Genomic DNA, 57,671 nt, shown 5'->3' with positions numbered 1-57,671 from the left:
CGCTATGGCATCGAATCATCGATTGTGCTGTATCACTTCGGTGGCCTTGCGATTCCGCGGGGGGCCTACACGTCGGGATACTCTGGATTCAATTCAAATATCGGTGCAGGGATGGATGAAAAGCGACAATTGATCGTGTCGTTTGCCGGGCCTGCGCTGCAGATATTGTCTGCGTTGGTGGTGATCTTAGCCGTCAAAATGGCTGGTTATCACGTGTTCGCGTTCTTCATCATGCCGTCGTTCCTAGCAGATCTGCCGTGGGTTACCGAAGGCAAGTTCATGGACAACCGTGGCTTGTTAACGCTGGTCACATTCTACGTGTTCCCAAGCATTCTATGGGCCTTGTTGAACCTAGTTCCGGTTTGGCCTTTGGACGGAGGCAAGATCGCGCGCAGTTTGATCTTGTTGAACCGTGGCACGGTGATGCAGTCGCTATGGGTCAGTGTCATTACCAGCGGTGCGATCGCAGTCTATGCGCTGCAATGTCGACAACCGATGATGGCGATCTTCTTTGGGATGTTCGCCTTTAGCAGTTACCAAATGATGACTCCGATGAATAACCGTTGGTAATGAAGCCTTGATTGATGACGAAGTTGCTCGTTTGCGAAAAAAAAATTCAAAAACTTTTGTCTCGATAACCGAGTGCTACAAACATGAATCGTTGTGTTACGAACAACGATTCAAACAAGCAACAAAGGCTCGTTCGAACATGTGTTGGTAACAGACAAGCAAGCGTCTAGCGAAGCGTCGTTTGAGTTCTGTCTGGTATGCATGTGATGCGCACAACACATTGATACATCAACAGTTACGCAAACACTTGTGCGACGCTGTTGCAGACGGCGTCATTGAACATCAACGCGATCGACAACAACACTTGGACGTCGATCGATCACATCGCGATTGGACAACAAACACGTTGCGATGTGAAAGCGAAGACGTGCATGTTTGCCGCCGCATAGCAGAACTGGTCTTTCTTGCAAGCATAAAATGTGCAAAAAGATGTTGCGGAATTTGTAGCAGCGCGTACAAATACCGCAGGTTTACGTCAATTGAAATCGACTGGACGGTTGGATGACCGCTTCGATTTCAGATTGACACTTACTAGCGTATGGTGGGCCGTGGCCGGTGACTTGAATGGAAACGTTTCCAAGCAAGTCACAATGACTCACCATCGTGTTCCAATTCCGCGGAGGAATACTGTGGCCAAGAAGAAAGCAACCAAGAAGAAGGCTGCCAAGAAGAAAGCGACCAAGAAGAAGGCAGCTAAGAAGAAGTCGACTAAGAAGGTAGCAAAGAAGAAGGCGACGAAGAAAAAGTCGACCAAGAAGAAAGCTACTAAGAAAAAGGCGACCAAAAAGAAAGCGACCAAGAAAAAAGCAACCAAAAAGAAGGCTGCTAAGAAGCGTCGCTAGGTCTTCTTCCTTCGGCGCTTTGAACGTCGAGCTCAATTCATCTTGGCCACTCGGAAGTCAGCTTCCGAGTGGTTTTTTTATGCGCCGTTGGTCCGTTTGTCGGCCGCAGAATCGACCGCTGGGCGTTAGAAAGCGGTTTGCGGCAGCGTGGTCACGTAACCGACGCTAACGCGTGGCGGCTGATGGATTGGATGCAATATCAGCCGCGCGGCGTCAGCCCGCGGTTTGCAGCAGCGCATCCACTCAACCGACGCTAGCGCGTGGCGGCTGATGGGATCAAAGAACGAAAAACGATGCATACCCGCTATCAGCCGCGACGCGCCAGCGTGCGGTTCACTGCCCGGATCCGCCCCCGCCAGTAACCGCACGCTGGCGCGTGGCGGCTGATCGAAACGCAAACATCCCCCCGACTCAACAGCCCGTGACCGCCAGCGAAATTAAATTCGACGCAGGAAACGCAAAACGATTCATATCACCATCAGCCGCGCGGCGACAGCCCGCGGTTTGCAGCACAATCACTCAACCGACGCTAGCGCGTGGCGGCTCAGAAAATCGGACCACAACGTCAACCACAGGGCCATAGCCCGTGATTGGCAGCTACGTATCCACTTAACCGACGCTAGCGCGTGGCGGCTGATGGAGACGGGTGCAGTATCAGCCGCTGGGCGTTAGCCCACGGTTAACAGTAGCGTATCCACTCAACCGACGCTAACGCGTGGCGGTTGATGGAGATCAAGAACGAAAAACGATGCATACCCGCTATCAGCCGCGACGCGCCAGCGTGCGGTTCCCAGCCTGAATCCAAACCCGCCAGTAACCGCACGCTGGCGCGTGGCGGCTGATCGAAACGCAAACGTTCCCCCGACTCAACAGCCCGTGACCGCCAGCGAAATCAAATTCGACGCAGGAAACGCAAAACGATTCATATCACCATCAGCCGCGCGGCGCCAGCCCGCGGTTTGCAGCTCAATCACGTAACCGACGCTAACGCGTTGCGGCTCAGAAAATCGGACCACAACGTCTACCACAGGGCCAAAAATCGTGATTGGCAGCAGCGTATCCACTCAACCGACGCTAACGCGTTCCGGCTGATGGGGACCTGCATTGCGGTTACACCGTCCGATCTCGAACCGTTACAACGTTGGCAATGTTGGCTTTGGTGGTGCGGCGACGTTGCGTGACGCGATCGTACGCACCAATGACTGTGCGATCCTCTCAAACGGCAACCGGGCGACTTCATTGTCGGCGATCAAGGCTGGCAACCGTCCTTCATCGCATGCCTTACGAAGCTCGATATCGATCGGCAAACCGCCCAAGAACGGCACGTCCAGCGACTCTGCTTTTTCACGTGCCCCACCGGACCCGAAGATGTCATACGTCTTCCCGCAATCCGGGCATAGGAACCCACTCATGTTCTCGACAACACCTAGGATCGGGATGTTGACCTTGCGGTACATCGCGATCGCTTTGACGGCGTCGAGCAACGCGACTTCCTGCGGGGTGCAAACGACCACGCTGCCCGACAACGGCACCGCTTGGGAAAGTGTGAGCGCGACGTCACCGGTACCCGGCGGCATGTCGATGATCAGATAATCAAGCTCGCCCCATTCGGTCATACCCAAGAACTGATTGATTGAACCGTGCAGCATGGGGCCTCGCCAGATCACAGCTTGATCAGGTTCCACCAGAAAACCCATCGACATCACCGGCATCGCGGCCGCGTCACTGTCATCTCGCAATGTGATCGGTTGGATTCGCTTGTCTTCGCTAATCGCTGGACGTCCAGACAGGCCCAACAGGTGTGGCACACTGGGACCATAGACGTCGGCATCCATCAACCCGACGGTTGCTCCCAAATGCCGCAGGGCCAATGCCAACGATGCGGCGACCGAGCTTTTACCGACGCCGCCTTTGCCGCTACCGACTGCGATCACACTTTTAGCTCGCAGAGCGGTCTGTCCCACCCGCGCTGCGGGACGGGCGTGTTTGGTGACGGAAACGTTGACGGAGCAACCCGGATTGGCGGCGATGACCTTTGATTCGATGGCGTCTTGGACATCTGCTCGGATGGGCATCGAATGGGTTGATAGTCCGATTTGGACTTCGATCGTGTCACCATTGACTGTGATTTCACCGATCTGCCCCACCGACCCCATCGGTCGCCCGGTTTCGGGATCGGGATGTGAATCGAGCAGTTTACGGATCGAAGCTTCGTCAGCTGACATGGGGGTATCCGGTTGGATCAGAATCGATGCACGACAACCGCCTCAAATGTTGGCAGCGTCGTGACAAACGGTGTGTTGATTTCAAATACGTTGGCGTGGAAGACGTCCCTGCAGCGGGATAGCCACCGTCACGCATCACGCGACACCGTACAGGTTAGAGCCATTGTTTGGGCTCGAAAAGTGGAGACGCCAACCAGATCAAGGGTGTCCTAAAAGAGAGACGGCGGCAGCCCAAACGGTGGTTAGGACGATGCGGTTTTGGGACCACCGCAAACCAAAAAAAAGCGGCCTGACAATCGAGTTGCCAGGCCGCTTTCGCGTTGCACGTCTTAGAGCTAGCCATCAGACCGAAGCCCGATGTCGCTACGGTCGCATATCTCAGCGAACGAAGCGGGCGCTAGCTTGAATGACGCGTCGCTTTTGTGTCACGCTTGCACTTGGATCAACGATCGGTGCTGGAGGCATTGGAGCAGCGTCTGCAGGTGCAGCTGCTGGAGCCGCAACTGGAGCAGCGTAAGCAGGAGCTCCGCATCCGCAGCCGCTGTCGCAGCTCAGAGCGTCGCAGCCGCTGTCGCAGCAAGAGCTTTTCTTCAGGTTGCCGAACAGCTTGTGAAGCAGGCCGCCGCACTTCTTGGTGCTGCAGCAAGAGTCACATCCGCTGTCGCAGCCCATGTCGCATCCGCAAGGAGCTGGAGCGGCACAGGTTGGTTCTGCACATCCGCAAGCTGGAACTTCGCAGCCGCAAGCTGGTTCGCAGCAAGAGCTTTTCTTGCAGTTGAACAGTCCAGCCAACAGACCGCCACGCTTCTTGCTGCATCCGCAAGGAGCTTCGCAGCCGCAAGCTGGTTCAGCAGCACATCCGCATGGAGCTTCGCAGCCACATGCTGGCTCAGCAGCACATCCACAAGCAGGAGCTTCGCAGCCACATGCGGGTTCAGCAGCACAGCCGCATGCTGGGGCTTCGCAGCCACATGCTGGCTCTGCAGCGCATCCGCAAGGGGCTTCGCAGCCACATGCGGGTTCAGCAGCACAACCACAGGCTGGGGCTTCGCAGCCGCAAGCTGGCTCTGCAGCGCATCCGCAAGGAGCTTCACAGCCACATGCAGGTTCAGCGTCGCAGCAAGCGGTGTCGCAGCACGAAGAAGTGCCACAACGTCCCATAAGTTTCTCTAGCAAGTCCATCCCTTGAGTTTGGCAACAAGCCGTCGTGCCAATCACAAGAGTCAAAGTCAATAGTGTCCGGATCATCGGAACCACGTCTCCCTTCATTTACGCGGGTCGATTTGCGAAAAGCAGACGCTCGGCCTTCCCCGACTTGCCGATCAGATGCGGTCGCTGGACGAAGTTGCCGGCGATCGCACCCGAATCGCACCCTTCGAGCACGGACGGACCGCGGTGGGAAGCACAGCCCGCCGACTTCGTTCAGCTCGTTGGCATCGGTTGCGGTGGAACAACGTTTGCCAAATTTCTATGGCAAATCGATGGTTGAACGCGATGTCTGCCCTTCATCTCTCTGATGCGTCCTGTGCATCAGAGAATTTCTGGGTCGATCGTTAGCTAGCAACATTGCAGGTCACAATGATTCGCCAACCTGGATCACTACACCTATCGGATTCGGCTGCCACGGAAATCAGTGTTAGGTGCCATTTTCGATTGCTTGGAAAGCTTTGCCGCCTAGGTAGACTATCGCGAGACCGAAAGGACTTCGCACTGCAACGATTGCTCGCGTAGAAGAATTGTCGCCAACGGTATAAACTGTGAACTGAAGGCGGATTCGCTTCCCCGGAGCTGCCCGAACACCCCCAAACGACAATCCACAATCGCGATCCTGATCGCTGCGGGTTGACCGTCGCAATGATCCTCACCTGGCGTCGCATCGCCTTCACGGTAGGATTTTGAGTCTTGGTCTAAGTAGGCCGGTCTTTGCAGGAGCGGTCAGAGTGTGATTGCTGAGGGTGGTTGGAAACTGGTGGGACTCAATCGGTTCGTGTCACCAGACAACTGTGCAGGCGAAACGTCCGCGAATTGATTCCTCACCGCGATCAACTGGCATGCTCGACCCCGAAGTGTTGAATTTGACGGAACTACCTGGGGTGAATTGCCCCTGTGGGGTCGCTCGCCGAGCATTCGCCGACAGGGAAGATTTTCCAGCGACGGTTCACTTCACTCAGATTAAGTGCGACGCAAAGACGCACTATCACCGCGAACATACGGAGGTTTACGTGGTGCTCAGTTGTAACGAGGACGCGGCGATTGAATTGAATGGACAATTGCACCCCGTTCGCCCCAAAACTTCGGTATTGATTCCGCCGGGAACCCGCCATCGCGCCATCGGCGAGATGGACGTGCTGATCGTTTGCTATCCCAAATTTGATCCGCACGACGAACACTTTGACTGAAACAACCCTTGCCGGATCCACTTAGCGAATGACACTCGGCTCGACTCCCAGCTAAAATGCGTAAGCGGATCAGGTCACGTGTTCGCATTGATCCGTCCTGCCTTAACCCTCTCCCCAGTCTTTCTGTCTGACAAAATCAATGAAATTGACACTGCGAGATCGCTGGCTTTGGTCGTTAGCGAGCCTAATGCTGATGCCGGCCCTGCTATATGGCCAGTCCGCCGATTGGCCTTATTGGCGCGGCCCCAACATGGACGGCTCCGCGGAAGTCACCGGCTTGCCCGAAGATTGGGATCCCGATGGCGGCGAAGGCAGCAACGTTGTTTGGAAACGCGACGATCTGGGCGGTCCCTGCACCCCGATCGCGATGAACGGGCGGCTCTACAGTATTCAACGATACCTTCCGAGCACTTCACGCGAGGGTGAGCGAGTTGTGTGCCTGGACGCCGAATCCGGCGAAACGATCTGGGAAAACAACTACAACGTCTGGCTAAGCGATGTCCCGGCAGAGCGAATCGGTTGGTCAAGCGTCGTCGGCGATCAAGAGACCGGCAATATTTATGTGCTCGGTGCTTGTGACATCTTTCTCTGCATCGACGGAAACACCGGCGAAACCCTTTGGAAAGTTCCGCTGCATGAGCAATTCGGAATGCTGAGCACCTATGGTGGTCGGACAAACTTTCCAATCGTTCACGAAGACCTGGTAATCATCAGCGGGATCATCATCAACTGGGGGGACTACGCCAAGCCAAACCACCGTCTTTTGGCGATGGACAAGAAGACTGGCGAATTCGTTTGGTTCAGTGGTACTCGAGACCTGCCATACGATACGACCTACTCCGCACCCAGCTTGGTCACCGTCAATGGACAACGTCAGTTGATCCTCGGTTGCGGCGACGGTTCGGTTTGGGGATTCCAGCCTCGCACGGGCAAACCACTTTGGAATTACCAACTGTCACTCCGCGGTCTGTTCGCGACGCCATTGGTCGTTGGCGACATGGTGTTCTGCAGCCACAGCGAAGAAAACGCTGACGACGCGAGCGTGATGGGAGCCGTTGCCGGACTGAAGATCTCTGGCAAAGGTGACAACACCGAAGTTACCGAGATGTGGAAGCACCTCGAAGTTGTTTCCGGTTACAGCGAACCGGTCTACGTCGACGGACGTGTTTACTGGGTCGATGACCGCTGCAAAATGTGGGTCTTCGACGCCAAGACCGGTGAACCGATTGTCGAACGCAAAGCATTTGCCGGCAGCCGCCAGCGTTCTGCGTTGCTGTACGCGGACGGAAAGATCTATGTCACTACCGAAAATGGCCGCTGGGCAATCGTCGAACCCACCGAAGATGGCTTCGATGTGCTTAGCAAAGGACGTATCCGCGATACCGGTTTCGGCGCTTCACCGATCGTCGCCAACGGGAAGCTTTACATTCAAAGCACCACCGCGATGTACTGCGTTGGCAGTGGCGAAGGCAAACAAACGCAAGCCACCTTGGGCGGCAAGCTGGAACCAGAGACTCCGGTCAGCGAAGACACCGAAATCGCTCAGGTCCAAATCGTTCCTTGCGAAGCCCTTGTCCAACCGGGCCAAACCATCGAATACACGGTCAACGTGTTCAATGCCAACGGACAAAAGCTAGAAACTCCCGATGGCGTCACGATCACGGTCGATGGCAAAGCAGCCAAGATCGACGGCAACAAGCTGATCGCAAACCAAGACGCCGCCCACACCGGTGTTGATGTTGTCGCCGAAGTCAACGGCGTCAAAGGCGATGCCCGCGTACGAATCGTTCCACCATTGCCGTGGAAGTTCACCTTCGACGGGATGACCGATCCACCATTGTCATGGGTTGGTGCCCGCTATCGACACGTCATTCGTGACATCGATGGATCACCGGCATTGACCAAAGTCACCACGATTCCAAAGGGTGCACGAAGCCGCGCCTGGATGGGGCCAAGTGACCTTTCGGAATACACAATTTCCGCAGACGTTCGCGGCAAACGGATGAGCGCCCAATTGCCGGACATCGGCTTGACCGCTCACGGCTATGTGCTGGACTTGATGGGTCAAAGCCAACAATTGCAAATCCGCACTTGGTCGGCTCAGCTGCGAATGGCCGAAACTGTCGACTTCCCCTGGGAAGAGGACAAATGGTATCGAATGAAGTTCCGAGTGGACTTGGAAAGCGAAGGTGCGGCGACCGTTGCCGTCCTGCGTGGAAAGGTCTGGCCTCGTGACGAAGAAGAGCCCAAAGATTGGACGGTCACAGCTCGTGATGAATCGCCCAACTTGGCTTCAAGCCCCGGATTGTACGGCAACGCAAAAGTCGCCGAACTGTACTTGGACAACATCGAAGTCGTCGCCAACGATGACAGCGAATAACCCTGCCTGAATGAAAATGAGATCGCGGCGCCAATCGCGGCGCCGCTTTTGCAGCGTTCTGTTTCCAACTGAGCCCTTCGACAATCGAACGGCACCGAAACCAACGCTCCCCACCCTCCCTCAATAAACTCGGTCCCTCGACCCCATAATCGCAATGCGAAAAAACGAACTTTCAGCGTTCTCGATGATTGTCGCGGCCTTCGTGCTCGGCAGCATCACCGCCGCCGCGACCAGTGGATGTAAACCACCCACCGCTGTCCCGCGTGCCGCGTCGGACAATGCCACCTTCGACGACACTCTTAGCAACACCACCGGCGACAACGTGACTGCCGATGATGGTGTCGCTTCCGAAACACCGATCACCCAGGTTGAACCACCAACCCTGATCGCACCGGCTGCCGAAGTACCAGTGGAAGCGAAGGTCGCCGAAGCTGAAATGAAAGAAGAACCCGCTGCCGAAGAAGCTCCGGCGGAAACCGCCAGCGAAGAACCCGCGTCCGTACCGGCCGCGAAGATCGCAGCGAAGCCAGCGAAGCCAGCTGAGCCGGCCGCCGCCGAAGCGGCACCTGCCACGACCGAAGCGACCACTCTGGTCAATGAAACCACGTCTCCCGAAGATGTGCTTTCGGCCGGTGGTGACTGGCCACAGTGGGGTGGTTCTCGATTGAAGAACAACGTCCCCGGCGTCACCGGATTGCCACAAGAATGGAACATCGGCAAGTTCGATCGTCGTAGCGGCGAATGGGACAAGTCGAAAGCCGAAAACATTGCCTGGTATGCCAACCTCGGTAGCCAAACCTACGGAAATCCCGTCGTCGCCGACGGCCGTGTGTATGTCGGAACCAACAACGGTGCCGGTCACCTGAAACGCTACCCACCTCAAGTTGACTTGGGTTGCTTGCTGGCGTTCTCAGAAACCGACGGATCGTTCCTGTGGCAACATAGCAGCGAAAAACTGATCACCGGTCGTGTCCACGATTGGCCTCTGCAAGGCATCTGCTGTGCACCGCTGGTCGAAGGCAAACGCCTGTGGTTCGTCACCAACCGCGGTGAAGTCCGTTGCTTGGACACCGAAGGCTACTATGACGACGAAGATGATGGCCCTGTCACCGCCGAAACCGCTCGCGTCACCGACATCGCCCTGGCATCTGATGCCGGTAAGGCGGCGATGGCTGGCTTCAGCGAAGGTAAGCTTTCCGAAAGCGTTCTAGAAGCTCTCGAAAACGCGGGTGAAGCCGTCGAAGGCGATACCAAAGTCGAAGTGGTCACCGAAGGATCTGCATGGACCGCGACGGGTAACTTCAACGGTGTCGATCGCACCCTTTCGATCAAGAAAGCTGGCCCCAACGTCAGCATTTTCAAAAAGCTTGGTGTTCACGACAAACGTGATGCTGACACCATCTGGATCTTCAACATGATGGATCAGCTTTACACCAGCCAGCACAACATGTGTTCGTGCAGTGTCACCAGCTACGGTGATTACCTGTTCGTCAACACCAGCAACGGTTTGGACGAATCGCACATCAACTTGCCATCGCCTGATGCCCCCACGTTCATCTGTCTGAACAAGAACACCGGTGAACTGCTGTGGCAAGATTCATCGCCCGGAACGAACATTCTGCACGGACAATGGTCCAGCCCCGCGGTTGCTGTGTTGGGCGGTGTACCACAGGTCCTGTTCGCCGGTGGCGACGGATGGTTGTACAGTTTTGAAGCGGGTCCCGGTAAAGACGGCAAAGGCGTTTTGTTGTGGAAGTTCGATGCCAACCCGAAAGAATCGAAATGGGTTCTCGGTGGTGAAGGCACGCGTAACAACATCATCGCGACGCCAGTGATTTACAACGACCTCGTCTATGTCGCTGTCGGCCAAGACCCCGAGCACGGTGAAGGCGAAGGCCACTTCTGGTGCATCGACCCGACCAAACGTGGAAACGTTTCGCCTCAATTGGCGATGAAGGTCGAAGGTGACAACCGCGTCGAAATCCCACACAAACGGATTCAAGCGGTCGAACCAGAAAAGAGCGAGATTGCTGTCGACAACCCGAACTCGGCTGTGGTCTGGCACTACTCGATTGCGGACACCAACGAAGACGGTGAAATCGACTTCGAGGAAGAAATGCACCGCACGATCGGCACCGCCGCGATCAAAGACGACTTGATCTACGTTGCTGACTTTTCCGGTTTGCTGCACTGTCTTGACGCTCGCGGCGAAAACGGACAAGCCAAGGTTTACTTCACCTACGATATGTTGGCCCAAAGCTGGGGAAGCCCCTTGATCGCTGACGGTCATGTCTACGTCGGTGACGAAGACGGCGACGTCGCTGTGTTCCAATTCGGATCGCAATACAACGAACCGATGGATGAGATCAACATGGGCAGCAGTGTCTACAGCACACCGATTGCCGCCAACGGACGGATCTACATCAGCACGAAGGATAAATTGTTCGCCATTGAAGCTTCGGAAGAAAAATGACGAAGACGGTTGTCGACTGCGGTAATTGTGGTCCAGACTTTCACGCCATTCGTCAGTTTATGACGTCAAACTTCGATGCGGTTGTCATCCAAACCCATGGTGCCGATGATACCCTCGAAGTCATGCGTAAACGTCAAGTTGACTTGGTGACGGTGAACCGCAAATTGGATCGGGACTATACCGATGGCATTGATGTGGTGAAAATAATCAAAGCCGACAATGAAGTTGGCCAAACACCCGTCATGTTGGTCACCAACTACGACGAACATCAACAGGCAGCCGTGGCTGCCGGTGGTGTTCTGGGTTTCGGAAAACTCTCACTGCGAGACCCCGAAACTGTTGAACTGCTCCAGCCCTATTTGGGATCATGAATAGCCCGTTTCGAAAAATGCTGTCCGCCAAAATCCACCGCGCCACCATCACGGGCGCGGATTTGGATTACGAAGGCAGCATCACGATCCCACCCGATCTGCTGGAAGCCTCCGGGATTGTGCCTTACGAGTCCGTGTACGTGTGGAATGTCACACGCGGCAGTCGCTTGGAAACCTACGCGATCACCGGCGAATCTGGGTCTCGTGACATCTGTGCCAATGGTGCCGCCGCCCACCTAATTCAACCGGGCGACAAAGTCATCATTGCCAGCTATGGCTACGTTCCTGAAGACCAAGTGAAAGCCCATCGGCCCCGTTTGGTTTTCGTTGACGATCAAAATCAGATCGCCCACCTGGGACCAGAGATTCCGGGACCCAATCGGCGTCTGTCAGAACCCTGTCGTTCCTGAACCACGACAAGCGGTTTGTAGGACAGATCTTTGAATCATCCATCAGCTATCTTGATTGTTGCGGTCACGGTCGGACTCCTTGCCGGGGGATTGTTGGGGGCTCAACCAAGTGTCAACGGAATGTTGGGCAAAAGTGTCGCGCATCCGTTGCAGGCGTCGTTCATATCGTTTGCCTGCGGTACGGCAATTCTGTTCCTGCTGACACTGCTGATCGGCGGTGGTTTCCCACCTCGGTTTTTGACTTCACCTGCACAGCTCCCTTGGTGGATTTGGACCGGTGGTGCGATCGGCGTTGTGATGGTCTCGACATCGTTGCTGCTCGTTCCACGCGTTGGCTCGCTGCCCTGGTTTGCCGCCGTGATGACTGGCCAAACGATCGCCGCATTGTTTCTTGATCACTTCGGATTGTTAGGGAATCCCAAGTCGCCGGTTTCGATTTTACGTCTATTGGGAACTTTCTTTTTAGTTTTAGGCGTTTTGGTAATCGTCGGTGCGAAGCAGATGGAACAGAATCGAGTGCCGACGAATGTTCCAACTGAGACTGACCAGTGACGGTGTCGAATTTCGATGTCTGACAACGAACCCGATTCACAAACGTCTGATACCCAACCGGCATCGCTCGATGACGTTTGGAAAACGTTCGGAAACCAACTGCGACGTCGTGCACGTACACGACTTCGACAATACGGTTTGACTGGCCAAACCGAGTCGATGGATATCTGTAACGAAGTCATGGTCGACTTGGCACGCCGCAGCGATGCAGACCAACTGACCGCCGAAGATATCTTGAGCTACATCTTGCGAGCGATCGACAACGAAGTTGTCGATACGTTTCGCACCTTGGCCAGGCACTGCCGAGACTTTCGTCGCAACGAAGCCACACCCGTTGAAGACATCAAACTACGCACCGATCAAACTTCACCAAGCCAAGTCGCGCTGCGAAGAGAGGTCGCCGATCGCGTCCGTGCGATTCTAGGAGAACACGATGCCATCGCGGTCGACATGATGTTGGAAAACCGGGATTGGAGCGAGATTGGTGAACGTCTCGGCATCAAAGCCGATACCGCTCGGATGCGTGTGCGAAGGGCGCTGCAACGTGTCCGTGACGAGATCGGTATCCGGGAGATGGACGGATGACCGATGGGATGACGGCCCCCGACCACGATTCTTCTAGCGATCCTTTCGAAGATAGCCGCGTTTCGATCGATGAACTGGGAACGTGGCTGAAACGGATTCGCGCCGAAAACCCATCCGCCCCACTGATCCAACTGTTGGAAGATTGCGAAGTTGGCCGAGACATGCTTGTCGACTTGGCCGCTTTAGACCTAATGCTCAGCTGGCGCCGTGGATATCGAACTGCCACGGAAGAATACCTACGTCAATTCCCGCTTCTTGCCGAATCAGAATCCAGCGTCCTCGATCTAATCGACGCGGAAATGTGTATACGCCGGGAATTGAAAGAGCAGGTCGATATCGTCGAACTGACAAATCGATTCCCGAAGTTCGCCGACCCGATTCGGCAGCTTGCCTATTTGGATGGTTCGGCCAACCATGCGGGCTTTTCCAATAGCGAACCTCTTCGCAAGCCAAACGTTCAGCCGATTGCGGATTCGCAAATCAGCACTGCGGCACCAAAGCCTATCTCCGAGCCACAAAGTGGTGGCTCAAGCGGGTTCGAATTAGAGCGAGACTTAACAATCGCTGGAGCCGGCGTTGTCAAACCGAACTCGCCGTTTCCAGAAGACGGACACCAACGCGAAGATTCAATCGACGTCCCGATTCCGATCCGACCGCCGGACTGGATGGCAAGCGCCAAGTGCATCGCTTCCACGATTAGCCCGCTAGGCAGAAGCTGGCTTGTCAAAGGACGCGATACGAATCGAGGCGATTTTGTCGCGATGAAAGTCATTCCGTTTCCGATCACTGCTGATGCTTTGCAGAAGACTCGAATTTTGGATCTGTGTGAACAGGCCAGCAACGTTTCACATCCATGTTGGGACGCACCGCGGATCGCCGCGATGAACCGAACGCACTTGGCGGTGGTTCGGCCCTGGGTCTTTGGGACGCTACTGTCCGAATACGACCATGATCCCACGCGATCAATCAACGACCGGCTGACAATCTATGTACGCGTTGCCTATGCATTGGCGGCGGCGCATCGTACCGGAGCCACTCATGGATCGATCACGCCCAGCAATGTTGTTATCGGACATGATGGTGAAACCCGATTGATCGATGCGGCGTCTAGTTTGAATGGCTGGCGACGCTACTTTGCGACTTGGGACAACGACTTGTCAAAAACACTTCCTCGTCGAATCGAAATCGATGTCCGCTCGTTGCTTCAATTGATTGCCAATTCCTTCATCGCCAACCATCGTGTCAATTGGATCGATTCGCTTTGCGACAAGATTGACCTTTCGGATTCAGAAGCAAGTGCCGCTCTGGGTGAACGATTGCAATCGATGCTCGACCATCCGCCCGAATCGAAACGCCGTTGGTGGCCTCGGCCCAAGCACTGATCAACCTATTACAGTGAATCCATCGCGGCCTTGCGAATCAAATCTAGTTCGACAGCACGAACGATTTCGCTGGGGGCTAGAGAGTTCAGTGGGACTTCATGAATAGAGCCCGATTGGTGTTTAAGACGTACCGTTGTCTGATCGCGAATTTCAATGAACTTCGCTGACAGTTCGTCACCGCTTTGGTGATCTGTCCATGAATAGAGCTCGTCTGTATTGCTCAGGTCGTCTGCCACTTCCGATTGCTGTTTGATTTCCGGGATGTCTGGCAAACCGTTGGGAACGATTTCGCCTGCGTTTCGACTTCCGATCGCACCCCACAGTCCGTAGGGACTTTCCGAATCAGGTTGGGCGTACCCTTCACCGCTAGCGACGCCAGCCACATCAAGATCACCGGTATCAATTCTGTCGGTGATGAATCGAACCGCCCCATCGGCGAGCGCGATATGAACTCCATCAGGGTGAAGGCTACTCGCCGAGACGACGGGGTCGATCGCTCCAAAAGGCGACGTACAAGATGGCGAATTGGGTGGTAGCACGGTTTGAAACCCGGTCAACAATGGCCACCCATCGCTCCACCTCGCGCCGCGACCAAACTTCCAAAACTGTCGATCTTCCTTTTGTGCAGCTTCAATGCAAAGCGAAGGTTGCTTGCTTAGACCTTGAACGTTGCGGACGATCTCGCTCTGGCCGTCAAGACGACGCAGGCTGGCGATCGTCTCCGAGTAAATCACCGTGTTGGATAGCCCATCGGTGCAATCACTTAGTCGAATCGAACGCCCGGTGACAAACATGCCTCGATTTGACGCGTTGCGTTGCCGCACGAGGTCTCGCATCAACGGATCCGATAAATCAAGGATTTCACCCTGCATCGTTGTCGAATCACCAAAGCATGCGACATAGCTCGTCACGGTCAGTTTTCGTTCTGGCTCGCGCAACGACGTAACGACCTGAGATTCCCTATTTAGAACACTCGCCGAGGTCGGACAAAGATAAACTTCCGGCGCCATTGCCCAAGGCGGATAGCGTTCCGGGTTGAATGTCGGAGTCGGCCCCATCGGTGGAAAGGACATTCCGTTTTCGGTGTTCAAAGGCGATGCGATGATCTCCCATGTTTTGGTGTGACCGATGAACGGCAACAGTCCGACCAACGGTCCCAAACGTCCTTGGTTGCTTTTGGAGGGATCCTGTCCCGACCAGGTGCCACCGGTTCCCGGCGGAAGCCGCTTGAAGGCATTGGAATAGTTATGAAGCCCCGATGTGATCTCTCGTAAGTGATCTGCACAAACAGACGAACGTGTCGATTCACGCTGGCTGATCAATTGACGCGGTAACATTGCGACAAGAATCAAACCGAAAATCAGCATTGCCAACGCGTTTGCCGGTCGATTCGATTCCCGTTTCATAATTTGGTCAATCGCTTGCCCGCGAAACTTGCGCCTATTGATGTGCCGACGTCGCGTTAGATAACGGACGACTTAACAGCTGATTTTAGAGCCCCGTCACAAACCACGTTCCTTCAAGGAAAGTCATCAACAGAGCCGGAGCATTATCTTGAGTGTTGGCTTTGAATTCGACGGAAAACCCTTTTTCAGTCGCCTGCATCTCGATATCACCACTTTCGATTGATCGGATCGCTTCATCAAGAACCTGAATCAAAACACCACGGCGTCGGGACACACGGTCAGAGATTTCTTTGGTCTGCTCGGCTGATACAGGCTGAGGATGGTAGAAGCGTTTTAAAAAGTCGCTGAACTGTTTTTTCTCAAGCAACGCGATGGCTTCCACCAACCGGGGGCGCAGCGAATCGATCGCGGCCTCACGATTCCCTTTGCGATTCTGCACAATTTGATACGCATCTTTCGACGCAAAATCGGTCAGCACAAACTCCGCTGTCTTTCCATCTGGCAATCGCATCGAAACATTCCCCGCGTCGTCGCAAGATACCAACCACCCGACGACCGTCTTACCCTCAGCGGCGAGCTTCCAGGTTTTAGGTGGCAACTTGACAGACGCTGGGTCTGTTGGGCTAGCAGCATCGTCCACCGAGACTGGCGGCTCTGAATCGGGTCGCTTCACGGTGCTAGAGGGAACAGTGTCTTCGGGGCCCGTGTTTGCGGGGTTTGGCGCGACAGGTGGCTCCAACATTACTGGTTGTTTTTCGCGATCGCCTGATGGATCCTTTTCTGCCTCGGGCGGCGTCATGGGAATTGGCTTAGACGTTTCTTGGTGCGGTTCAGGTTCTGTGGGTGTCTTCGCGGGCTGATCGGTAGGAAGCTCTTTGAATGATTGCATTGCCTCTCTGGAAACCGACTCCCTGGAACCTCGTGTCCCCATCGCCCCCCAGACGCCATAAGGGCTGCCCCTTCCGGGACGCAATAGCTTCGCACCGGCCATGGGTCCCTTTGCGATCCCGACGCTAGGGCTAGTGGAATCACCGACATCGACGGATGCACTGACGAATCCAATTCTCCCATCCGCGAACGCAACGTGGACTCCGCTACCGTGAAAGCTGGACGCAGACATCACACAGGTGTGTTCGCCCAAGTCGGACGTTGCCGAAGGTGAGTTCGGTGGCAAGATCGTTTGAAAGCCCGTTGATCTTAGAAGCCCGGAACACCAAAGTGAATCACGTCCTTTCGGCCAAAGCTGGCTTTGCGGGTATCGCTTTAATGCCAACGAAGGATTCAACGGCAACTGCTTGATATCCTTCGCAACGGCTGGGCCTTCAATCTTGGCTTCCGCAAACATCAACGTGTTCGAAGTCCCATCGATGACATCGCGAATCCGGACGACCCTTTCACGGGCAAAGACACCTCGGTGGGCTGCCAAGGTTGCCGTGATCTGTTGAAAATCGGATGTCGAATAGCCACACAGATCACCAGCCAAGTAAACCGCGTCGCCGTAGTTGAGCACATAGCTGATCGCCATCGGCATGTCATCGTGATATGGATCATCAGGACACACCAATTCACTCGGTCGCATTGACCAGGGCTCGTAAACCGCCGGGTCATAACTCGGCACGGGCCCCATCACGGGAAACGAAACCCCGTCCTTTTCGAAGGGAGCGGTCAACTTGTCGTAGACGTCGACGTGTTCATAAAACGGCAACATCGCGACGAAGGCACCCAAACGAAGATCGTTTCCTTTCGTCGGATCTTTACCACCCGGTGTCGTCCCACCGGCACCAGTAGGATACTGGCGATGGGCAGAGTGGTAGTTCAGCGAGGCGAGCGCCAACTTGCTGAGGTTCTGTTGACAGTCCACGGCCCGAGCAGTCGAGCGTCGACGCAACGTGCCCATCGAAAGGATCGAAATCAGCGCCATCCCGACTGCCAGCAACACGATGCAGTCGATCTGACGAAAATAGCCTTTCATGGACGCTCCCCCCTTTCGAATGGAAACTTTGATCAATCCGTCGTGATCAAGTTTAGCAAAGCAGGGGGATCGATGAAAACGAGATACCGAAATCCTTATCAGCCCACTGCCAATGTTCTATCCATCGACAGCGATCGCCGCTCCGCTTCAGTCAACGATCGTTGGGCTCAGATAAAGGTCTCGATCAATAGTCTGCAGTTTCGAATTCCGGATTGTGATCGAAATATCGCTTCTTCTTGATCACTTCGGCGACCTTGTCGGGAACCATGGACTCCCAGCTCATGTCGCCTTCTTTGATCTTTTTCAACACTTCGCGTGAACGGATTCTCAAACATTCGGGAGTGTAGTTTTCGACGTCTTGAATACATCCTCGGTCGTGCAGATATCCGAACAGCTGCTTCAGTGGAGCCTGGACTTGCAGGTTATTGCAAGTCATCAATGTTCCCGATGTGGAATCCAGCATCGGATAGCAATAGATTTTCAGGTCATTTTTGAAAAGACGCCCAAATGACTCCAGAATGCCGCCGTCCAGACTGGTGTAGTACTGCTCGTCAAATAGCTCCATGACGCTTCCGGCACCCATGGTGATCGCAATACTTTCTTTGGTCAGCGTCGACAGGTAGGCAGCGAGTTTGAAGTATCGAAAGTAGTCCGAGATCAACACCGGCAGCCCACACGCCGCCATGACATCGGCACGTGCCAAGAAGTCATTGAGGTCAATCTCTCCCTCTGCCTTCAAGTTATTCATCGTCAGCTCCATGACCTGTGCGACCTCCTTGCCGGCCACGCTCGGGAGCTTTGAAAACTTATCGTGGGCACATCGCAACATGTCCAAGTTCACGTTGCAAACTGGGCGAAAGCTACCGCGTTCGACCAAGATGGCTTTGCGATAGAAGAATTCCGAAGGTTGCAAAACCGTGCCGTCGGCAGCGAACATTGCCGCACCGCTCAGTCCCAGCTCGACCAAACGTAGGCTCATCAGTCGATTGTCAACGCTGCGAAAAGCGATGCCGGAAAATTCGATCATGTCGATCTCAATTCGACTCGTTGACAGTCCGTCCAAAAGCGATGCGATCAACAAGTCCGGCTCGTGGTGCAACGCGAACGCCCCGTGGATCAAGTTCACACCGACAATCCCGAGGGCTTCTTGCTGCAGCGCGGCCTCATCGTCCAACATTCGGACGTGCAAAATAATTTGGCTGTCTTCGTCCTGAGGGTGAGCCTGGAACTTGATCCCGATCCACCCGTGGCAAGCGTTGGTGCCATGAAAGTTTCGTGCCGAAACGGTATCGGCGAATGAGAAAAATGTAGTTGTGTCGCCGCGTTGTTCCTTCAGGCGGTCGATGTTGAGCTTCTGCTCATAGTCCAGCATTGCTTCAAGCCGTTCGCGACAAACGTACCGTGAAGCACGCCCGTAGATCGCATCGCTTACTTTCATGTCGTAGGCCGACATACTTTTGGCGATCGTCCCAGCGGCACCGCCAACGCGAAAGAACCAACGAACAACTTCTTGACCAGCACCAATTTCGGCGAACGTCCCATAGCGGCGTGGATCAAGGTTGACCTCAAGCGCTTTCTGATGGGTATCGAGCGTTTCGGTGGGTTGCGAACGTACCGAGTTACGAAACATGGTGAAGGCGCCTCTTCCTGTGCTGGTTCACTTGCGTGGATGCGACTTCTAACGTGAAGTCGTCCGAAACCTGCGACACTTTTTCGCGCAATCAAATTCGTGAATGATAAGCTGGCTACAAAAGCCTTTGATTAAGGAGAAACCGTCATCTGAGGTGGTATAAACCCCGTGTGCTCGACGCATCGAAACCGACACGATCGGATTCATCGTCTTTACCAGACCTGGGATGATCCAACGCGTCAGCACCTTGGTGTCAGGGTGTCGCGCTGGGCATCCCTTAACCCTCGTCAACCTGATAACGGTCAATTGAAAAGCTCATCGATTGATCTGTTCATCGATCACTTCTTTGGACTGCCTCGTCCCCAAAGCACCCCAGATGCCGTAGGGGCTGGGAGATCCCGGTGCACGGCCATCTTCCCCATGCAAAACCACCGTGCCTGAATCCAGATCGCCACAGTCGATCGAATCGGTGATGAAAATGACCGCGCCGTCGCCCATCAATACATGGGTGCCGCCGTAGTGACGACTCGATGAAGCCAACATCCCGATACCGGCGTCACCGCCGGACAGACTGATCTCACGATTGGGCGGAAGGATTGTGTTCATGCCCGTGTACAACGCTGCACCATCGGCCCATCGTAACCCTCGACGACGATCGAGCGCTCCGAATCGCTGCTCCAGCTGGTCTTGATAGTCGTTCCAAACCGATGGGTTATCGGGATCTCGTCGATCCTTGCACCAATTGGGTTGATCGACAATCACCTGCAGTTCTTCCACCTGAAGTGGCGCCGTGCGAATATCACCGTCACCCAAATCGGTCGCGATCTCCGCACCAATGATGGTGTTAGAAAGACCATCAAGAATGTCTTCAAACGCGATGACTTTTCGAGGCACGAACGCCCCGCGACCTGTCGCATCCAGCTGTTCGGTGTCGACGGACACCCAAGCGGAAAGCCTCGAATCCCAACGGGCAGCCCCGTGCTGCAACCCTTCAATCGCATCACCCAGGCATGCTGCAAAATTGGTTCGCGCCAGCCCCGGCGACCCGATTCCAGGATCAGAGGGACAACGCCATGTTGGCACTTCGGTCGTCCATGGCTTGAATTCATTGCTCCATGGTGGCGGCCCCATCGTGACTGACTTTTCGCCGTCTGTGATTTCTTCCCATAGGCGTTGCTGCTCGGCAAATGGCAGCAGGCCAACGAGGAAACTTAATCGATAGCCGTTGTGATCACGGTCAGACTGGGACTGATGGGTCGCCGCAAACGTTCCATCCATTTGTTTTGGCAACTGCTTGTATGCCGAATGGTAGTTGTGAATCGCCAACCCAATCTGCTTGATGTTGTTTGAACAACTCATCCGCCGCGCCGCTTCGCGAGCCGTCCTGACACTGGGAAGCAATAGGCCGACGAGAACCCCAATCACGGCAAGAATGACCAGTACCTCAATGATCGTGAACGCTTTTGACAATCGACGACTGGTTCGATTCAAATCTAGTCGGCCAACGGCCGAACGCTGATCAGATCGAAGTTCGTCGCCTTTCGTAGTCCGGTCGCCTACCCAACGAAGATGCACTTCAAAACAGATCAACGGAAGCAACCAACTGATCCACGCATTGGCTTGATACGATTGCGTCGATTCCCATCCGGTCACGATCATCACTCCAGCGATCGCTCGCAAAAGCAACGGTGACCACAGCATCAAATAACATCGCTTTGCCCAGAGCTGATGCCGATCGAAATCCCGACGCATTGCAAAATGCGCCGCCATCAACATGGTGACGCCTGTCGTGATCGATTGTGCGATGAAAGCAGCTTCCGCGACAGATCCTCCATAAGCTTGCTGGCTCATCAACAGTCCCGACGGAACCACACCAAAGAGCACCACCATGCTTTGTACCTTCCCGATCCGTCGATGTTTTTCCCCTTTCGTCGGCGAAAACATCAAGAAGGTTCCTAGCGCCAATGCGATCGGACTGACAAAGATGTGCAGGTAAAACGAAGCTGCATACCAGCCACTGAACGAATGCCTGCGCCCGGCTAGAAAGGGCGACAGGTCGAAATCAGGCGGAAAGTACCAACGGTACTGCCATAGGATCGCGACGAAGAATTTGATTGAGACAAGGACTATCGCCCATTTCAACAACACGAACGCGTCGAAACTAGATTTCATCGATCTACCCCGCTCGCCACGGATGAAAACGGTTCGCTCGATCTAGCCCCTGCCAGTACATCAGCCAACGCATCTGCCAGTGCCAGCGAGTCCCCCAATCAAAGCCTCACCGATAGTACGACGGAGGAACCAAAATCGTTCGTTGCGTTCGACCTCCGTTGCCAAATGTAGCCGGTGAAAAGCGTCCAATATCACCGCAGGGTTATACCATTCGTTTCAAGTCCGCCGTCAGCGTTGGGTATGCAAACGGCATCGATTTGATGGCCCTCGTGTCGATGCCATGTTTGATCGCTAATGCGAATAGGTTGATCTGATCTTCAGCACCGACGCCCAACAAGTGTGCCCCTAAGATTTGATCATTCGATCGATCCACGATGACTTTGTAGCCTGCGCATGGCAAGCCGGTCTTCCGTACGCTACCCCAGGTTGACGTATCACGTTTATGAACATCAATCTCGTAGCCGTCCTGTCTCGCTTGGCGTTCTGAGCAACCGACCGAAGCGATCGGCGGACATGTAAACGCTGCCGATGCGATTCCTTTATAGTCCGGTCGATGCGAAGGTTCATCAGCAAATAGATTCTTACTGACGACATAGGCATCTTCGTTCGCAACCGGCGTTAACATCGCGCCACCGTTGTCGGCACAATCCCCTGCTGCAAAAACGTGAGGGCAGTTGGTTGATCGCAGAAATGAATCGACCTGAATCCCGTCGTCCGAATACTCAATCCCAGCGCTTTCCAGATTCAGTGACTGAATGTTTGGAATCCGGCCAGCTCCGTGCACCGCCATATCAGCATGGATCACATCCTTTCCATCGGTCGCGATCTCAAGCGACCCGTTGTTCATATGATGGATTGATTCAATGCGTGCTCCAGTTTGGAATCGAATCCCCTTCCGAATTGACCATGCTTTTAGCTGTTCAACCAAGTCGGGATCAAAACCTTTCATCAACTGTTCGGATTGTTCGACGATAGTGACTTCACAACCTAACGCGCAAGCAACGTGGCCGAATTCCATCGAGATGTACCCGCCACCGACAAATAGGATGCGTTTCGGGATTTGTTCGAGTGCGAGAAACTGATCACTTCTCGTTAAGAATTCACTACCCGCAAAATCAAGCGGCCTCGGCGTGGCTCCGGTCGCGATCAAAAACTTCGCAGCCTTCACCGTCCGATCGTCCCTTCCCGAGTGAACGCGAATTGTGTTCTGATCAATAAAACTTGCTTCGCCTTGAAACGTCGCGATACCTTTGTCATTCAAATTCGATTCGGTGTTTTCGGCGACCGGATCGGTAAACTCCCTTTGGAATCGATGCAGAGTTTTCCAGTCCGTTTTAATCTCAGTGGATTCGAACAGGGAACCTTTGGCCGAGCGCATTCGATCCAGCAGCAGAGCTGCATTGGTCAAGACCTTCTTTGGGTTACAACCGCGTAGCGCACACGTTCCGCCAAAACGGCGACTCTCCACCAAGGCCACTCGGTGACCGCTTTCGCTCGCATCCTCGGCAACCGATTTAGCCGCAGGCCCGCTGCCAAGCACCACTAGATCAAACGTCTCTATAGAAGATGATGCGCCTGCGCTGTGCTGGTGTTCGCGTTTAAGCATGATTCCCGATCGCCTCCAGATTATCACTTCGCCAATTGGACGCCGGCATCTGTAGCAACGGATATACCGTTCACTTCTATCAAGTCAGCAATTGTTTGGATCGCAAGACTTCGTGATAAGAAGAGACAGCTCAGGCAACTGGTTCATCATGACACGGTCGATTTCAGGTCATGTCGTCGGAATATCTATCAGAGATCAAAAGCCGCAGAGCTTCGCTCCATATGCAAATACGTGTTCGGGTCATCAGCCGACGGGCGTTAGCCCCGGTTATTGCACTGAAACCGTGGCCGGCGCCATTCGGCTACTCGGACCGAAGCGATTTCACACGGAAGCGGTTGTTGCGATATTCAAAGTCACTGTCGCCCAGGCTTTGGATCTGTTTTGCGTCTTCATTCATTCCTGTGAAGAGACAACCGGTGATTTGAGCAAACTGAACTGAGTCCAAAGCGATTCCGAATTTCGAGACGGCTGCAAAGGTGCACCCGACGATATTCACTCCGTCGCAACGACGTACCTGTAGATCTGCCATGTGATCCGTTTCACCGCCGAAATGCTCGGCGGTGGCGGTAACGTTGCTGCAGTCTTCGATCAACACACCCAATTTCGCGCTCGCACCATCGCCATAGTGATAGCGAGGGTTCCGGTCATAGAGATTGCCGGTAAAGACCAGTTGATCGCAACCTTTTGCGATCACGTTTGTGGAATACCCCTTCCACATTGTATTACCCGTAATCGTGACGCCGCGAACATCAACCAGATGAACGTTCGTTTGAACGTCGGATAGGATATTGTTTGCGATCGTGATGTTTCCGGTTCGGCGTTCGTCGGTGAACTTGCGCACTTCGGAGAATCCGTTGATTCTGATATTGGCCGAGCCGGGGACTTCGTGTGCATGTTGGATCGTGCAACCCACAATCGCGACTTCGCCGATGGAAGATTCGCTTGAATCGAGCCACACGTTTGCGGTGGGTTCAGTGTTTGTTTCACCATTCACTTTGTCTGCAACGAAATTCCCTTCAATGTCGCAGCCTGTGATTTGCAAGTTCCGAATCTCGCTGCGTTTCGCAACGACACCGCCACCGGCGTTGTAGCTGATATGGCAATTGGCGATGTTGATTTGGTGCAAATTGACGCCATCGAGAAAAACGCCGACGCCGCGGTTTTCATATAGATGGCATTCCGACAGGATCGTATTGCGGTTGCGTTTGACCAGTCGTATCGCGTCCTTAGCCTTACGAACAACCACACGTGTCAGGGTCAGCTGCATCGTGCCTTGTGCTTCGATGCCGCAGGCTTCTGAATGGGCGCCAACAATTTCGATCGCATCAATCATTGGCGACCGTTCACGATCCCAAATGGCTTGGTCAACAGTCGCCGGACTTGCGGTTCCGCCGTGGTTCCCAATGACTTTAAAAGCCGGCCCGGGTCCTTCCATACGAAACTGCGCCACCCCATCGCCAGAAAGGCTGGTCCAACCGACCTTCGCAAGATCAATCACAACGGTGCGGGTCAAGCGATAGACGCCTTTCCGAAAACGAACCGAGCCTTGTGATTCGTCGATCAATGCTTGAATGGCTGCACTGTCATCGGTTTGCCCATCCCCAGCCAAGTCTTCTACAGTGGCAGCGCAACAATCGTTGCTTGATGAAACCTGTGCGAACAGGGCAAGCAAGAAAGCCGCACACATGACCGAGGGTATGAAGTGAAATCGGTTCATCGTGGCAGGCTCCAGAGAATCTCTTGTTTAACCGACAGGTCGTCTCCGACGTCGCACGACGCAGACGATTCCCAACGATGATAACAGCATGGCAGATGAGGGTTCTGGAATTGCGACCGCCGTACCGGACAGCAGGCGGAAATTGCTGAACACGGCTTCCGACTGACCGCCCTGCCAGTTTGGGAAAATGAATTGTTGATCGCTTCGCATAAAAAAGGAAACCATCAAGTCGTCACCTGCCCATAGGTTCTGCACGCCAGCGAACGTACGGGTTTCGTCGGGCGTCCCGGCTCCTGCCGACGTTGACGCTCCAACGGTCACATCTCCGGACGGGGCGTCAAATGAGACAAACAATGTTCCTTCCAATTCAGCCGGAGTGCCGGTTAAAGGCTCCGCAGGAAGATCGGCATCGTTCACGCGGGCTCCGCCGGCATAGGTCAAAAATGGCGATCCATTATTGGAAACCACGCCGATCCCAGCCGAATTTTCACCCGCGACGTCTTCACCGATTCCGAACCCCAACGCCAAGATGCCTTGCGGTGACCCTGCGAATTCCCAGCGATAGTCAATCGCGATCGAGAAACTGGACTCTGACGAAAAATAGTTTCCGTCCGACGAACTGGCGACCGTCGAGCCATCGATGCTTGCGAAGCCGATATCGACTCCGGCAGCGATCGGCTGATCCAAAGCAAACAAGCTTGCCGCACTGGCGGTTGCCGTCGAACTGAAACCTGGATCGGCAGGATCAGCAATCGGATGCCAATCTAAGAAGTTCGTAATATCAGCGCGTGCTTGGCGATCGACCGTTCCAACGAAGGCGAATGCACAGGCAACATAGATCAGCAATCTTTTCATCTTCAATCCAACCGTCAGGCTGTTGGCGGCTTTGGAAAACCGCATCGTTCAACGAGGCATGATAACGCCAAGAAGACTGTCTCGGCGAGCGGATACTCTGTCAGTGTTGTTCGATGAACTTCAACAACAACGGATGAGCCGGTTTAGCCATCTGACCGTGATTGAAACCTTTCAATTCGACCAATTCCGTATCGGGATGACCAACCACTTTCATCATACGCCAAAGATAGGCCGTTTCCTCGTAACGACCGAGCATTTCTAGCTCACGATCGCCCGTGATCAATAACAACGGTGGGCAGTCCTTGCGAACATGAAATAATGGAGCCATCGAATCGACGATCGGTTGCTTGCCATCGATTCCGCGTTCGGATCGAACGGTAAAGTGAGTGATCGTGTGCCCGCTATACGGAACCAGTCCTGCGATATCATCGGCGTCGATATCGTGCTTGGCCAAATAGCTTTTATCCAGTCCGACCATGCTGGTCAGATACCCGCCGGCGGAATGTCCACTGACAAAGATCCGTTTCGGGTCGCCACCGAACCGATCGATGTTCTTGAAAACCCATGCGACTGCGGCGGCAGCGTCTTCGACATAGGTGGGCGACTCCACTTTGGGACTCAATCGATAGTTGACTCCCACGACCGCAATGCCACGGTTTTTAAGTTCGCCGGGAATCGACTTTTGCCCGGCAGTCAGACCGCCGCCGTGGAACCAGACCACCGTTGAAAAGCCCTTGACGTTTTTAGGGGCATAGACGTCCAACTTGCAGCGCTCGATCGCGTACTCGGATAACGAATCGCTTTCGCTTCGATAAGGAATATCGGTCTGCGTGGCGTATTCGATCGAAGTCGGTGTTTCGGCATGAACCGCTAGCGAACCAGAGAACAAAATCGTCGTCGTAATCAAGAACAGGCGTGTCGAAAACATCGATTGGGTCAAGTCGTGGATGGTGGGTACTGGTGTTTAGAAAAGAGTTTAACAGCACAAAACACGCATGCTTTGATCTCCGGTCGCTTTTCAATGATTTCTTCTCTGCCCATGGAGCCGGTGTTTCAGGGCGATCGATGGAATTTCTAAAATCGTATTCGAATGGTCTCCGATCGCGTGCGTACCCCAGCGGCGGACGGTAAAACAATGAGCCACCAAGCGGTGCGGTTGTCGCCAGCTTGAATAAGCGATGCACCTGTAGGCTTCTGGCGGAATTCGAATGAAAAAATACATCGCCGAGTTCGTCGGCACGTTTGTCTTGATCTTCGTCGGCACCGGCTCGGTGATCGTTAATTCGGCGACCGAAGGAGAGGTTTCACTGGTCGGAATCGCGATGGCTTGGGGGCTGGTGGTCTCGGCAATGATCTATGCGATCGGCGATCTATCGGGTGCCCATATCAATCCCGCAGTGACGATTGCCTTCTGGGTGGCCAAACGATTCGAGGGCAGTAAGGTGGTGCCCTATCTGCTTGCCCAGTGTGCCGGTGCGTTCGCGGCAAGCTTGCTGCTGCGGTTCATGTACCCGGATCAGCCTAGTCTTGGCGCGACACTGCCCGCGGGCACCGAGATGCAGTCGTTTATCATGGAAGTCATGTTGACGCTGATCTTGATGTTCGTCGTCTTGAACGTGACCGTCGGAGCCAAAGAAAAAGGCATCACGGCGGGATTGGCGATCGGCGGAGTGATTGCCTTTGAAGTTCTTTGCGGCGGGCCGATCAGTGGTGCATCGATGAACCCCGCACGCTCGCTTGCTCCAGCCATCGTCGGCGGAGAGTTGCAATCGTTGTGGTTGTATCTAACGGCCCCGGTCATCGGTGCAGTCGCGGCGGTTCCGATCAGCCATTTCCTGCATTCGGAGCGTGAAGTGCCAGCGGAAGAATAAGGGTTCAGGTTGGAGTGTTTGGACTCATCGCTTCGTCCACTACCGCTTTGCAGCACCCTGTCTACTGAGACTCAGTCAACCGCGGCTAGCGCCGAAGCGGCTCAGGGAATGGTTTACTGAGTCGTGATCGCGCTAGCGACGGTTAAGTGATTTTCGGACTTCCTTGGCGGGCAGAGCCCGCGAGACATCGCATGCGAGGCGGGAGCCTCACACGAGCGATTCTACTCTCGTCGCAAGGCTCCTGCCTTGCGACGCACTGTTTTGCAGCCTCCGGCTGCTGATGGATGCGGCGATCGTATTGTGCTCAGGTGGCAGCGGCTCAGGGAATGGACTCATCGCTTCGTCCACTACGGAAGAAAATTGCAAGCAGCTCAATAGGGGATCAGGCTGCGATGGCCCCGTGTGGAGTTTTAAGAAGCCGGGAGCTTTTGGACCGGCATGGACTCATCGCTTCGTCCACTACCGACGCCGCAGGGGCGTCGGGAAATTAAGAAACCTGCCAGACGGATGCGTCAGCTAGGTGGGGTGAATTTTGGCGCCGATGGTTCCGAGGGCTCGTCGTCTTCTTCGTCGATCGACGAGGTCGTGTTCGAGTCCATCTTGAACGCTTTGGTCGCTTCATACTCGGCGGCTCGGAATTCGCGTTGAACCTCGTTCAATTTGCCACGAAATTCGCGATAGATTCCGCCCGCTCGGCGCGCGACGTCGGGTAGGTTGCTGCCGAATAAGACAACGGCAACAACACCGATCACCATCATTTCGAAAGGGCTAAGCCCGAACATGATTACTTATCCGAATCTTTTTCGGATGCGTCTTCATCGTCCGCCGTGTCGTTCATTCCGCGTTTGAACTCGTTGGCACTGCGACCAAGGTTTCGCATCAACGATGGCAATTTGGCACCACCGAACAGCAACAGCACGACGAACAGGAAGATCAACATTTCGGTCGCGCCCGGCATTGCGAAAGCCAAAGGCGAGAGGCCGAATAGACCGCTAGACAGAGTTACAGACATCTTTTCGCTCCAAAAGAGGCTTGAGAATTGGAAACCCTCACGCACAGATGCGGCGAAAGCGGGTCGGTCGGTTGGGCGTCTGCCTCAACCACCTCCAGGACCGTCATGTCGGGGGCGGGACGAGCCCAGCAATTCGCTGGCTCGTAGCCCAGTATTGTAAGCCACCCGAGACGGACGTCAAACACCAATGGACGCCCCGCTTTGGGGGAAAACGAAAGGAATTGCTTTGCAGCGATTTTTCCGGCTCCGATCACCGCCCCACGTCTGGGGAGGCGGCAACGTGACCGGCCCGTGGTGGATGAAGATGCGAATCCGTGGATTGTCGCCCTTCACTCCGTGGAGGTAGCGTTCTTTCCCGTGGGTAGTGCGGGTAAGAGGTTTGATCTGAAAATCAGCGGGTTGTTTTGGGACTCATCGCTTCGTCCACTACGGGCAAAGGTGCTTGGGGACTCATCGCTTCGTCCACTACCAATGAAGCCCGCTATGGAAGAGACGGCGTACTCGAACGTCTTTCCTCGATCGTGGCTTTGGTTTTTTTGATGAGGTCAACATCATTGCCCATCTGCCTGGTCAGTTGATCAAACTTCTTGTCGAGGTCGGCTGAAAGCTCGCAATGCTGCGCGAACAGTTCGAACATGCGTCCAACCCGCCTATCCGACACATTCTTCAAGAACAACAAAATCCAACTAGAAGGATATTGGAGGAAACTCTCCGCAGCCAACTTAGAGTCAACCTGATACGCGAGTTCAACTCGATCGTGGTCGTCAAAGCCAGTCCTACTTTCAGCCGGCGACACACCTCGGATGATCAATGTGCTCAGAGCGGCATCTGAAAATCGGTTCGGATCCAGCTTAGCAATTTCCAATCCGACCACGATAAGTGAAGGTGGCCATTGAATCTTGTCAGTGAACGCCTGCCTCTTGTAGTCACGCTGATTTACAGAGGCTTCGACAACGTCGACCACCAACTCTTGAAACTTTGGATGACCTTCAACGGATTCATCCAGCAGCCATGTCAACTGCGCGAATGCTTCGACGATGTACCAGAATTCGTAGGGTTCCGTTGGCTCTAAGTCCATCGCTTCGATCTTGTCACGAATCGAACGAAGCTGCTTGGGATCCGTCGCTGCCAAAATCGTTTCTGGGTCATGATCACGCAGGTAGTCGGCAAGTGGCCATAGCATTGCGTTGATGCTTTTCTGATTCCCCGATTCAAACTCTTCCTCAAGAAGCTGAAACCCGTTCGCTGGAAAGAACTCCGCCATCACTCTTGGAAACACTTGCATAAACTTGCCAGAAGGATCACCCGTGCCATTCGCTTCGGTACCGCCATAGATGCGAGCGGCGAATAGTATGTCGCGACCGATCTCGACTCGAGTTTTCTCGTCGACATTTCTTGCGATCACCGCGACCGCCTCGATCGCTTCCAGCAAGGAATCGACGTCCAACTCGACTCTTAGAATTCCCCGCCAAGTCTTCAACGGTTTACCGCGATACAGAATTGGTGATTCTTCACCAGAACCACCTCCCATCTCTGCGATCGAACCGCCGTAGCCGGCTTCTCCTGAACCTCCCATCATCATGCCCATATCGTCACCGCTTCCTACCCCTTCCTCCATCATGTCGCCATAGCCCATCTCCATCGCGGAGTAGCCCCTTCCTCCACCATACATCTCCGTATCTCCCATGGACGTCGGCTTATTTGGACGGTTTCGCTTGATCAAGTCCGCTTCTAGTTTCGATCGCTGTTGCTCCGGCACCGCTTCAACAATGCTGACCAATTCCGGCAGCGATTCGAACCCGATGGACTGCTCTTTGGCAATGTAGATCGCCGACTCTCGGGCATACCTCGATGCTGCCGATTGTTCGGCTGATTCAAATCCCTCCCAAGCCTCGTCCTTGGATAGACCGATCAATCCGCGAAGCAATCTCAAGCTTAGGAACTTCTTTTGACGCTGACTGGTCGCCTCTTCATCTCCTCCACCCATTCCGCTCATCATGCCCCCATATCCACCGCCATATCCGCCCATCGACGAACGGGACCGTTTTTCATAGTAGCGGTGTAGCGATACGACAATTGCGGATCGACTTTGTGAATTGCCGACAAGCAACTCCTCCGCGTTGCGCTCGTTCCACTGACTAATGCTCGGCTCGGCAAATACTTGGTCGTAGTACCACATGAAATACAGTGAGGCGTTCTTGTCCTGCACACTCTTGGACGATGAGATCACCGGCGGTGAACGCCGATGAAGCCCACCCAAATCACGCGATCGCAAGATGATGGCATCGATGGTCTTATCAAGCCAATCACCACTACCGAAACGATCGACGACTTTGATCGCAGTGGTCATGGCTTGACCCAGTTCTTCCCAATCATCAGTGGAAGCAATCGTTTTATTCCACTCACTGAGCCTTTTACCGTCGAAGAGCAGACTGTGCATATCCATGCCCATGCCCATTCCTGACATTGCGTCCATGCCCATTCCTATACCTGACATCGAGGTATCAACCTCTTGCGATTTGGCAGCGACATCGGATCCGCTTGACAACCTTTGGGCCACCGTCGGTTCGTCAACGGCAGTCGACGCCGGGTCACTTGATGCCAGGTTTTCAACGTTGACTTCATGGACACCACTTCGGCCGATCGTGACGACTTCATCGCTTAACTGAATCGCTTCCCCACCGCCTTGGATTTCGATTCGATACTCGCCTTTGTAAAGCGAAATTTTGTTGTCGCCGGTTTTGATCTCCAACTCGTCAACCAGCTTGTCGTCTTGCTTGATTGCGACCGTCAGACCATCCAGTCCTGAATGCACCACTAGAAGGCCACGATCGGTTTGAAACTTGATAACGAATCCGGCGAGCACAAGACATCCAGCCATCGCCAGACCGATCAGCCAACGATAGCGAGAACGCGGTGGTGACCCGCCTGACTTGCCACTGGGATTTGGAAATAGCCCACTTCGTGGCGGCTGCGAATCCGTTTCTTTTCGAATCGCTTCACGAACCAAACGCTGAAGCTGATGCCCCTTGCTGGGTGCTTCCAAACGCTCGGCAATCTGTTCGGCAGTTAACGGACGTTTCTTAGGATCGCGAGCCAGGATTTCTGCAACCAAGTTCACGACTTCACGATCGACGTCTTCGCGAACCGTATCGAGTGCCGGTGCGTCTTGGCCCGTGATTTCTAGAACTTGAGCGGCGAGTCCCTTTCCGCTTCGATGTGGCGGCCGACCTGCGATCAATCGAAACAAGGTCGCGCCCAGCGAGTACAGGTCCGATTTCGGATTGACATCACGGCTGTCGGTCAATTGTTCCGGCGCCATGTAAGGCATCGTTCCCATGACATGCCCAACCGTGGTCAACCGTTCGTCGCTGACCAGCGGATCATCACCATCAAGCACTAGTCCCAAATCCAGTACCTTGACTTGACCGTCGCGAGTCAGCATCAGATTCGACGGCTTGATATCCCGATGAACCAAACCACAGTCGTGGATATGTGCCAGGGCTTTCGCCGCTTGCCGAACGATTTCGCACGCATCGGCAACGGCCAACTGCCCCATCCGCGTGGCGACTTGGCCAACGTCCAACCCATCCAGATATTCCATCACCAAGTAGTGCCAACCGGAGTCGTGCCCCGCATCGGTCGCGCGAACGATCCCCGGATGTTCGAGCGATGCGACCGCCGTCATCTCGCGATTGAATCGGTCCAACCAACCTTGCTGAGCAACGCGATCGGGCGGCAACAGCTTGATCGCACATTGACGGCGCAAACGTTGATGTTCGGCTTTGAAAACCGCTCCCATTCCTCCGCTACCGACCAATTCCAACAATCGATAAGTCCCTAGATTGTCAATCGGCGGAGAGCTTTGCGAGGTCGCCAGCCGACGACGGGTCAAACGGCCCAACGCCACCTGGCAAGCCGTCTCGTTTCGCAAGCTTTCGAGCTGTGAATCCTCTGATGGCGCATCGATCGCTGGCGAATCCAAAACTAAATCCAGATTCTCGGCGGCCAATCGGCATTTATCGCATTCATCCAGATGCGAGATCGCCGAATCGAATTCATCTTTCGGCAAATCACCGTTGATCACGCGATTCAGCTGTTCTGAATCCAAACACGGACTCTTGATTTTGACCATCTCAATACCTGCGGTGCGAGTCGAAATAGCCTGTTCGGTGCAATGCCAAGTCGCCTCAATCCAAGAAGCGAAACTGACGAAGGGTCACAACAGGCTGGTACCAAGACAACGGAGCGATTGGACACAAAAATATTCTTTTCAAATTTTCTGGTCGAACGGTCACAGTTCGATCGGATCAGTCCAGGTCTCTCAATTCGTCTTTAAGCCGCTGCAGCACTCGCGCTCTCGATTTATAAATGGCCCACTTCGAAACACCCAATTGTTCGGCGACGTCATTTACATCGCGGCCGATGATTGTCGTTTCCCAAAACATGGCCCAAGTCCGATGATCAAAGCGGGTCTGCAAAATTTCCAACATCCGCGAGCGGGCGGCTTTGGCATCCGAAACCGCATCCGTCGGCGGCTCCGAAGCTGAATGAATGTCCGGTAGTTGGCACATTGCCAAATTCGCTTCGGTTCCTCCTGCCGCAGCTTCGTTTTGCAACAATCGTCGATGGTCGCGGATCTTGTTTCGGGCGATCGTCCAAAGCCATCCGCGAAAGGTGGCTCCGTCTCGACTGTGATCAAAACGTTCCAGTGCCGTATTAACGGCGCTAAACGTTTCCTGCATCACATCGGCCGCATCCGCCGCTTGGCAACCACACCGCCGAGCCCAGCCGTAGACGATCGGTCCATAAACCTGTGCAAGATGCTGCCAGCTTTCGGAGTCGCCTTCGCGGGCACGAATCAACATCGATCGGCTTGTCGATGGTTCTTCAAGAAAAGAGGTTTCAGGCATGGCGTCGATTATACGCCCTGTAAATCCACCCGTGGTGGATAATATCGCTGCGGAGTGCCGTAGTGGATCTTGTTAAAGATCCTGTGCATATGTCAGAAAGAAGGCAGGATCTTTAACAAGATCCACTACATTGAAACACTTCGACGACCTACTCGGGTTCTGGTGGAACGGAACCATAGGTCCAACCTTGTCCGGAAAAGGTTGCCGCGGGTGGACGGGTTGGCATGGCTTGCGGCTGAAGCTCCTTCGCGAATTGGACGGCGGCTTCAACCAGCTTCGTACCCGCGTTGATTTCCAAGTTACTGTAGCTGGTCAGACGCGTTTCGTAGCCGCCGCCATGTTGTCCAAAAGCCTGCGGCGTCGGAACATAACCCACGCAACCGTTTGCAAGTGAGACTGGAAAGGTCAGCGGATGATCACTTTCCTGTTTAATCGCCAATCCCAGTTCGACAAAGAACTCGGCCGGGTCAGTCAGCAAGATCGCAGGACCGATTTGAATCGCTTGAACCTCCGCATCGGCGACCGGTGACTCTTTCAGCTTGGCGTCGAGCAACAGAACTTCCTTCGCAAACGTCCATTCGCTCGCCCCGATCTTGCTGGGTTCCTGAGCGACAAGCTCCCTCGCCTTTTTGACGCGTTGTGGGCTTGGCAGTCGTCTGGGAATCTTCAGCTCCGTTGACTTGTGCGCGACAACGACCGAATCCGTTTTTGGCTCGCGAAACAACACCTTGATCACTTCGGCACCGACACAGCCGCCGACAAAGCGTGCCGATTCGACAGCTGGCCGAGCCGCATAGGGTGTAACGTTTTCAACCTGCGTGACATCACCCGATGCCCCTGCAAGAAACACAAGCACGGCTTGGTCACCGAAGGTGCCGCGTAGAACCTGTTCGATAAAGTAAATGTAGTTTGCCGAGATGCCCGGTGGATTCGTCGTCGCGTGACACGAGAAATTGACCACGCAGCCTTTCAATATTCCTTCGCTGTTCCAGACGCCGATGACACCGACTTCCGGATCGATCGGTCCGGCAGGTTTGACGATGTCTGGGTTGCCTGGTCGCGGGTGTGTATACGTCAAACCGTTGGCCATCTGGAAACGTCGATTGAACGCCACGGACCCTTCGTGACCGATTCCAAAATTCACGTCGGACTTTTCGCGACTGTTGAACGCATCAACAACGGAATCAACGATCTGATCCTCCACATGTTTGACGTAGCCAACGTTTGCGTTCGAAGACTTGTTGTAGGCAAGATCCTGAATCTGTTCGGAGGCGAAATCATATTCACCGGGATAGATCATTCCGGTCGGGCCGGACGAATGGGAATGTGTCGCGTGGATCAAAATGGCACCGCTCGCGATGCCTGTTTGTTCATGAATACGTTTTCTTGCCGACTGAACCAACTGGCGTCGAATCAATAACGCGTCCACGCTGACAACGGCGGTCACGTCAGTTCCGTTATCAAACACCGCCGCACGGACTTTGCAGGGGTCATGGAGCTTGGTGTGATACGACTTTCCATATCCACCGGGCCGCTCCATGCCGATTTCCGGCGTAATATCTCGTTCGGCAAACGCCGATTTCAAGACCGAAGCGGGCTCTTCGGATTCGGCGATCTGAAAACCGCCGAAAACGATTGACGTGATGCACAACGAAACGCTCAGCCAGCGGCTACTCAACATCGTGGGCGACCTTGTCAGTAAGATGAATGGTTTCGGATTCGAGCCTGCCGACATCCTACCAGCAACGTTAGCGCAAGATCATGCTTTCGAATTTTTTTCGGCGCCATAGCGTCAACCATAAAAGCAACGCTTTTGCTAAACACAGCGTCGTCTATCATTCCCACAACCATCACCGATCTAGCGCTGTGGTTACGACGATGCTGCTTGCCAGCGTGACGCTAACTGGATTGTGCCAAGCGACCGATCCTGACCGACCTGACGCCTTGGAAGTCATCGAGAGTACTCGCGGAGGACGTCATTGGATCGACAAAGAAACCGACCCACCGCGTTCGCCCGAAGCAACGCTTCAATCATTGAACATCGAAGACGGCTACTCGATCTCATTGTTCGCCAGTGAACCATTGGTTCGTGATCCGGTTGCGATCTGCTTCGACCCATCAGGCAAAATGTATGCCATTGAATACGGCGACTATCCAACCGGTCCGCCCGAAGGCGAGCCGCCTTTGTCAAAAATTGTTGTACTTGAAGATACCGATAACGATTCGGTAGCCGATCGGCGCACCGTCTTTGCCGATCACCTGGACTTCGCCCATAGCATCATGCCTTATCGTGGCGGTTTGCTTGTTGGTGCGAAAACGAAGGTAATTCATTTGGTTGACACGGATGGTGATTTAATCGCTGACCAGACAACAACACTGATGGATGGCTTCACACCCGCGCATCCACAAATGCAAGTTGGCAATCCACGCTACGGAATCGATAACTGGGTCTACTTCAACTATGGGCCTGGTGAAATCCGAACGGATGATCATCCAGACACGATCACGAAGCTCCCGCGCAAGGACTTTCGTTACCATCCACAAACAAAAACGATTGAACCTGATAGCGGGATGGGCCAATTCGGCAATACCATTGATCGCTGGGGAAGACGGTTTTATTGCACCAATCGAAATCCGATCATCACGACTTTCCTGTCGACCGAAACCCTGCGGCGCAATCCGTTTCTGGTCATTCTCGATGCGTCCTATGATGTTGCCCCATCCGGAGGCGAATCGCGTGTGTACCCGGCTGTCACGATGAAAAGCAATTACCTCTCACACGCAGGCACCCACACATCTGCTTGTGGAACGACAGCCTATCTAGGCCCGTTCGGAACAGAAAGTTTTCGCAACAGTGTGTTCGTTTGCGAACCGATCGGTCACCTTGTCACGCGTAGCGAGATACTCTCCGACGGTCTGGAACTTAAAGCGGTACGCGGCCTACCTGATTCTGATTTTTTGACCTCGACCGATACATGGTTCCGCCCTTCGAGCTTGGCGACAGGCCCCGACGGCGCGTTGTATCTCGCGGACATGTATCGATTGTGGGTCGAACATCCAAAATTCCTGCCCCCTGAAATCGCAGCCAAGATGGACTGGCGAGCCGGAGACGACCGGGGAAGGATCTATCGTATCGTGCCTACCGGAACAAAACTTCGACCCTACAACGCGCCGAAAACCGCTGATGATCTCGTCGCGATGCTACAAGACGACAACGCCTGGGCTCGCTTCACCGCGCAACGTTTACTAGTCGAAGAAAACGATCCGATATCAGCCTCCCTTGTGCGTCCGCTCCTGGATCATCCACAGCCAATGGTGCGTTCACATGCCATGTGGACCTTGCATGGTTTGAACAGCATCCGCCTCGCCGATTTGCAGAACGCGTTGCAAGACGATCATCCTGTCTGCCGCGTAAACGCCCTGCGGATAGCCGAGATGATTCCAGATCGCTCCAAGCTCGAACCGATGGTCTTGGCGATCGCAGACGATTCCTCGATGAACGTCCGGTTCCAACTAGGCCTCTTTCTTGGAACGCTACCCGATAGCGACATTGTGCTTGATTCCTTGGTTCAACTAGCTATCCGAGACGGAAGCAATCATCGTTTCGCCGACGGCCTATTGACGTCTTTGGGAAGCCGATCGGCCATCGTTCTGCACCGCCTGCTAAACGTCACCGACGGAACCGCTCCGACGTCGACAGGCAAGCTTGATCTTCTCAAACGGCTTGCCGAAATCGTTGGTGCAAGAGGCGACGAGAAGGAATTATCTCAAGTTCTAGATCTGTTCTCGGAAGCATCCTCCGGCGGTGAACCCGAATCAAATCGATGGAGTTCGGCGATTATCACGGGACTCGCCAAAGGATTGACTCGATACCGAGGACCATTCGGCCGGATGTCGCTTTCGCGGCTGACCCAAAGTCCTCCGGAAAACCTCTCGGTAAACATTGACGGATTGACCGCAGTGTTGAAACGAAGTCGCCAAGTAGCCATCGACGAATCCGCATCGACAGAAGAGCGTCTGTCGGCGATCGAGTTACTGTCGCTTCAGTCTTCGCCGGATGACGATTCGATTTACAAAGCGTTGCTAAATCAAAACCCATCAATTTCGATCCAGACAGCAACGGTTCGCGCGATGGGTCAGTCGCTAGGTCAGGATCGGGCAAAATTGATCATCGAATCTTGGAGTGACTTGTCGCCAACGGTTCAATCCGAAGCGATGGCGATGTTGTTTCGACGAACCGATACGACTGTCTTGGCACTACAAGCGATTCAGGAGAACCGCATCAATGCGTCGGGGCTAAGTCTGGATCAACGTGTTCGGTTATTAAAACACGGCGACGAATCCATTCGAGCCCTGGCGATTGAACTGTTCGGTGGTGCTGTCTCGGCAAATCGACAGCAAGTGGCCAAAGAGTATCAACCCGCTTTAACAAGTGAAGGAAACCGACACGAAGGCGAGTTGGTGTTCAAGCGAGTTTGTGCGTCGTGTCATAAGGTCAACGGACAAGGCCTATCGACCGGCCCCGATTTAAGTGATGCGAAGAACCGATCCAAAGCGGCCTTGTTGTACGACATTTTGGATCCGAATTCGAAAGTTGAACCGCGCTTTGCCGCCTATACGGTCCTTACCGTCGATGGAAACGTGCTGACCGGGCTGATTGCTGAAGAGAGCGACGAAGCGATCGTTTTAAAGATGGCAGAAGGCAAAAGCCAAACGATCGGCCGCGCTGAAATCGAAGCGGTCAAAGCGAGTGAAGTTTCATTGATGCCAGAAGGGATCGAAAAGGAGATCACCACGTCGCAGATGGCAGATTTATTAGAGTATTTGACAGCGAGGTAGGTGGCGTTGAAGGTGATCGTGACGTTTGTGTGTTTGGAATTTGATTCGTGAATTCATTCAACCGCGGCTAGCGCCGTTGCGGCTCAGGGTCCAATCCACTGAGCCGGTTCGCGCTAGCGACGGTTACGTCACTTAAGTCCGAATCGTAAACACATTCAACCGCGGCTAGCGCCGTTGCGGCTCAGGGTCCAATCCACTGAGCCGGTTCGCGCTAGCGACGGTTACGTCACTTGAGTCTCCTTCGCAAAAACATTCAACCGCGGCTAGCGCCGTTGCGGCTCAAGGGCCAATCCACTGAGCCGGTTCGCGCTAGCGACGGTTACGTCACTTGAGTCTCCTTCGCAAAAACATTCAACCGCGGCTAGCGCCGTTGCGGCTCAAGGGCCAATCCACTGAGCCGATTCGCGCTAGCGACGGTTAAGTCACTTAAGTCTCCTTCGCAAACACATTCAACCGCAGCTAGCGACGTTGCGGCTCAGGGACCATCCCACTGAGCCGGTTCGCGTTAGCGACGGTTAAGTCACTTGAGTCTCCTTCGCAAACACATTCAACCGCGGCTAGCGCCGTCGCGGCTCAGGGTCCATTTCACATTACACGCGTTGGAATTCCAAACCGCCGTTGTTGGCACCTTGCAAGGTAAACTTGAAACCGCTTCCAGTTTGCACAAACACTCCAACCATCTTTTGCTGGTCGTTTGATCGAACCAAGGTCAACTGACCACCGTCAAGTTGATACTGGCCAGAGAATGACTTTGGCGTTCCGTTGTTATCAACAGTCCACGAAAAAGTTCCCTCAGCGGTGAGCTGCAGATCGACTGCAAGCTTGCTTGGCAATGTTGCTCGGAACGTTCCGACGTGCTCGGCCGTTGGCTGTGACGCGATCGGGGCTTGTTGAACAACCGGATTCGTGGATGCCGCAGCAACTGGTTCGGCAGGCGTGCCTGCGAGAGCTGCGAGTGCGGCCAACGCTGAAACTTCCGCGTTTTGATTTGTGTTCGCCGGAGCAACCGTGGCTGGCTTGGCCGGTTGGACGGTTTGAGGCGTCGATGGACGTGTCGCTGCGGTGTTGTTTTGCACCTGTGCTTGCGGTGGAACGGTTTGTGGTGCTGCTGATTGCCGCGTCACTTGTGCGACAGGCTGACTTTGCTGCACAGCGCTCGGATATCGGTAGGTCGCCGAAGGCTGAACCGGTACGCTGTAGCTGGTCGGTCGGCTGTAGGCATAGTTGCTTGAGTATCCGGACTGATATCCCGAGTAGCGATTAACGACGCGAGGTCGCGATCCGCCGCAAGCGAATGCGGGTGCAGTGCTGGCAAAGCCGGTCGCGGTGATGGCTGCGGCGACGGCAATATTTTTGATAACACGTTTCATGATTCGACCTGCGTTGGCGTTTCTGTCGTAAATATCGAGGTGACAGAATGCCAAGCGGGCATCAATTCGATGTGTTACAGAAAAAACTTTTGTCTTCGATGGCACCGCAATACCGAGGAAAACACGGCGTTTTTCGGCCGAATCAGATCGATTGTTAAAAGGCGTTGTCAATCAATTCGTTCTGATCTCGTGTCCCGATGGCCCCCCATAAACCGAAAACACTCGGATTGCCGGGTGCAAATTCGTTTTTGCCTGTCAGCGTCACGGTTTGCTGTGAATTTCCGTTGTCGACCGAGTCTGTAAAAAACGAGATCGAACCATCACCGAGTGCGATATGGGCACCGCCTTGGTGCCGGCTGCTGGCGGTCAACGTCCCGATCGTGGATGCGTTTCCTCCGAAACACAATTCACGATTTGGTGGCAGAATCGTGTTGAACCCGGTCATCAGAGGCATCGCGTCGGCCCATCGATACCCTCGTCCCATGCCGATGCCATTGGGCAGGCTGGCCTGACTTGTTTTCCAAAATCTGGGACTGTCATAGTCTCTCTGGCTGGCGCACAACTCGACATCATCGAGCACGCCCCCTTTCCATCGATTGTTAGTCGAGGGAACCGTACGCATGTCTTGGTCACCGAGATCCGTACAGATTTCGCCCATCATGATGGTATTGGAAAGTCCATCGGTGACATCGCTAAACCGGGTGATCATCCGCGGCACGAACATGCCGCGACCGGTGGCCTCCATCTGAGCTTCACCACTGGGTGACCATTTTTTCTTTTCGTATCGCCAAAGCCCCTCGTCCAACCCTTCGATCGCATCGCCGAGACATGCGGCGTAGTTGGTTCGACCCGCACTTGGTGAACCGATTCCGGGGTCTGATGGGCATCGATAGGCCGGCACTTCAAACGTCCATGGTCCATAGGTCGTGATCGACGGTGATGGCCCCATCTTGGGATATTGATACGAAGGCAATTCTTCCTCCGAATACATTTCCATATCGTCCCAACCGATTGGGTCTTCGCCATACGAATCGCCGGGATCGTTTCCGACATATTGACCGGCAACGGCTTCCCATAAGCTGTCCCCACCGACAAATGGCATCACCGACACCAACATGCTCAACCGAAACTGGTTCGTTTTTTTCGGGTCATTGACGTTGTTGAATGTTCCTGTTGCGTGAGGCGGCAAAATCTCGAAAGTCGCATGGTACTGCGTGACCGCTATCGCGATTTGCCGAAAGTTATTACTGCAACTCATCCGTCGTGCGGCTTCACGGGCGGCTTGGATCGCGGGCAGCAACAGGCCGATCAGAATACCGATGATGCCAACCACAACGAGCAACTCGACCAGGGTAAAACCGCTATGATGTTGATCTCGTTTCATGGCCGGATTGGAAAAAGTTGACGAATAGATCGAGACGCAATTTTTTTTAGACAATATCGACTCGCCGATGAATCTGTTCCACAAGTCACTTTAACGGATGCTTTGACGATCTTGGTTTATCTATCAGCTTGAAGATTTTTAACCAACAAAGTATTCGTGGCTTCAGCATAGCGGCTGATGATCGGTCGCTGGCTATCGTTCATCACTTTTTGACCATCTGATGCAGCTTTCTCGATCACCTCTTCGCAAGTCCACGGATGATTCTTCGTTTGCGATCGATATGGTGCAAGACTGCCTTGCGTCAGCACTGGATTGTGGTGCCAGTGACGTTCATCTTCAACCGCGGCAAGACCACTGGGATGTGTCCTATCGGCTCGATGGCGTTTTGCATCTGGCTAAGACATTCCCGCGATGCGAACAGACCGACCCGGTGTCGCGACTGATGGCGCTTGCGGGAATGCCAACCTATCACGGCGGCACCCCGCAAGAAGGTTCACTTCGATGGCAAAGCGATCGTGGTGAAATCCACGAAATGCGGTTGGGAATCTTCCCCACCGTGCACGGCAATCGTGCCGCGATTCGGATCATGGAAAACCGCCGATCACTAAGACAACTTGATCAGCTTGGCTTCGATCGGGAAACGTCGCGAAAGCTTCAAACGTTCTGCGAATCACGCGACGGTTGGTTGCTTGTTGCGGGACCGGCAGGAAGTGGCAAAACGACCAGCCTTTACGCGTGCTTGTCACATATCGCAAATTCTGCCGCCCACCGTAGCGTCCTGACAATCGAAGACCCGATCGAATCGATCATCGATTCGATTAGTCAAAGCCAGATTCAACACCAAGGCGGCATGACGCTCGCTTCGGCGATGCGTGCAGCGGTTCGCCAAGACGCCGAAGTCCTGCTGGTCAGCGAAATACGTGATGTGGAAACAGCGGAAACCGTCTTATCCGCTTCCATGACCGGTCACCTTTGTTTTTCGTCAATTCACGCAGGCTCGATCGGCGCGACGTTGCGTCGACTCGTCCAGATGAAACTGCCCAGTTTTGCGATACAAAGTGGACTGCGTGGTGTTCTGTGCCAACGGTTGCTGCGAAAGACCTGTGGCCAATGCAACGGTCAATCTCAAATCGGTGCGTCATCGAATCATTCTGTTTGTTCCTCTTGTCACGGAACAGGCTACGAGGGCCGCGTCCCAATCGCTCAGTTTGCCACGTTTGATGATGAGACCGTTGCCGAAACGGTATTCGAAGCCATCGAACGCGGCTGTTCGGCCAACGAGATTGACCGTCGACTGTCAGACGTGGGAATACCCACGCTTCACCAGCAAGCAACCGCACTGATTACATCGGGACAAACGGATTCCAAAGAAGTGTTTCGTGTTTTGGGGCGAGGACAGGATGTCTGAATCAAAATCGCCGTCTGAATCGCCAGCGTTGGATGATGAGTCGTTCGCGATGCTATTGGAGGAAGTCACCGCAATGGCTGGGTCAGGTCGACCGCTAGTGCATGCGATGGCCGATCTGGAAGATCGCTCCTTAGGTCGACTTGGCCGAGCGGCCACTTCGATCCGACAAAAGTTAGAACAGGGAAGATCCGTCGCCGAATCGATTTCCGGGTTGTCGAATACTTATAAGATCCCTGTCAAAACTGCGTTTGAGACGATGTTGCGAACGGGTTCTGTCGAACCGGTGCGTGAAACGGTACGACTGATTCACGAAACGAACGAGGATCGCCGCCAAGCCCGACTCGCAGCAATCAATCCGATTATCAACGCCATCGTGGCTGCGATCGTCGCCTTTGTCGTCTTGCCATCGATCGCGATCTCGTTATCCGAAGGTCAACTGATCCAAACGCGTACGGCACCGCGAGCGGAAGAAATCTTGCGATCCATCGCGACGAATTATGCAATCACCTTGGCAATCGTTTTATCGCTTTTCGCCGTGATCATCGCCTTGACGATTTGGATCTATGTCCGATTGAACCGGGAACGTGTGTTTTATCAACAGCATGCGACTTTTGTACGTTGGATCGCGATTCAGATTTGTCCGGGAATCATCAGCCAACCATCCAAACATGTGTTGCTGCCTGGCGAAGCGAGCATTGCTCGAATTGTCGAAGCCGCATCGACGGTCATCGACCGAAGCTTTGCCGATCGATGGTCGCTTGTTTCAAAAGCCATTGATGCCGGTGCGTCATCAAACGAGATGTTTTCGTTTCCGTATGGCACACCTGATCCTATTCGCGAGTGCATTGCCGACCTTGCGTTAGGACGAAGGAATCATCGTGCGGTTGCTATCGATCTTCGTCAGCTAGCCGATCTATATACGCAGCAAGCCAAGCAACACCGCCGCTGGTGGTTCGATGTGGTGATCCGCAGTCTTTCGATCCTTGTCATGCTAGGAATTGCCCTGGTCATGCTTCAGGCGATCATCATGCCGATCGCGGAACTGCTGAAGGAGGTCACCCGATGAAGCATTCCGATCAAATTCCGCCGGACAGCATCGCGTTTAGTGCAGAAATTTCGACGTGGCAATCCATTCGGGATGACGTGCGTAAGCGTCTTTCTCGATCGACCACGATTGGCTTTCTTTATGTGTTGGCTGCTGTAGGCGTCGGCAGCTATTTGCTGAGCGTGATCAAGGAGGCAGCGGACTACTTCTATGTGATGACTGACTTTGACTTCGAACCGATCGATGCTCAGTGGATGGATCTGCTGACTTGGGGCTATGGCATCCTTGGCGGTTTGACTGTCCTTGCTTATCTGGCCAGCCAACTGATGATTTGGGACCGAATGCCGGCTTCCCTATTTTCGATCACCGGCTTTATTCCTTGGATCGGATCGACAACTCGGATGTTGGCAATCGGCGAATTCTGTCAACTGATCTATGAATCGGTCACTTCAAATCAGCCGTATGACGAAGCGATGCAGTTGGCAGCAGCAAAAGCAAAAAACCCAAGCTTTCGATCTTGGATGGAGCAGACGTCGCATCGGTTGAAAGCAGGCCAATCGATTGCCCATGTACTTGGTAGCGCACCGGTCCGTGATCAACCGATATGTGCGATGAATGCTTTGCTTCAAAAGGAAGCCAACCAGGAAGAAACCATTTTCCTATGGCACCAAGCTTCAGCGGAAAGCCATCTGCTTGTCCAATCACGTTTAGGGCGAACAAATCTGTTCTTTTCAGGAACCTGCATGCTGATCGCGACGTTCCTGGCCGGCCTGGCACTCTTCGTCACGAGCACTTACATGATCTCAGTGATTCTTGGTCTTAGGTCGATGTATAGCATCTTTGGGATTTTCTAGAGCTGATGTCAATTTCAGATTTTTTCTCGAACATATCCTCCGTGATCGCGACCTTCCCGGCCGCGATTGTGCTCAGCCTTTTCGCTGGAACGCTTCGGACGCTGAAAGGCAATCTGATCCATCGACCGGCAGAAGACGCACGAACAAAGCTGGCCAATTGCATCGGATTGTTTGAAGGATTTTTATGGTTCGCATCTGTTGTCTGTGTCATTCTGGCCGCACCACATCCGGTATCAGTCATCTTGGTGCTGATGGTTGTCGCATCGGTTATTTCAGCATTCGGACTTCGCTACCAAGAAGAAAAACAATCGCTCAATCGATGGATCAAAATTACCGCCCAGTGTGACACTCCCTTCCCAAGATTGCTGGACCATTTTGCCAATGGTTGCCATAGCAGCATCGCTAGGAAAGCCAAGAACTGCGCTTTTCGATTACTTCGAGGCGACGATCTGCTTCAAACGATCCGTCGAAGCAAGCTTCCACTCGATCCTGATGCGGTGGCCATGATGCGGCGGAACGTTTCGCGATCAATGGAAGCAGCTGAATCCGATCAACGAGTCGTTCGCCCTCATTCGGTCGAACAAGAACTAGCGATGAATCAATCGTTAGTCAGACGACGTCAGCAGTTGGTCTACGTTGTCGTCACAATCATGCTATGCGTTTTGTTTAGCGCGACGACACGGACCTTTACTTTCCCAACGATCTCCGCCGTTTCCGATGAGTTTTCCGTTGAACCCGCATGGAGCGACAACACGTTCGAGCAAGTCGAATTGGCGGAAAAGGTCTGTTTGACCGCTATCGTCATCATCTTGTTTGTGGTTTTGTGCGCGCGATGGTTGCCAAAGCAAATTGTCAGAATGATTCCTTGGTTCGGAAAAAGCATTATCGATCGGAATCGGACTGAGTTGATTGAATCCATCGGACTGGGACTCCGAGCCGGATACGCCGAAAACGACATTCTGTTGTCATCAACGAAAACGAACCGTAATCGTTGGATTCGCCGAGCATCACGACGAATCGGCAACCGAATTGATCAAGGGCTTTCGCTTGTCGATGCTCTCTATCGATCGAAAATCATCACGACTCGCGAACGCGTTTGGCTGACTAGCGCCGAAAAGAACGGCACGCTACCAGAAGCCATGTCTCAGTTAAAAAGCGATGTCTTTCGCCGACAAACGTATCGATGGAACCTTCGCATGTCATGGTTCGTGCCGTTGGTAACGTGCGTCGTCGGAGGATACATCTTTTTCTATGCTTGGTACGTGTTTCACTTCCTAACACGCATCGTCGAGGTGATTCCACAGTGATTCAAGCTGACTGCTGTCCGGCAACGCATGGCGTTCAATCCGGCGAAACGATTGCAAAACAGCGATCGAGCAAACGAACGCCATCGTCGGTCCACCGATTCCGATATACGCCGCGTCGACGACAAAGTGGGATCATCATGATTGAACTACTGGTCGCGATGGTATTCTTCATTGTCGTATCAAGTTTTGCGATCAAGATCCACGGACATTTCCTGATCTATAGCCGAACCGCCCTCGATGTTCTTCAGCAACAGTTGGCAATGGAGAACCTTGCGGAGCGTTTGAACGCCATCTCCGACGAACAGCTTTCCAGCGAGGCGATGCGTTTGACAGACGGAACCGATCTTGAAGTCAAAATCGCTGAATTTGAAACGGGAAGCTCAAAAGGGCTTCACCTGACGATCGCCACAAAAGCGACTGACAATCCATCCGAATCGCTATCGGCCCCGCGACTGCAGCATCACCATTGGCGTTTGGAGGCGAAATGATGAGAACACGTTGCCGACAATCGCACTGCGTACCCAATCGGACCGGTCATACGCTCATCGAAGTCATTATTGCGATGACGATTCTGATGAGCATGTTTGCCGGGATACTGACATTGGTCGTCGCCATCCAGCGTTCTTCCAGCGATTCAGAACAACAATTCAACCTACGTCAACAGATCCGTCGCTTTGCAGATGACTTTCGCAATGACTTCCACCACTCAGAATACCACACGATCCAAGACAATAAACTGCGACTGAACTTTGATGGTCAGCAACCGGATTTGGTGTATGAGATATCGGACTCCGCGATCGTACGGATCAATGATTCGACCATGACTCGCGAACGATACTCATTTGGTAATGATGTTCAGTGTTCGGTTGCTTCATCCGAAAACGATTCGGCAAGTTGGGCCATCACCCTGCCCAGTCAAACGCCTCGGACGTTCGAGATTTTCGCTATTCGGAGCCCAATCGAATGAGAGGCATCAAACGGCGAAACCATCGCAACAGAAATAATCGACGACGCGGCACGATCGCGTTGATTCTTCTATTGGCGTTCACCCTTTTGGTCGGCACGTTCGCGTTATCGCTGGGACGTCGTGCGATGGATGAACGACAGCGGCAAATTCAATATCAACAGGTGCGTTTGCTAGAACGAGCGATCGAGACCGTGAAAGCAGCGAATGTCCCAGAGCAAAGAATATTCCGGCTTCCGATCGATCCTGAGGTCGACCATTGGATCGACGTCCAGTTAGTTTCCAATGATTCAGAATCCGAGCGGTATCAAGCGACGATCCGACTTGGAAGTCGTATCGGCTTGTCGATCGAAAGATCACGAAATGGCGAATGATTGAATCAACGTCAACATTGTCCTATCCAATTGCACTTCGAACCGGTCCTTTAAAATCTGTTTTCAACGGATCGCATTCTATCAGGTTGAATCGCATGTCATCGAAACGTCCCGCGTTTACGCTCGTCGAACTTCTCGTGGTTATCGCGATGATTGGAATCATGGTCGGATTGCTATTTCCTTCCGTTCAATCGCTTCGTGAATCGGCACGACGAACGAACTGCCAGTCTCAGATGGTTTCGATTAGTTTGGCGCTGCAGAGCTATCACGATCGTTGGATCCAGTTTCCTATCGGCACGATTGCCAATTCAGGGCCGATCAAAAATGTCGCTGATGGGAATCATCACAATTGGCTTGGTCGACTGACAGACTTGTTGGACCAACCGGTCATTGCCTCGCATATCGATCGGTCAATCAGCATCTATGACGAGGCCAATGCTGACGTGCTGTCACTTAGCTTCCCAGGCGTTCAATGCCCTTCCGACATTCTGTATTCAGGAAATCCCAGCAGCTATGTTGGGATCCATCATTCGACGACTAAACCGATTGATGAATCGGATTGGGGTATATTTGTGCTTAACAAGGCGGTTACACGAGACGACATCAGCGATGGGCTTTCCAATACCATGTTGTTTTCTGAAAAGGTATCGACGATTGGTGACTTGGGTTGGCTGAGTGGAACCCGCGCGACGCTGCGCAATACGGGTGACGGCATTCGATCCGAACCCATCGAATCGATTCCTGACGAAACTTTCGTCGGCTCGATTGGCAGTCGTCACCCGGCAGGTGCGAACGCGAGTTTCGGGTCCGGTGAATACAAATTCCTTTCATCATCCATCGATCAGCGCGTCCTGGAGCAGATGGCGGATCGTCGTGACGGACAGCTTCCGCTGCAGTACCTATCGATCGAGCAACAGCGTCGACGAAGTGTGCAATGAACGAACCCTATTCGGATCGAAGCGAAGTCGATGGCGCCCTGTTAGCGTGGTGTTTTGTTTGGTCATGGATCTTGACCTTTCTGATTGCGTCCGTCGTTTACAGAACTGGAGCACAATCGCTATCAGATTCTCAGCACACGGTGCTCGGACTCGCGATGGGCGGCCTGATGGCAATCTGGTCGACCATCGGAACCTGGATCAACCTGATTGATTTACCGAAATACGACCGTCAATCAAACGAAGACGAAGGAAGCAACGTCGATCGGGGACTAAATAAACACGCAGCGAATGTTCAGCGTCATCAACCAAGAATGACTATCGGACTACTTTGGCTACTGAACATTGGTGTGCTAGCGATTACCTTGCGTCACGACTTGGAAATCCTGAACGAGTTATGTCTGGCGACCGCTGTCTCGGTGACGATCCCGCTCATCATCATGCAATGGTCGAATCGAAGGATCCATCGCAACCTTCGGCCTCAGTCTCCCGTCCGGAGTATTCGCCAGATCATGAAGGTCACCACGACGATCGCAATTTTGGCCTCGTTGTTTAAATTCAGTGACAATGTCTCCAGATTGTCCGAAGAGTTTTCCGCATTTGTTTTGGCACTGGGATCATTGTGGATCGTCATGCTGGCGATGGTGCTATGCGACTCGTGGTGGCTGAGCATTTTTTCACTGCCAATCGTCATGCTTCTTCTTAGCGCGATGTCTTTTCATTTTAGCTCGACAGATCGGAACATCGAAACCGACATCATCCGCTATATTACGGCGGTTTCCAGCTTTTACGTTGTCGCGTTACTGTTCTTAGCCTTGATGAGATCGAGCGGACATCGTTGGCTAACGTTTCGTTGGCGTCGTCAACATAAAGCCAATCCTGAATTCAGCGGTTGATCACATCTGATGAGGTTTCCATGACATCATCTTATGAATCCTTGGATCGATGTATCACACAGGTGATCGAAGAAGCCAATCAGTTGTCTGACGGAACGCCTTCGAGTGGCTTGCGCAGTGCACTGAACGCCCTGACGGATCATCAACAACGTCAACAGGCAGGCCAACGATTGGCGTCGCGTCTGGACGAAGTCTTTAGTGCACCCGGTGCTGGATTTTTAGCGGTGTACTTTGGTGCCGCCGTCGAGTCGGGGGCTGACCCCGATGTGACCGGCCCCAGCATCGTCAATGCGATGCTGCGGTTCGCCAGCTCGGTTGACGTTCCCGGTGATGATGCATGCGACGATGACGATGAAGACTTTGATCCGGCAACGGTCACCGGTTTAGAACTGCTGGGGCAAGGACTGGTCGCACATGTCTCTCGTTCGCCCAACATGTTGCAACGATTGTCACACGACCCCACGACCATTGCGGAACTTGAACGAGTCGAACATATCTCGCCAGGTCCCGGTTGGGTTTTAGAATTGCTTCGCAAACGAAGTGGCGAACTGTTGGTGATCCATGTGCAACATCGTCGCGGATTTCAGGTGGCTTATGAAAACCTGTCGAACTGCTTTCATCTATTCACGTTGCTTCAGGCAGCTCTTCAAAACTATCGCTTTCCGGAGACGCAAACGGTACCACGTTCACTTTTGAATGTCGCCAAAGGGATGACTTTTGAAGACCAAAGTGACACCGCGTGGTGGCATTACGGCGTTGGGACTTACCCCGAAGCAGATTTCGGTGGAACGATCTGGGGAGAGGCGAACCCCGAATCGATTCCTGAAGTCGATGGTCGCCAAGTTGTCTTGTTGTGGCCGCCGGTGCTGCAATCACGTAGCTGGGGTACAGGGTTCTTTGGTCCGTTCCTGCAAGCTGCTCCGCCGAACGTCAAAGTTTTAGAAGAGCTTGATTCAGATGAGGTTCAACGATGGTGCGACCGGCTAAATCTGCCATGGGTCAAACCAAAACCTCGCTGGAAGTTTTGGTAGGCCTCGACAAACATCATTCATCTGTTGATCGTTGGGTGTATTTAGCAGTCACCCACTGAGATCTATCTTGCCGCGGCTACGGTATATACCGGCCATCGAATGGGCCGCCTAAGAATCGGCAACAAAGACCCGATCGATCATCCGAGCAGCGTTGACAGGCTGTTGGGATCGGTGATTATGGCAAAACCGAATTGGACATGATCGTGTCTTGGCGGTTCATACGAACAAGCAACGATTTCGCTGACGAAAACCGATGTTTCGTTTGCAAGAACGAGATGGTAAGCAATCGGTTGCACCAATAACTCGATTGTCTTCCTTAGCAAACGTTTAGCGAAAACATGAATCCCTTTAACTGCAAATTGAAAGCCTAAGAAAGTCGATGAAACTGTCACCATCACAAGGGCTTCGCCTTTAATGTTTGGTGTCCTGTGTTCGCTTTGCTTTGGATTGGTCGTCATGCAGTAGGGGAACATGAATTGCTTCGGAGTACGAAACCCGATCGTTGATTCCGGTTTAGTTCATCGACCCACCACGTTAGACGCCCCTGGACATCGACGGATGCAATTAATGACTTTGAAAAGCTTCTGGAAACTTTCACTTGCGTTGCTGGCAACAACACTGCTGCCAACAGTTTCCGCCAACGGTGCTGAAACCGTTTTGGGGCATCATCCCAACGATTCGGCCAAAGCCGGTTTCACGTTTGACAACATCGCTGCACCTTCCAGCACCGATGCTGGCAACCTTGCGACGGTCCGGTTGCTCGCCGGACAATTGGATTCCAACAGCCCTGGTCCAGAGTGCCTGTTCGACGGCAAGTTGCCAAGTGACGCTGACCAGCCCAATCGCAACTTCTTTTTCAGCGGTGGAAATGGCGGTCGATTGCTGATTGACTTGGGCAAAGACATCGATGTCAAAGAGATCCGATCATACTCTTGGCATCCCGACCAACGTGGACCACAGGTCTACGAAGTCTTTGGTGCCTCGGAGCAATCTGGCGCAAAGACTTCACTGCGTCGACGTGAATCGGCGCTCGACAACAAATGGACTTCGATTGCCAAAGTCGACACAACAGGCGAATCGAAAACCCCCGGCGGTCAATACGCGGCCTCAGTTCGTTCATCGACAGAAGGTGAATCGTTAGGTTCGTATCGCTACCTCTTGTTCGAGGTTTCGCCGACCAGCAATCGTTCGCCATTTGCCGAGACCTTCTTTTCGGAAATCGATATCGAAGATGGGCAGTCTTACGAACTGAAACTTGCCGAACCACGAATCGACACTCTCGACATCGATGGCAAGTACACCATTCATTTCAATACCACCGAAACGCCTGACCTACAACCATGGGTACAAAAGGAATTGATGCCCATTTGTAAGCAGTGGTATCCAAAAATCGTTGGACTGCTGCCGAGCGAAGGCTACGACGCTCCTGAGGAACTGACCGTCACCTTTAAAGCGTACATGGACGGTGTCGCATACGCCGCCGGAACGCAAATCACTGCCGCCGGCCCATGGTACCGTCGACAGCTGGAAGGCGAAGCGTTGGGATCAATCGTTCATGAAATGGTTCACGTCGTTCAACAGTACGGCCGGGCACGCGGACGCAACCGTAACCCAAGCTGGATGGTCGAAGGCGTTGCCGACTACGTGCGTTGGTTCCTTTACGAGCCGCCGCAGAACCGTCCACGGGTCAATCCGGCTCGAGCGAACTACAACGATAGCTACCGAACCACCGCTTCGTTCTTGGATTTCGCTGCCAAGAAGTACGATCCAAAACTGATCGAAAAGTTCAACGCCAGCATGCGAGAAGGACGCTACTCAGACGACCTCTGGAACAAGCTGACCGGCAAGTCGCCAGAAGAGATTTGGAAAGAGTACGTCGCGACCTTGAAATAAGGTCTCGAGACTTTGCCTGGACTCGATTCAGTCAGGCAACAATTGCAACTTGCAAACGATTGGCCGGTGATCCGATGCGAGCGTTTCTTCGATAACGCGTGTTTCGATCACCCGCCAACGAGGCGGTGGATATGCCAAAACAAAGTCAATCTGTCGCTTAGGATTGACGACCGGGATGGTGGGAAGCGGGCGATCAACCGTTGGCTTCCAAACGTGATGCAAACGTTGCAACGTATCGCTGCCAAGGACGTCATTCAGGTCGCCCATCAAGATCGCCGGTGACTGATCGGTCAAAACCATTTTATTGATAGCCGTCGCCGACTGGCGTCGTTCAGTGCCGTCGCGTCGATGGTCAAAATGCGTCGCGAACAACCGCAGTGTTCCGCGTGATTCTGGCAATTCAATCTCGCCCACCAAGACGCCACGTTGCTCCCCCGCACCAACGCTTTGAAGTAGCTCGTTTCGGTGCCCCTTAATTGGTAGTTTCGAGAGCACCGCATTTCCATAGCTTCCCCCTTGCAGTTCAATGTTGGCGCCAAAGACAAACTGCATCCGTGTCATCAATGCGATCTCATTGGCTTGATCGACATCCAGGGTTCGCGTCGTCTTGTTGTCAACTTCCTGCAAAGCGACCAAGTCAGGCCTGACATTTGCAATCACGTTGGCGATCCGCTGTAAATCCAATTTGCCATCAACACCTTCGCAATGATGGATGTTGTAGCTGAGCACTGTAAGTTGAATCGGTTTACTGAGTTGAATCGGCTCAATGGCACCGACAGGTTGGTCGGTAATCGACCAAATAAACAGGAGCACAGTGATCAAGCGATGCATGACGACGGAAAGCCTACGAAATACAGATTTGATGTAGAAACAATGGAATGATTTGACTTTGATAGTTTCCAAAAGATGCCATCGGTCAGCAGCCAACTGTCGTTCGCCGCTTTACCAAAATGTCCAGGCAGTGACGACGAGTGACATCCCGTGGCAGTGCAAAGCCCGACCGGCGGTGTAATCGTCAAAATACCGAGATCCCAAATTTTCATGCGGGTTCAATCGAGCTGTTTCGCGATTAATTTGATGGCTGGTCTATACACGGAAATCGGTACTAACAACTGTGTAAACGAAGTCGCACGTGCTTCGTCCCATCTTTTCATACCGGAACGAATGTCGAACTCAGTTAACCTGATCAATCGAAAGCAAGCTCATGAGCCTCAGCGGTCCTCACGCGCGGACCGTCATCAGCGTGGACAGATGCGCAAGAGGAAACGTGACATCATCCTATTCGTTTTTCTGAACCTGTTGGCGATCCTTGCCGTCATCGGTTTTATGATGGCGTATCGTCATGTGGCCAATACCCATTCACCGGTGGACTCCGGTGTGATTTTCGGCGATTCCTGAATATCGAATTGACGACGCGCCTGCTTTGAGGAACGTCAATCGGTTTCGTCGGCAACAGATGCGAAGCGAGCTTATCGCCCAGCGAGTTCGCTCGCACGTCGAACACGTGAAATGCCGATCATGAAAGCCGCATCACGAAGCGAAATATTGCGTTCATGAGCCGTTTGCCAAACGTTCTCGAAAGCATCTGAAAGCGTGCGGTCGAGTTCCTGACGAACGCGATCCAAACTCCAGCGGTAGTGCTGGCGGTTCTGTACCCACTCGAAATAGCTAACAGTGACTCCACCGGCGTTTGCCAGGATGTCGGGCAAAATCATGATCCCCCGTTCATTCAGGATCACATCGGCGTCAGGATCGATCGGGCCGTTTGCGGCTTCGATGATCGCCTTGGCAGAAATCTGATTCGCGTTCTCTTCGGTGATCACACCACCGAGTGCAGCCGGAATCAAAATATCGACATCGCTGAGCGTCAACAGCGCGTTGATCGGCAGGACTTCACAGCGGTCGTAGCCTTCGAGCAAGCCTTGTGGATGTTCGAGTTTGTGATGGAAGACCGAACCTATATCAAGTCCGTCCTTGCAGTAGTACGTCCCGGAGATATCGCTGACCGCGATGATTGGGAACTGTGCTTCGCAAAGGAACTTTGCCGCATGTGATCCGACGTTCCCAAATCCTTGGATTGCCACTCGCGATTGTTCTGGTTTCATCCCCAGGCGTTTGGCAGTCTTCACGGTTAATGATCCGACACCACGTCCCGTCGCTTCTTCACGTCCCTTGGCGCCGTACTCTTCGACGGGCTTTCCGGTGATCACGGCTGGGTTGAAGCCATGGTATTTTTCCCATTGGTTTCGGAACCAAGCCATCACGCGATGATCCGTTCCCATATCGGGAGCCGGGATATCCGTATCCGGACCGACGATATCATGAATTTGATCAACGAACGCGCGGGTGAGTCGTTCTTTCTCACGCAGAGACAGCGTCCGTGGGTCGACACCGATGCCACCCTTGGCGCCACCATAGGGCAAATTCACCACGGCAGTTTTCCAAGTCATCAAACTTGCCAAGGAACGAGTCTCGTCCAAGTCGACTTCGTGATGATAGCGCAGTCCGCCTTTCATCGGACCTCGGCTCTTGTCGTGTTGGACACGGAAACCGACGAAGTTTGCCAAGCTGCCGTCGTCACGTTCGATACTGACTTGGACTTGAACCTCGCGCTGTGGCATCAACATGGCTTCTCGGACAGCGCTATCGATATCCAAATGATCGGCAGCCCGATGAAAGAAGCGTCGCGTCGCATCAAAGGCTTTCATTTCGCGGTCCCTTCTCTAGTTGTTTTAGCAAGTGAAAGATGGTTGGGTAATGCAATACAGGATTGTTCGAGGGCTAGCCCGGTCTGGTTCATCTTATCAACCCACGCCGCTTACAGGTCTTTTTCGCTTTAAGACCACAAGTCTTGACTACGCAGCTCGCTGTCGAAAAGTCGAACTTGATCGTTCTTTGTGATAAACCTCGATCACACGTTGCTTGATGTCGATTTCCGGAGGCAGATATTGGACAAGTTTTCCGTCGCGGGTGTATTCATTGATCATCGAGCGCAACCGACGTTTCTCGACATGATTTCGAATTGTCGATCGCAACCGTCCTGCTGGGCTCGTTGCAAATGCGTGGATCGTTGTGAGCTTTAAACCGCATTCCGGCAAATCATAACCGGTGTACTGTTCCGTTTCGGTGGCGACACGATCAATGACTTTCGCGATCGAAACCCACGATAGCGTGATCAGTTCGGCCAGCGTATCGAGTGACACTGTATCGAGACTTTGTTTTGGTCGTCGAATGCCGTTTTCAAATTGGTAGCGATCGGTCAAGTGAGCCGCATAAGTCGATGCGTGATTTGCTGTATGCAGCATCAACGATCCTAGCCAGAAGGCATGCTGTGGAAGCGTGACATCCACTTGTATCTGGTGTCGATGGATGTGTTTAACGATCTTGCCGTAGCAACGATCAACACTCCATTCCAAAGGACGATGAATCAGGGCCTCGCGTTGGCTGCTAATCGTATGCAATGGCTGGATGACATCGCTGACATAATGGCCTAAAACGCCCGCAGCATGGGCGGCATCGGAAAACTCTTCCCGCCGAAGATGTTTTTTCAGCCGATGGTACCATTGATGAGCGACACGAACCGCGCCGCCCCAACTGCCATCATGAATGTGCAGCACATGATTGTGGTAGTCTCGAAATCGTTCATCCGGATCGACCGCACCCTGCAGGTATCGCGGGTAGTACCTTAGCAACCAGCTTCGCAGACGTTTACCGGCATCGGTTTCGACATGCGACAGCGCATCGATGGCAAACCGATGATGGTTGGACCTGCAATGGTTGCGTCGAAGGATACGACAAAGCTGATCCATCGGTCTGTTTTAACGTCTCGGGATTGGTCGAATCCAGTCAGCTTGCCATCACCCGGCGTGAGGCATTCCGTCATGCGATGAGGTTCGAATCACTGGACGAAGTCGGGGACGCATCGTGGTTTCCGCTTCAGCCGTATCGACGCGTCGCAGATGCACATCCATTTGTGGGAACGGAATTCCGATTCCTGCGCGGTCGAGTCGCCGTTTAATTTCACCGGTCAATGATTCCTGCAATTTCCAGAAATCGCCACTGGCTACCCACATCCGCACTTTCCATTCGACGGAGCTGGATCCCAAGTTTGCCAATACGACCTTGGTACCGCGGCTTTCGCCATGAATGGTATCGCTTGCGAACAGATCGACCGCTTCTTGTAAGGTTTGCCGCGTCGCATCAATGTCAGCTTTGTAGTCCACACCCACGAGAACTTCGATCCGGCGGTGAGGGTGAAAACTGATGTTCTCGATCGTGCTTCCACTGATCGAACTGTTGGGGATGATCAAGCGACGATTGTCCGGCGTATCCAGTGTCGTGGTAAACAAGTCGATCTCGTTTACCTTTCCCGTCGTACCCGCAATGTTGACGACGTCGCCGACTTTGAACGGCCGGAACACAATCATCAAGACGCCTGAAGCGAAATTGCTAAGCGTTCCCTGAAAGGCCAAGCCGATCGCAAAGCCAGTCGCAGCTAGAACAGCTGTCAGACCACCCAGTTCGAATCCGAGGTTACTGGCGACGAAAGTGATCAGCCCAATCATGGTGCTGTAGAAAATCGCGTTGCCGACAAAGCGACCGAGTGTTTCGTCAACGCGTTTGCAGATCGGCGAACTGATGATCCGTGACAAGTAACGGGCGACGAAGTAACCGCAAAAAATCGCGATCAATCCCACAACCGCATAGAACACGTTCTCTACCAATTCTGGTGTGATCCACGTCGACGCACCAGGCAGAACATTGTCCATCCATTCATCGATGGGAGTTCCGACTGCATTTGTTTGAGCTTCTTCGCCTGCTTGTGCCAACAGCATTGTCGTTCCTACTTGATCATCGAGACACAATTCCGTGCCTTGGAGATATAGGAAAACTGGACGCGCGACGTAAAGGCTGTTTTGGCCATCAGAGAGGCATGCTTGGGCGAAACTTTAGATCTTCTCGGAAAAATCGTGGAAAAACACTCCGAAAGTGGTGCTATTGGATCCTCAACGAACATTTCAACGGTTCGTGTGTCAACGACGACGACACTGATGCGATGCAGACAGGTACGCTGCAAGCTGGTGCTCTGCAGATTGGAAACAACTCAGTAAACTTGCGATCCAGGCATCAGCATGTGCCAGTTATCAATCAAAAAGGAAAATCGATGAGTCAGTCTGAACACTTGATCGGCAACATGATCGCGGCATCCGGCATTTTGGCGATGGGATACGCCGACCGGTTATTGAAGGATGTTTCCGCCGACCAATTCGCTCGTTTTGCGTCGACCGGTGGCACCCAGGTCGAATCCAATCACCCCTGCTTCATTCTCGGGCATCTGAGTCTGTACCCCGGTCGTGTTGTAACCCAGCTTGGCGCTGACGCATCGTCAATTGAGCCAACTGAATCGTTCATGAAGTGCTTTAGCAAAGATGCGACCTGCGTTGACGACCCGGACGGTTCGATCTATCCGGCGATGGACGAAGTCGTTGAAGCGTTCCGCAAATCCCACACGCTTGCAATCGAGACACTGCAGTCTGCATCAAACGAAGCATTCGATGCTCCCAATCCGAATGAAGCGATGCAGGCCAAGTTCCCCACGATCGCTTCGATGCACGGTTTCTATATGGGCGGCCACCTGATGATCCACATGGGTCAGTTCAGCGCATGGCGTCGAATCAACGGCCTGGGCTCTGCTTAAAATTGCCACGCCAGCGGACAACTTTTTAAGCCGAGAACTTTTCCAAAAGAAACTCGCCGCCTCTGATGAAAGACATCAACCAGATCAGCCAGTACAACCGCGAAGCCTGGGACACACTCGTTGCCCGTGGTGATCGCTGGACCATTCCGGTGACTTCCGAAGTGATCGCCGCTGCGCGTTCTGGCGAGTGGAATATTGTCCTAACCCCTCAACTACCCGTTCCGAAACATTGGTTCCCGGAACTGTCGGGAACCGATGTGTTGGGGTTAGCCAGCGGCGGCGGACAGCAGGCCCCAATCCTGGCCGCGGCCGGGGCGAACGTCACCGTCC

The 57,671-nt window shown here is 53.5% G+C and carries 47 protein-coding genes (2 of these 47 running past the window's edge); 26 read left to right on the top strand and 21 right to left on the bottom strand.

Going from position 1 to position 57,671, the window contains the following annotated elements; all coding sequences use genetic code 11:
* Positions 1-570: the 3' portion of a metalloprotease gene (locus tag LOC67_RS10185; RefSeq protein WP_230262489.1), read on the top strand. It extends 249 nt beyond the left edge of the window; only the last 570 of its 819 coding nucleotides appear in the window; its start codon lies off the left edge, out of view; it ends in the stop codon at positions 568-570.
* Between the two features lie 419 nt (positions 571-989).
* The gene (locus tag LOC67_RS10180; RefSeq protein WP_230262488.1) at positions 990-1,412 is read left to right on the top strand and encodes a hypothetical protein; all 423 of its coding nucleotides are present in this window, start codon (positions 990-992) and stop codon (positions 1,410-1,412) included.
* 1,133 nt (positions 1,413-2,545) lie between these two features.
* Here the strand turns inward: LOC67_RS10180 and LOC67_RS10175 are convergent.
* The gene (locus LOC67_RS10175) at positions 2,546-3,637 is read right to left on the bottom strand and encodes an Mrp/NBP35 family ATP-binding protein (protein ID WP_230262487.1); all 1,092 of its coding nucleotides are present in this window, start codon (positions 3,635-3,637) and stop codon (positions 2,546-2,548) included.
* Positions 3,638-4,227: 590 nt separating this feature from the next.
* Entirely contained in the window at positions 4,228-4,788 is a 561-nt protein-coding gene (locus tag LOC67_RS10170; RefSeq protein WP_230262486.1) for a hypothetical protein, read from the bottom strand.
* A gap of 900 nt (positions 4,789-5,688) precedes the next feature.
* Here LOC67_RS10170 and LOC67_RS10165 point away from each other — a divergent pair.
* The 8 genes from LOC67_RS10165 to LOC67_RS10130 all read left to right on the top strand — a co-directional run bounded on the left by LOC67_RS10165 (position 5,689) and on the right by LOC67_RS10130 (position 14,189).
* A complete protein-coding gene (locus tag LOC67_RS10165; RefSeq protein WP_230262485.1) occupies positions 5,689-6,036 on the top strand; it encodes a cupin domain-containing protein in 348 nt (115 codons plus the stop codon).
* Positions 6,037-6,229: 193 nt separating this feature from the next.
* Positions 6,230-8,416 (top strand): PQQ-binding-like beta-propeller repeat protein, encoded by a 2,187-nt coding sequence (locus LOC67_RS10160; protein WP_230262484.1) that lies wholly within the window; start codon positions 6,230-6,232, stop codon positions 8,414-8,416.
* 154 nt (positions 8,417-8,570) lie between these two features.
* Complete coding sequence (locus LOC67_RS10155) at positions 8,571-10,889, top strand: PQQ-binding-like beta-propeller repeat protein (RefSeq protein WP_230262483.1); 2,319 nt, start codon at positions 8,571-8,573, stop codon at positions 10,887-10,889.
* A complete protein-coding gene (locus tag LOC67_RS10150) occupies positions 10,886-11,260 on the top strand; it encodes a response regulator (RefSeq protein ID WP_230262482.1) in 375 nt (124 codons plus the stop codon). Before LOC67_RS10155 ends, LOC67_RS10150 begins: the two co-directional genes overlap by 4 nt.
* A complete protein-coding gene (panD, locus tag LOC67_RS10145) occupies positions 11,257-11,670 on the top strand; it encodes an aspartate 1-decarboxylase (RefSeq protein WP_230262481.1) in 414 nt (137 codons plus the stop codon). Before LOC67_RS10150 ends, panD begins: the two co-directional genes overlap by 4 nt.
* Before the next feature lie 30 nt (positions 11,671-11,700).
* Complete coding sequence (locus LOC67_RS10140; protein WP_230262480.1) at positions 11,701-12,222, top strand: DMT family transporter; 522 nt, start codon at positions 11,701-11,703, stop codon at positions 12,220-12,222.
* 15 nt (positions 12,223-12,237) lie between these two features.
* Entirely contained in the window at positions 12,238-12,807 is a 570-nt protein-coding gene (locus LOC67_RS10135) for an RNA polymerase sigma factor (protein ID WP_230262479.1), read from the top strand.
* An 8-nt stretch (positions 12,808-12,815) separates the two neighbouring features.
* Positions 12,816-14,189 (top strand): hypothetical protein, encoded by a 1,374-nt coding sequence (locus LOC67_RS10130; protein ID WP_230262478.1) that lies wholly within the window; start codon positions 12,816-12,818, stop codon positions 14,187-14,189.
* A gap of 8 nt (positions 14,190-14,197) precedes the next feature.
* On the opposite strand, the gene LOC67_RS10125 is transcribed toward LOC67_RS10130, so the two are convergent.
* The 8 genes from LOC67_RS10125 to LOC67_RS10085 form a co-directional block, all read right to left on the bottom strand.
* Positions 14,198-15,595 carry a DUF1559 domain-containing protein gene (locus tag LOC67_RS10125; RefSeq protein WP_230262477.1) on the bottom strand — a complete coding sequence of 466 codons (1,398 nt, stop codon included), beginning with the start codon at positions 15,593-15,595 and terminating at the stop codon, positions 14,198-14,200.
* An 85-nt stretch (positions 15,596-15,680) separates the two neighbouring features.
* Complete coding sequence (locus tag LOC67_RS10120) at positions 15,681-17,567, bottom strand: DUF1559 domain-containing protein (protein ID WP_230262476.1); 1,887 nt, start codon at positions 17,565-17,567, stop codon at positions 15,681-15,683.
* Between the two features lie 184 nt (positions 17,568-17,751).
* Positions 17,752-19,197, bottom strand: a complete 1,446-nt coding sequence (locus tag LOC67_RS10115; protein ID WP_230262475.1) for a TonB-dependent receptor — start codon at positions 19,195-19,197, stop codon at positions 17,752-17,754.
* A gap of 315 nt (positions 19,198-19,512) precedes the next feature.
* Positions 19,513-21,369: a DUF1559 domain-containing protein gene (locus LOC67_RS27565; RefSeq protein ID WP_315861051.1), complete on the bottom strand. Its 1,857-nt coding sequence runs from the start codon at positions 21,367-21,369 to the stop codon at positions 19,513-19,515.
* 202 nt (positions 21,370-21,571) lie between these two features.
* On the bottom strand, positions 21,572-22,975 hold the full coding sequence (locus LOC67_RS10100; protein ID WP_230262474.1) for a dihydrolipoyl dehydrogenase family protein: 1,404 nt from the start codon (positions 22,973-22,975) through the stop codon (positions 21,572-21,574).
* A 301-nt stretch (positions 22,976-23,276) separates the two neighbouring features.
* Positions 23,277-24,692: a right-handed parallel beta-helix repeat-containing protein gene (locus LOC67_RS10095; RefSeq protein WP_230262473.1), complete on the bottom strand. Its 1,416-nt coding sequence runs from the start codon at positions 24,690-24,692 to the stop codon at positions 23,277-23,279.
* A 27-nt stretch (positions 24,693-24,719) separates the two neighbouring features.
* Positions 24,720-25,547, bottom strand: a complete 828-nt coding sequence (locus LOC67_RS10090; protein WP_230262472.1) for a PEP-CTERM sorting domain-containing protein — start codon at positions 25,545-25,547, stop codon at positions 24,720-24,722.
* A gap of 100 nt (positions 25,548-25,647) precedes the next feature.
* Positions 25,648-26,475: an alpha/beta hydrolase gene (locus tag LOC67_RS10085; protein WP_230262471.1), complete on the bottom strand. Its 828-nt coding sequence runs from the start codon at positions 26,473-26,475 to the stop codon at positions 25,648-25,650.
* Between the two features lie 280 nt (positions 26,476-26,755).
* Here LOC67_RS10085 and LOC67_RS10080 point away from each other — a divergent pair, with 280 nt between their 5' ends.
* Positions 26,756-27,418: an MIP/aquaporin family protein gene (locus tag LOC67_RS10080; protein WP_230262470.1), complete on the top strand. Its 663-nt coding sequence runs from the start codon at positions 26,756-26,758 to the stop codon at positions 27,416-27,418.
* Positions 27,419-27,930: 512 nt separating this feature from the next.
* Here LOC67_RS10080 and LOC67_RS10075 read toward each other — a convergent pair.
* The 5 genes from LOC67_RS10075 to LOC67_RS10055 all read right to left on the bottom strand — a co-directional run bounded on the left by LOC67_RS10075 (position 27,931) and on the right by LOC67_RS10055 (position 35,024).
* Positions 27,931-28,200, bottom strand: coding sequence for a twin-arginine translocase TatA/TatE family subunit (locus LOC67_RS10075; RefSeq protein WP_230262469.1), 270 nt, complete (start codon positions 28,198-28,200; stop codon positions 27,931-27,933).
* A gap of 2 nt (positions 28,201-28,202) precedes the next feature.
* The gene (locus LOC67_RS10070; protein ID WP_230262468.1) at positions 28,203-28,430 is read right to left on the bottom strand and encodes a twin-arginine translocase TatA/TatE family subunit; all 228 of its coding nucleotides are present in this window, start codon (positions 28,428-28,430) and stop codon (positions 28,203-28,205) included.
* A gap of 481 nt (positions 28,431-28,911) precedes the next feature.
* Positions 28,912-32,565, bottom strand: coding sequence for a serine/threonine protein kinase (locus LOC67_RS10065; RefSeq protein ID WP_230262467.1), 3,654 nt, complete (start codon positions 32,563-32,565; stop codon positions 28,912-28,914).
* A gap of 175 nt (positions 32,566-32,740) precedes the next feature.
* Positions 32,741-33,343 (bottom strand): RNA polymerase sigma factor, encoded by a 603-nt coding sequence (locus LOC67_RS10060; protein ID WP_230262466.1) that lies wholly within the window; start codon positions 33,341-33,343, stop codon positions 32,741-32,743.
* Between the two features lie 148 nt (positions 33,344-33,491).
* Positions 33,492-35,024, bottom strand: coding sequence for a hypothetical protein (locus LOC67_RS10055; RefSeq protein ID WP_230262465.1), 1,533 nt, complete (start codon positions 35,022-35,024; stop codon positions 33,492-33,494).
* Positions 35,025-35,209: 185 nt separating this feature from the next.
* Between LOC67_RS10055 and LOC67_RS10050 the strand changes: the two genes are divergently transcribed.
* Positions 35,210-38,182 carry a PVC-type heme-binding CxxCH protein gene (locus LOC67_RS10050; RefSeq protein WP_230262464.1) on the top strand — a complete coding sequence of 991 codons (2,973 nt, stop codon included), beginning with the start codon at positions 35,210-35,212 and terminating at the stop codon, positions 38,180-38,182.
* Between the two features lie 590 nt (positions 38,183-38,772).
* On the opposite strand, the gene LOC67_RS10045 is transcribed toward LOC67_RS10050, so the two are convergent.
* Positions 38,773-39,552, bottom strand: a complete 780-nt coding sequence (locus LOC67_RS10045) for a hypothetical protein (RefSeq protein ID WP_230262463.1) — start codon at positions 39,550-39,552, stop codon at positions 38,773-38,775.
* 154 nt (positions 39,553-39,706) lie between these two features.
* A complete protein-coding gene (locus LOC67_RS10040; RefSeq protein WP_230262462.1) occupies positions 39,707-40,936 on the bottom strand; it encodes a DUF1559 domain-containing protein in 1,230 nt (409 codons plus the stop codon).
* A 220-nt stretch (positions 40,937-41,156) separates the two neighbouring features.
* Between LOC67_RS10040 and LOC67_RS10035 the strand changes: the two genes are divergently transcribed.
* The 11 genes from LOC67_RS10035 to LOC67_RS09985 all read left to right on the top strand — a co-directional run bounded on the left by LOC67_RS10035 (position 41,157) and on the right by LOC67_RS09985 (position 51,643).
* Positions 41,157-42,344: a GspE/PulE family protein gene (locus LOC67_RS10035; protein WP_230262461.1), complete on the top strand. Its 1,188-nt coding sequence runs from the start codon at positions 41,157-41,159 to the stop codon at positions 42,342-42,344.
* Positions 42,337-43,410 carry a type II secretion system F family protein gene (locus LOC67_RS10030; RefSeq protein ID WP_230262460.1) on the top strand — a complete coding sequence of 358 codons (1,074 nt, stop codon included), beginning with the start codon at positions 42,337-42,339 and terminating at the stop codon, positions 43,408-43,410. The genes LOC67_RS10035 and LOC67_RS10030 overlap by 8 nt, the downstream gene beginning before the upstream one ends.
* Positions 43,407-44,243, top strand: a complete 837-nt coding sequence (locus LOC67_RS10025) for a hypothetical protein (RefSeq protein ID WP_230262459.1) — start codon at positions 43,407-43,409, stop codon at positions 44,241-44,243. Before LOC67_RS10030 ends, LOC67_RS10025 begins: the two co-directional genes overlap by 4 nt.
* A gap of 41 nt (positions 44,244-44,284) precedes the next feature.
* Positions 44,285-45,550, top strand: a complete 1,266-nt coding sequence (locus LOC67_RS27560; protein ID WP_230262458.1) for a type II secretion system F family protein — start codon at positions 44,285-44,287, stop codon at positions 45,548-45,550.
* A 137-nt stretch (positions 45,551-45,687) separates the two neighbouring features.
* Complete coding sequence (locus tag LOC67_RS10015) at positions 45,688-46,038, top strand: hypothetical protein (protein WP_230262457.1); 351 nt, start codon at positions 45,688-45,690, stop codon at positions 46,036-46,038.
* Positions 46,035-46,517 (top strand): prepilin-type N-terminal cleavage/methylation domain-containing protein, encoded by a 483-nt coding sequence (locus tag LOC67_RS10010; RefSeq protein ID WP_230262456.1) that lies wholly within the window; start codon positions 46,035-46,037, stop codon positions 46,515-46,517. Before LOC67_RS10015 ends, LOC67_RS10010 begins: the two co-directional genes overlap by 4 nt.
* Positions 46,514-46,888, top strand: coding sequence for a hypothetical protein (locus LOC67_RS10005; protein ID WP_230262455.1), 375 nt, complete (start codon positions 46,514-46,516; stop codon positions 46,886-46,888). Before LOC67_RS10010 ends, LOC67_RS10005 begins: the two co-directional genes overlap by 4 nt.
* 95 nt (positions 46,889-46,983) lie before the next feature.
* On the top strand, positions 46,984-47,826 hold the full coding sequence (locus tag LOC67_RS10000; RefSeq protein WP_230262454.1) for a DUF1559 domain-containing protein: 843 nt from the start codon (positions 46,984-46,986) through the stop codon (positions 47,824-47,826).
* Positions 47,823-48,719, top strand: a complete 897-nt coding sequence (locus LOC67_RS09995; RefSeq protein WP_230262453.1) for a hypothetical protein — start codon at positions 47,823-47,825, stop codon at positions 48,717-48,719. The genes LOC67_RS10000 and LOC67_RS09995 overlap by 4 nt, the downstream gene beginning before the upstream one ends.
* Before the next feature lie 20 nt (positions 48,720-48,739).
* On the top strand, positions 48,740-49,750 hold the full coding sequence (locus tag LOC67_RS09990) for a hypothetical protein (RefSeq protein ID WP_230262452.1): 1,011 nt from the start codon (positions 48,740-48,742) through the stop codon (positions 49,748-49,750).
* Between the two features lie 567 nt (positions 49,751-50,317).
* Positions 50,318-51,643, top strand: a complete 1,326-nt coding sequence (locus tag LOC67_RS09985; RefSeq protein WP_230262451.1) for a basic secretory family protein — start codon at positions 50,318-50,320, stop codon at positions 51,641-51,643.
* Between the two features lie 27 nt (positions 51,644-51,670).
* Here LOC67_RS09985 and LOC67_RS09980 read toward each other — a convergent pair whose 3' ends face one another.
* Complete coding sequence (locus LOC67_RS09980; protein ID WP_230262450.1) at positions 51,671-52,546, bottom strand: endonuclease/exonuclease/phosphatase family protein; 876 nt, start codon at positions 52,544-52,546, stop codon at positions 51,671-51,673.
* A gap of 261 nt (positions 52,547-52,807) precedes the next feature.
* On the opposite strand from LOC67_RS09980, the gene LOC67_RS09975 reads away from it, so the two are divergent.
* Positions 52,808-53,041: a hypothetical protein gene (locus LOC67_RS09975; RefSeq protein WP_230262449.1), complete on the top strand. Its 234-nt coding sequence runs from the start codon at positions 52,808-52,810 to the stop codon at positions 53,039-53,041.
* Between the two features lie 71 nt (positions 53,042-53,112).
* On the opposite strand, the gene LOC67_RS09970 is transcribed toward LOC67_RS09975, so the two are convergent.
* From LOC67_RS09970 to LOC67_RS09960, 3 genes are all read right to left on the bottom strand, one after another.
* Positions 53,113-54,351 (bottom strand): Glu/Leu/Phe/Val family dehydrogenase, encoded by a 1,239-nt coding sequence (locus LOC67_RS09970; protein ID WP_230262448.1) that lies wholly within the window; start codon positions 54,349-54,351, stop codon positions 53,113-53,115.
* 147 nt (positions 54,352-54,498) lie between these two features.
* A complete protein-coding gene (locus tag LOC67_RS09965; protein ID WP_230262447.1) occupies positions 54,499-55,452 on the bottom strand; it encodes a hypothetical protein in 954 nt (317 codons plus the stop codon).
* Between the two features lie 48 nt (positions 55,453-55,500).
* On the bottom strand, positions 55,501-56,478 hold the full coding sequence (locus LOC67_RS09960; RefSeq protein ID WP_230262446.1) for a mechanosensitive ion channel family protein: 978 nt from the start codon (positions 56,476-56,478) through the stop codon (positions 55,501-55,503).
* A 329-nt stretch (positions 56,479-56,807) separates the two neighbouring features.
* Here LOC67_RS09960 and LOC67_RS09955 point away from each other — a divergent pair, with 329 nt between their 5' ends.
* Entirely contained in the window at positions 56,808-57,341 is a 534-nt protein-coding gene (locus LOC67_RS09955) for a DinB family protein (RefSeq protein WP_230262445.1), read from the top strand.
* A gap of 65 nt (positions 57,342-57,406) precedes the next feature.
* On the top strand, positions 57,407-57,671 hold the 5' end (the start) of the coding sequence (locus LOC67_RS09950; protein ID WP_230262444.1) for a class I SAM-dependent methyltransferase. It continues 518 nt past the right edge of the window; 265 of the gene's 783 nt are visible here — the first part of the coding sequence; its start codon is at positions 57,407-57,409; its stop codon lies off the right edge, out of view.

The sequence above is a fragment of the Stieleria sp. JC731 genome (assembly GCF_020966635.1).
Taxonomy (GTDB): Bacteria; Planctomycetota; Planctomycetia; order Pirellulales; family Pirellulaceae; genus Stieleria.
The sequence above is the reverse complement of the archived record's forward strand: the minus strand, read 5'-3'. Positions and strand labels throughout refer to the sequence as shown.

What these genes read in the sequence shown, in the direction of transcription:
- LOC67_RS10175 (WP_230262487.1), bottom strand. Translation starts at nt 3,637, where the DNA reads ATGTCAGCTGACGAAGCTTCGATCCGTAAACTGCTCGATTCACATCCC.
- LOC67_RS10165 (WP_230262485.1), top strand. Translation starts at nt 5,689, where the DNA reads ATGCTCGACCCCGAAGTGTTGAATTTGACGGAACTACCTGGGGTGAAT.
- LOC67_RS10160 (WP_230262484.1), top strand. Translation starts at nt 6,230, where the DNA reads ATGCCGGCCCTGCTATATGGCCAGTCCGCCGATTGGCCTTATTGGCGC.
- LOC67_RS10155 (WP_230262483.1), top strand. Translation starts at nt 8,571, where the DNA reads ATGCGAAAAAACGAACTTTCAGCGTTCTCGATGATTGTCGCGGCCTTC.
- LOC67_RS10150 (WP_230262482.1), top strand. Translation starts at nt 10,886, where the DNA reads ATGACGAAGACGGTTGTCGACTGCGGTAATTGTGGTCCAGACTTTCAC.
- panD (WP_230262481.1), top strand. Translation starts at nt 11,257, where the DNA reads ATGAATAGCCCGTTTCGAAAAATGCTGTCCGCCAAAATCCACCGCGCC.
- LOC67_RS10135 (WP_230262479.1), top strand. Translation starts at nt 12,238, where the DNA reads ATGTCTGACAACGAACCCGATTCACAAACGTCTGATACCCAACCGGCA.
- LOC67_RS10130 (WP_230262478.1), top strand. Translation starts at nt 12,816, where the DNA reads ATGACGGCCCCCGACCACGATTCTTCTAGCGATCCTTTCGAAGATAGC.
- LOC67_RS10125 (WP_230262477.1), bottom strand. Translation starts at nt 15,595, where the DNA reads ATGAAACGGGAATCGAATCGACCGGCAAACGCGTTGGCAATGCTGATT.
- LOC67_RS10120 (WP_230262476.1), bottom strand. Translation starts at nt 17,567, where the DNA reads ATGAAAGGCTATTTTCGTCAGATCGACTGCATCGTGTTGCTGGCAGTC.
- LOC67_RS10115 (WP_230262475.1), bottom strand. Translation starts at nt 19,197, where the DNA reads ATGTTTCGTAACTCGGTACGTTCGCAACCCACCGAAACGCTCGATACC.
- LOC67_RS27565 (WP_315861051.1), bottom strand. Translation starts at nt 21,369, where the DNA reads ATGAAATCTAGTTTCGACGCGTTCGTGTTGTTGAAATGGGCGATAGTC.
- LOC67_RS10100 (WP_230262474.1), bottom strand. Translation starts at nt 22,975, where the DNA reads ATGCTTAAACGCGAACACCAGCACAGCGCAGGCGCATCATCTTCTATA.
- LOC67_RS10095 (WP_230262473.1), bottom strand. Translation starts at nt 24,692, where the DNA reads ATGAACCGATTTCACTTCATACCCTCGGTCATGTGTGCGGCTTTCTTG.
- LOC67_RS10090 (WP_230262472.1), bottom strand. Translation starts at nt 25,547, where the DNA reads ATGAAAAGATTGCTGATCTATGTTGCCTGTGCATTCGCCTTCGTTGGA.
- LOC67_RS10085 (WP_230262471.1), bottom strand. Translation starts at nt 26,475, where the DNA reads ATGTTTTCGACACGCCTGTTCTTGATTACGACGACGATTTTGTTCTCT.
- LOC67_RS10080 (WP_230262470.1), top strand. Translation starts at nt 26,756, where the DNA reads ATGAAAAAATACATCGCCGAGTTCGTCGGCACGTTTGTCTTGATCTTC.
- LOC67_RS10075 (WP_230262469.1), bottom strand. Translation starts at nt 28,200, where the DNA reads ATGTTCGGGCTTAGCCCTTTCGAAATGATGGTGATCGGTGTTGTTGCC.
- LOC67_RS10070 (WP_230262468.1), bottom strand. Translation starts at nt 28,430, where the DNA reads ATGTCTGTAACTCTGTCTAGCGGTCTATTCGGCCTCTCGCCTTTGGCT.
- LOC67_RS10065 (WP_230262467.1), bottom strand. Translation starts at nt 32,565, where the DNA reads ATGGTCAAAATCAAGAGTCCGTGTTTGGATTCAGAACAGCTGAATCGC.
- LOC67_RS10060 (WP_230262466.1), bottom strand. Translation starts at nt 33,343, where the DNA reads ATGCCTGAAACCTCTTTTCTTGAAGAACCATCGACAAGCCGATCGATG.
- LOC67_RS10055 (WP_230262465.1), bottom strand. Translation starts at nt 35,024, where the DNA reads ATGTTGAGTAGCCGCTGGCTGAGCGTTTCGTTGTGCATCACGTCAATC.
- LOC67_RS10045 (WP_230262463.1), bottom strand. Translation starts at nt 39,552, where the DNA reads ATGAAACGTGTTATCAAAAATATTGCCGTCGCCGCAGCCATCACCGCG.
- LOC67_RS10040 (WP_230262462.1), bottom strand. Translation starts at nt 40,936, where the DNA reads ATGAAACGAGATCAACATCATAGCGGTTTTACCCTGGTCGAGTTGCTC.
- LOC67_RS10035 (WP_230262461.1), top strand. Translation starts at nt 41,157, where the DNA reads ATGCAGCTTTCTCGATCACCTCTTCGCAAGTCCACGGATGATTCTTCG.
- LOC67_RS10030 (WP_230262460.1), top strand. Translation starts at nt 42,337, where the DNA reads ATGTCTGAATCAAAATCGCCGTCTGAATCGCCAGCGTTGGATGATGAG.
- LOC67_RS10025 (WP_230262459.1), top strand. Translation starts at nt 43,407, where the DNA reads ATGAAGCATTCCGATCAAATTCCGCCGGACAGCATCGCGTTTAGTGCA.
- LOC67_RS10015 (WP_230262457.1), top strand. Translation starts at nt 45,688, where the DNA reads ATGATTGAACTACTGGTCGCGATGGTATTCTTCATTGTCGTATCAAGT.
- LOC67_RS10010 (WP_230262456.1), top strand. Translation starts at nt 46,035, where the DNA reads ATGATGAGAACACGTTGCCGACAATCGCACTGCGTACCCAATCGGACC.
- LOC67_RS10005 (WP_230262455.1), top strand. Translation starts at nt 46,514, where the DNA reads ATGAGAGGCATCAAACGGCGAAACCATCGCAACAGAAATAATCGACGA.
- LOC67_RS10000 (WP_230262454.1), top strand. Translation starts at nt 46,984, where the DNA reads ATGTCATCGAAACGTCCCGCGTTTACGCTCGTCGAACTTCTCGTGGTT.
- LOC67_RS09995 (WP_230262453.1), top strand. Translation starts at nt 47,823, where the DNA reads ATGAACGAACCCTATTCGGATCGAAGCGAAGTCGATGGCGCCCTGTTA.
- LOC67_RS09990 (WP_230262452.1), top strand. Translation starts at nt 48,740, where the DNA reads ATGACATCATCTTATGAATCCTTGGATCGATGTATCACACAGGTGATC.
- LOC67_RS09985 (WP_230262451.1), top strand. Translation starts at nt 50,318, where the DNA reads ATGACTTTGAAAAGCTTCTGGAAACTTTCACTTGCGTTGCTGGCAACA.
- LOC67_RS09975 (WP_230262449.1), top strand. Translation starts at nt 52,808, where the DNA reads ATGTCGAACTCAGTTAACCTGATCAATCGAAAGCAAGCTCATGAGCCT.
- LOC67_RS09970 (WP_230262448.1), bottom strand. Translation starts at nt 54,351, where the DNA reads ATGAAAGCCTTTGATGCGACGCGACGCTTCTTTCATCGGGCTGCCGAT.
- LOC67_RS09965 (WP_230262447.1), bottom strand. Translation starts at nt 55,452, where the DNA reads ATGGATCAGCTTTGTCGTATCCTTCGACGCAACCATTGCAGGTCCAAC.
- LOC67_RS09960 (WP_230262446.1), bottom strand. Translation starts at nt 56,478, where the DNA reads ATGCTGTTGGCACAAGCAGGCGAAGAAGCTCAAACAAATGCAGTCGGA.
- LOC67_RS09955 (WP_230262445.1), top strand. Translation starts at nt 56,808, where the DNA reads ATGAGTCAGTCTGAACACTTGATCGGCAACATGATCGCGGCATCCGGC.